At 60.6% G+C, this 51,720-nt stretch carries 44 protein-coding genes, 1 pseudogene and 1 riboswitch; of the genes and pseudogenes, 30 read left to right on the top strand and 15 right to left on the bottom strand.

Annotated features, from left to right (window positions below):
- Window positions 1-145 precede the first annotated feature (145 nt).
- Window positions 146-1,585, bottom strand: coding sequence for a TolC family outer membrane protein (locus ACCC96_RS24545; RefSeq protein WP_413697148.1), 1,440 nt, complete (start codon window positions 1,583-1,585; stop codon window positions 146-148).
- Between the two features lie 205 nt (window positions 1,586-1,790).
- Window positions 1,791-1,896: riboswitch (TPP riboswitch) on the top strand.
- Between the two features lie 166 nt (window positions 1,897-2,062).
- Between ACCC96_RS24545 and thiC the strand changes: the two genes are divergently transcribed.
- Entirely contained in the window at window positions 2,063-3,952 is a 1,890-nt protein-coding gene (thiC, locus tag ACCC96_RS24540; RefSeq protein ID WP_413697147.1) for a phosphomethylpyrimidine synthase ThiC, read from the top strand.
- A 199-nt stretch (window positions 3,953-4,151) separates the two neighbouring features.
- Window positions 4,152-5,444, top strand: coding sequence for a putative hydroxymethylpyrimidine transporter CytX (gene cytX, locus ACCC96_RS24535; protein ID WP_258672167.1), 1,293 nt, complete (start codon window positions 4,152-4,154; stop codon window positions 5,442-5,444).
- Here the strand turns inward: cytX and ACCC96_RS24530 are convergent.
- Window positions 5,413-6,159 carry an RsiV family protein gene (locus ACCC96_RS24530; RefSeq protein ID WP_018928529.1) on the bottom strand — a complete coding sequence of 249 codons (747 nt, stop codon included), beginning with the start codon at window positions 6,157-6,159 and terminating at the stop codon, window positions 5,413-5,415. The genes cytX and ACCC96_RS24530 overlap by 32 nt on opposite strands.
- A gap of 229 nt (window positions 6,160-6,388) precedes the next feature.
- Between ACCC96_RS24530 and ACCC96_RS24525 the strand changes: the two genes are divergently transcribed.
- The 9 genes from ACCC96_RS24525 to ACCC96_RS24485 all read left to right on the top strand — a co-directional run bounded on the left by ACCC96_RS24525 (window position 6,389) and on the right by ACCC96_RS24485 (window position 15,772).
- Complete coding sequence (locus ACCC96_RS24525) at window positions 6,389-7,006, top strand: NUDIX domain-containing protein (protein WP_258672170.1); 618 nt, start codon at window positions 6,389-6,391, stop codon at window positions 7,004-7,006.
- Window positions 6,997-7,449, top strand: coding sequence for a DUF1249 domain-containing protein (locus ACCC96_RS24520; RefSeq protein WP_007939629.1), 453 nt, complete (start codon window positions 6,997-6,999; stop codon window positions 7,447-7,449). The genes ACCC96_RS24525 and ACCC96_RS24520 overlap by 10 nt, the downstream gene beginning before the upstream one ends.
- 111 nt (window positions 7,450-7,560) lie before the next feature.
- The gene (gene cpdA / locus ACCC96_RS24515) at window positions 7,561-8,376 is read left to right on the top strand and encodes a 3',5'-cyclic-AMP phosphodiesterase (protein WP_258672171.1); all 816 of its coding nucleotides are present in this window, start codon (window positions 7,561-7,563) and stop codon (window positions 8,374-8,376) included.
- Window positions 8,377-8,541: 165 nt separating this feature from the next.
- Window positions 8,542-9,150 (top strand): YqiA/YcfP family alpha/beta fold hydrolase, encoded by a 609-nt coding sequence (locus ACCC96_RS24510; RefSeq protein WP_413697146.1) that lies wholly within the window; start codon window positions 8,542-8,544, stop codon window positions 9,148-9,150.
- A 42-nt stretch (window positions 9,151-9,192) separates the two neighbouring features.
- The gene (gene parE, locus ACCC96_RS24505) at window positions 9,193-11,100 is read left to right on the top strand and encodes a DNA topoisomerase IV subunit B (RefSeq protein WP_019582186.1); all 1,908 of its coding nucleotides are present in this window, start codon (window positions 9,193-9,195) and stop codon (window positions 11,098-11,100) included.
- Window positions 11,100-12,089 (top strand): esterase-like activity of phytase family protein, encoded by a 990-nt coding sequence (locus ACCC96_RS24500; protein ID WP_413697145.1) that lies wholly within the window; start codon window positions 11,100-11,102, stop codon window positions 12,087-12,089. Before parE ends, ACCC96_RS24500 begins: the two co-directional genes overlap by 1 nt.
- On the top strand, window positions 12,086-12,607 hold the full coding sequence (locus tag ACCC96_RS24495; RefSeq protein WP_018928522.1) for a TIGR02281 family clan AA aspartic protease: 522 nt from the start codon (window positions 12,086-12,088) through the stop codon (window positions 12,605-12,607). Before ACCC96_RS24500 ends, ACCC96_RS24495 begins: the two co-directional genes overlap by 4 nt.
- Window positions 12,608-12,617: 10 nt before the next feature.
- Complete coding sequence (parC, locus tag ACCC96_RS24490; RefSeq protein ID WP_413697144.1) at window positions 12,618-14,882, top strand: DNA topoisomerase IV subunit A; 2,265 nt, start codon at window positions 12,618-12,620, stop codon at window positions 14,880-14,882.
- Between the two features lie 176 nt (window positions 14,883-15,058).
- On the top strand, window positions 15,059-15,772 hold the full coding sequence (locus tag ACCC96_RS24485; protein ID WP_019650709.1) for a membrane integrity-associated transporter subunit PqiC: 714 nt from the start codon (window positions 15,059-15,061) through the stop codon (window positions 15,770-15,772).
- 286 nt (window positions 15,773-16,058) lie between these two features.
- On the opposite strand, the gene ACCC96_RS24480 is transcribed toward ACCC96_RS24485, so the two are convergent.
- Entirely contained in the window at window positions 16,059-17,588 is a 1,530-nt protein-coding gene (locus ACCC96_RS24480) for an AhpA/YtjB family protein (protein ID WP_413697143.1), read from the bottom strand.
- Window positions 17,589-17,722: 134 nt separating this feature from the next.
- On the opposite strand from ACCC96_RS24480, the gene serB reads away from it, so the two are divergent.
- A complete protein-coding gene (gene serB, locus ACCC96_RS24475) occupies window positions 17,723-18,937 on the top strand; it encodes a phosphoserine phosphatase SerB (RefSeq protein ID WP_413697142.1) in 1,215 nt (404 codons plus the stop codon).
- 69 nt (window positions 18,938-19,006) lie between these two features.
- On the opposite strand, the gene ACCC96_RS24470 is transcribed toward serB, so the two are convergent.
- The 4 genes from ACCC96_RS24470 to ACCC96_RS24455 all read right to left on the bottom strand — a co-directional run bounded on the left by ACCC96_RS24470 (window position 19,007) and on the right by ACCC96_RS24455 (window position 24,253).
- A complete protein-coding gene (locus ACCC96_RS24470) occupies window positions 19,007-20,794 on the bottom strand; it encodes a molecular chaperone (RefSeq protein ID WP_413697141.1) in 1,788 nt (595 codons plus the stop codon).
- Between the two features lie 135 nt (window positions 20,795-20,929).
- Entirely contained in the window at window positions 20,930-21,790 is an 861-nt protein-coding gene (asd, locus tag ACCC96_RS24465; protein WP_007939614.1) for an archaetidylserine decarboxylase, read from the bottom strand.
- Window positions 21,791-21,808: 18 nt separating this feature from the next.
- Window positions 21,809-22,624 carry a thiosulfate sulfurtransferase gene (gene rhdA, locus ACCC96_RS24460; protein ID WP_007939613.1) on the bottom strand — a complete coding sequence of 272 codons (816 nt, stop codon included), beginning with the start codon at window positions 22,622-22,624 and terminating at the stop codon, window positions 21,809-21,811.
- Window positions 22,625-22,720: 96 nt separating this feature from the next.
- Window positions 22,721-24,253 (bottom strand): HDOD domain-containing protein, encoded by a 1,533-nt coding sequence (locus tag ACCC96_RS24455; RefSeq protein WP_413697140.1) that lies wholly within the window; start codon window positions 24,251-24,253, stop codon window positions 22,721-22,723.
- A 166-nt stretch (window positions 24,254-24,419) separates the two neighbouring features.
- Here ACCC96_RS24455 and motA point away from each other — a divergent pair, with 166 nt between their 5' ends.
- The 4 genes from motA to ACCC96_RS24435 all read left to right on the top strand — a co-directional run bounded on the left by motA (window position 24,420) and on the right by ACCC96_RS24435 (window position 27,769).
- The gene (gene motA, locus ACCC96_RS24450; protein ID WP_018928515.1) at window positions 24,420-25,271 is read left to right on the top strand and encodes a flagellar motor stator protein MotA; all 852 of its coding nucleotides are present in this window, start codon (window positions 24,420-24,422) and stop codon (window positions 25,269-25,271) included.
- A gap of 3 nt (window positions 25,272-25,274) precedes the next feature.
- Window positions 25,275-26,300: a flagellar motor protein MotB gene (gene motB / locus ACCC96_RS24445; protein ID WP_258672180.1), complete on the top strand. Its 1,026-nt coding sequence runs from the start codon at window positions 25,275-25,277 to the stop codon at window positions 26,298-26,300.
- Window positions 26,301-26,813: 513 nt separating this feature from the next.
- Window positions 26,814-27,314, top strand: coding sequence for a type VI secretion system amidase effector protein Tae4 (locus ACCC96_RS24440; RefSeq protein ID WP_413697139.1), 501 nt, complete (start codon window positions 26,814-26,816; stop codon window positions 27,312-27,314).
- The gene (locus tag ACCC96_RS24435) at window positions 27,314-27,769 is read left to right on the top strand and encodes a type VI secretion system amidase immunity protein Tai4 (RefSeq protein WP_258672182.1); all 456 of its coding nucleotides are present in this window, start codon (window positions 27,314-27,316) and stop codon (window positions 27,767-27,769) included. The genes ACCC96_RS24440 and ACCC96_RS24435 overlap by 1 nt, the downstream gene beginning before the upstream one ends.
- Window positions 27,770-27,817: 48 nt before the next feature.
- Here the strand turns inward: ACCC96_RS24435 and ACCC96_RS24430 are convergent, their stop codons facing one another.
- The 4 genes from ACCC96_RS24430 to rsgA form a co-directional block, all read right to left on the bottom strand.
- Window positions 27,818-28,303, bottom strand: a complete 486-nt coding sequence (locus ACCC96_RS24430) for a toll/interleukin-1 receptor domain-containing protein (protein WP_258672184.1) — start codon at window positions 28,301-28,303, stop codon at window positions 27,818-27,820.
- Complete coding sequence (locus tag ACCC96_RS24425; protein ID WP_413697138.1) at window positions 28,303-29,262, bottom strand: caspase family protein; 960 nt, start codon at window positions 29,260-29,262, stop codon at window positions 28,303-28,305. The genes ACCC96_RS24430 and ACCC96_RS24425 overlap by 1 nt, the downstream gene beginning before the upstream one ends.
- A gap of 2 nt (window positions 29,263-29,264) precedes the next feature.
- Complete coding sequence (locus ACCC96_RS24420; RefSeq protein ID WP_413697137.1) at window positions 29,265-29,672, bottom strand: TIR domain-containing protein; 408 nt, start codon at window positions 29,670-29,672, stop codon at window positions 29,265-29,267.
- Between the two features lie 226 nt (window positions 29,673-29,898).
- Complete coding sequence (gene rsgA / locus ACCC96_RS24415; protein ID WP_018928510.1) at window positions 29,899-30,930, bottom strand: small ribosomal subunit biogenesis GTPase RsgA; 1,032 nt, start codon at window positions 30,928-30,930, stop codon at window positions 29,899-29,901.
- A gap of 107 nt (window positions 30,931-31,037) precedes the next feature.
- On the opposite strand from rsgA, the gene orn reads away from it, so the two are divergent.
- Window positions 31,038-31,580 (top strand): oligoribonuclease, encoded by a 543-nt coding sequence (orn, locus tag ACCC96_RS24410; protein ID WP_019582197.1) that lies wholly within the window; start codon window positions 31,038-31,040, stop codon window positions 31,578-31,580.
- 237 nt (window positions 31,581-31,817) lie between these two features.
- A complete protein-coding gene (locus ACCC96_RS24405; RefSeq protein WP_019650696.1) occupies window positions 31,818-32,429 on the top strand; it encodes a trimeric intracellular cation channel family protein in 612 nt (203 codons plus the stop codon).
- Window positions 32,430-32,514: 85 nt separating this feature from the next.
- Here ACCC96_RS24405 and queG read toward each other — a convergent pair whose 3' ends face one another.
- The gene (gene queG / locus ACCC96_RS24400; protein ID WP_258672191.1) at window positions 32,515-33,579 is read right to left on the bottom strand and encodes a tRNA epoxyqueuosine(34) reductase QueG; all 1,065 of its coding nucleotides are present in this window, start codon (window positions 33,577-33,579) and stop codon (window positions 32,515-32,517) included.
- A gap of 63 nt (window positions 33,580-33,642) precedes the next feature.
- On the opposite strand from queG, the gene ACCC96_RS24395 reads away from it, so the two are divergent.
- From ACCC96_RS24395 to ACCC96_RS24340, 12 genes are all read left to right on the top strand, one after another.
- On the top strand, window positions 33,643-35,142 hold the full coding sequence (locus ACCC96_RS24395; protein ID WP_413697136.1) for an NAD(P)H-hydrate dehydratase: 1,500 nt from the start codon (window positions 33,643-33,645) through the stop codon (window positions 35,140-35,142).
- Window positions 35,130-35,600: a tRNA (adenosine(37)-N6)-threonylcarbamoyltransferase complex ATPase subunit type 1 TsaE gene (gene tsaE / locus ACCC96_RS24390; protein ID WP_258672193.1), complete on the top strand. Its 471-nt coding sequence runs from the start codon at window positions 35,130-35,132 to the stop codon at window positions 35,598-35,600. Before ACCC96_RS24395 ends, tsaE begins: the two co-directional genes overlap by 13 nt.
- A complete protein-coding gene (locus ACCC96_RS24385) occupies window positions 35,601-37,031 on the top strand; it encodes an N-acetylmuramoyl-L-alanine amidase (RefSeq protein ID WP_019582199.1) in 1,431 nt (476 codons plus the stop codon).
- Window positions 37,028-38,938 carry a DNA mismatch repair endonuclease MutL gene (gene mutL / locus ACCC96_RS24380; protein ID WP_413697135.1) on the top strand — a complete coding sequence of 637 codons (1,911 nt, stop codon included), beginning with the start codon at window positions 37,028-37,030 and terminating at the stop codon, window positions 38,936-38,938. The genes ACCC96_RS24385 and mutL overlap by 4 nt, the downstream gene beginning before the upstream one ends.
- Window positions 38,938-39,909: a tRNA (adenosine(37)-N6)-dimethylallyltransferase MiaA gene (gene miaA / locus ACCC96_RS24375; protein ID WP_019582201.1), complete on the top strand. Its 972-nt coding sequence runs from the start codon at window positions 38,938-38,940 to the stop codon at window positions 39,907-39,909. The genes mutL and miaA overlap by 1 nt, the downstream gene beginning before the upstream one ends.
- A gap of 94 nt (window positions 39,910-40,003) precedes the next feature.
- On the top strand, window positions 40,004-40,264 hold the full coding sequence (hfq, locus tag ACCC96_RS24370) for an RNA chaperone Hfq (protein WP_007902656.1): 261 nt from the start codon (window positions 40,004-40,006) through the stop codon (window positions 40,262-40,264).
- A 12-nt stretch (window positions 40,265-40,276) separates the two neighbouring features.
- Window positions 40,277-41,578 (top strand): ribosome rescue GTPase HflX, encoded by a 1,302-nt coding sequence (hflX, locus tag ACCC96_RS24365; protein ID WP_007939591.1) that lies wholly within the window; start codon window positions 40,277-40,279, stop codon window positions 41,576-41,578.
- A gap of 96 nt (window positions 41,579-41,674) precedes the next feature.
- Window positions 41,675-42,847, top strand: coding sequence for an FtsH protease activity modulator HflK (gene hflK / locus ACCC96_RS24360; protein WP_019582202.1), 1,173 nt, complete (start codon window positions 41,675-41,677; stop codon window positions 42,845-42,847).
- A complete protein-coding gene (gene hflC, locus ACCC96_RS24355) occupies window positions 42,847-43,716 on the top strand; it encodes a protease modulator HflC (RefSeq protein WP_007939589.1) in 870 nt (289 codons plus the stop codon). Before hflK ends, hflC begins: the two co-directional genes overlap by 1 nt.
- A 317-nt stretch (window positions 43,717-44,033) precedes the next feature.
- Window positions 44,034-45,221 carry an ATP phosphoribosyltransferase regulatory subunit gene (locus tag ACCC96_RS24350; RefSeq protein ID WP_007939588.1) on the top strand — a complete coding sequence of 396 codons (1,188 nt, stop codon included), beginning with the start codon at window positions 44,034-44,036 and terminating at the stop codon, window positions 45,219-45,221.
- Between the two features lie 54 nt (window positions 45,222-45,275).
- Window positions 45,276-46,568 (top strand): adenylosuccinate synthase, encoded by a 1,293-nt coding sequence (locus ACCC96_RS24345; RefSeq protein ID WP_018928499.1) that lies wholly within the window; start codon window positions 45,276-45,278, stop codon window positions 46,566-46,568.
- A gap of 138 nt (window positions 46,569-46,706) precedes the next feature.
- Complete coding sequence (locus tag ACCC96_RS24340; RefSeq protein WP_413697134.1) at window positions 46,707-48,641, top strand: methyl-accepting chemotaxis protein; 1,935 nt, start codon at window positions 46,707-46,709, stop codon at window positions 48,639-48,641.
- Window positions 48,642-48,741: 100 nt separating this feature from the next.
- On the opposite strand, the gene ACCC96_RS24335 is transcribed toward ACCC96_RS24340, so the two are convergent.
- The 3 genes and pseudogenes from ACCC96_RS24335 to ACCC96_RS24325 form a co-directional block, all read right to left on the bottom strand.
- Window positions 48,742-50,307: an ABC transporter permease gene (locus ACCC96_RS24335; protein ID WP_413697133.1), complete on the bottom strand. Its 1,566-nt coding sequence runs from the start codon at window positions 50,305-50,307 to the stop codon at window positions 48,742-48,744.
- Window positions 50,307-51,317 carry an extracellular solute-binding protein gene (locus tag ACCC96_RS24330; protein ID WP_413697132.1) on the bottom strand — a complete coding sequence of 337 codons (1,011 nt, stop codon included), beginning with the start codon at window positions 51,315-51,317 and terminating at the stop codon, window positions 50,307-50,309. Before ACCC96_RS24330 ends, ACCC96_RS24335 begins: the two co-directional genes overlap by 1 nt.
- A pseudogene (locus ACCC96_RS24325) lies at window positions 51,314-51,720 on the bottom strand (hypothetical protein); the annotation flags it as partial. The pseudogene ACCC96_RS24325 and the gene ACCC96_RS24330, both read right to left, overlap by 4 nt.

The following is a 51,720-nucleotide window of genomic DNA, read 5'->3' as shown; positions in this document are numbered from 1 at the left end:
GGGGGGGGGGCTGCTGCCCCCCCCCACCCCCCGGGGGGGGCTCCCGGGGTGGGGGGTGGGGGGGGGCGTGTCCCCCCACCTTTCTTTCTTCCCCCCCCCAATATGGGGGCCCCGCCCCCCCCCCCCCCCGCCACAGGTTTACCTTTTAATGAGCGGGATTAGCTCGTAACTGCTCCGCCGCAGCCTTCGCCAGATCCGGTGGCAAGAAGTCCTTGTCCGGGTTGTAGTCGGCTTTGAGATAACGCGTCAGGTCCTGCAAATCCCCCGGGTTCAAGGTGCCGGCGGCCTGCTTCAGGCGCAGGTTGTCGAGGATGTAGTCGTAGCGGGTGTTGTTGTAGTTGCGCACCGAGGTGTACAGCTGACGCTGGGCATCGAGCACGTCGACGATGTTGCGCGTCCCCACCTGATAACCGATTTCGGTCGCTTCCACCGCGCTCTGGTTGGAAATGATCGACTGCCGACGCGCCTGCACCTGCTCGACGTCGGTGTTCACGGCGCGGTGCAGATTGCGGGTGTTTTCCACGACCTGGCGACGCAGGGCTTCGCGTTGTTGCTCGGTCTGATCCAGCCGTGAGTAAGACTCGCGCACCTGGGAGCTGGTCAGTCCGCCGCTGTAGATCGGGATGCTCAGTTGCAGGCCGACGGTGCGTTGTTCGACATCGCCACCGTAACGCACACCGGTCGCGCTCGGGTTGGTAAAGCCGAGGGCGTCGTTGTCACCTTTCTTGTATTGCGCGACCGCATCCAAGGTGGGGGCATGCCCGGCCTTGCGCTGCTTGAGGGTTTCTTCGGCGGCGCTCACCGCGTAGTTGCTGGCCAGCAGATTGAGGTTCTGTTTGGCGGCGGTGTCGACCCAGGCCTTGGCGTCGTTTGGCGCTGGCGGCAGGATCGGCAAGGTGTGGACGATGCCCTGGATCGAGTTGTACTGACGGTTGGTCAGGGTGATCAGCGCTTCGAACGCGTCATCCACCTGACGCTGGGCGAGAATCCGGTTGGCCCTCGCCGTGTCGTAACTGGCCTGGGATTGCAGCACATCGGTCTTGTCCGACAGGCCGACGTCAAAGCGCTCGTTGGACTGGTCGAGCTGGCGTTTGAAGGCTGCTTCTTCGGCTTTGGTCGAGGCCAGGTTGTCCTGGCTGCGCAGCACGTTGAAGTAGCTTTCGGCGCTTTGCAGGATCAGGTTCTGTTCGGTGGCCGAAAGTTGCAAGGCGGCCTGTTCGTTGACGTCCTTGGCGGCCTGGAACTGGAACCAGCGGTCGGCGCGGAAAATCGGTTGCGACAGGGTCGCCTGATACACCGTACCGCTGCGGTTCGAGGTCACCGATGGCTGATCGAGCGCGGTGCGGGTGTCGTTCATGTTGGCACCGGCCGACAGGTTGGGCAGCAGCCCGGCGCGGGCCTGGGGCACGACTTCCTTCTGGGCGCCGTATTGGGCGCGGGCGGCGGCGATATCGGCGTTGTTGTCCACCGCTTCCTGATAGACGCTGACCAGGTCGGTTTTGGTCGATAAGGGCGCTTCTGCTGCCCAGGCCATTCCATTGGACGCACAAGACACGGCAAGGGCCAGTGAGAGTTTGCGCAGCATGAGGCCATCCCTAAAAATTACGCTGATAATTTGAGCGCCAAGGCTACGGCGCGGCGCCCTGCAGCGTCAAGGCAGAGCGTCAAGGCGCGGCACGGCGTAGCGAGTGTAGTTGCACGCAGGCACGGCAACAATCCGCTGATTGCGCCATTCATCATGGTGTTTACCGTGGTGTTGGCGTTCTTTGCCGGTTATGTCTAGACTGGCCGGGTTCTTGTCGGGGTGCCTTGCTATGAGGCTGAGATCGAATAATTTCGGATCCCGTTGAACCTGATCAGGTTAGCGCCTGCGTAGGGAACAAGATTTCTCGTCACCCGGCGAGTCCTCTTGTGCTTCGTCCGGGATGTTGTTCGACAATCGAACACCCCTCGAGCATCGAGCACAGCACCTGCTGGATTTTTCAGCGCCCGTGCGTCCATTCGTTTACAGGTTCGCTCCGACAAAAATCCACTGCCTGGATGTGTGTCTGGAGAGCCCGTGATGACTACAAAATCAAAAATCGCAACCAACCTGAGTGATTCGGCCAAGGTCGATCAGCAATCGGTTCAGCCGTTTACCCGCTCGCAAAAAATCTATGTTCAGGGCACACGCCCCGACATCCTCGTGCCGATGCGCGAAATCAGCCTGGATGTGACCCCGACCGACTTCGGCGGCGAAATCAACGCGCCAGTGGTGGTATATGACACCTCGGGCCCGTACACCGACCCCAATGTCACCATCGATGTGCGCAAAGGCCTGGGCGATGTGCGGTCGCCGTGGATCGAATCCCGCGGCGACACCGAGCGCCTGTCCGGCCTGAGCTCCAACTTCGGCCAGGAACGCCTCGCCGATCCGGAACTGACCAAGCTGCGTTTCGCCCACGTCAACAACCCGCGCCGCGCCAAGCCGGGTGCCAACGTCAGCCAGATGCACTACGCCCGTAAAGGCATCATCACCGCCGAGATGGAATACGTCGCCATCCGCGAAAACATGAAGCTCGAAGTGGCCCGCGCCGCCGGCCTGCTGGACCAGCAACACGCCGGCCACAGCTTTGGCGCCAGCGTGCCGAAAATCATCACCCCGGAATTCGTCCGTGAAGAGATCGCCCGCGGTCGCGCGATCATTCCGGCCAACATCAACCACACCGAACTGGAACCGATGATCATCGGCCGTAACTTCCTGGTGAAGATCAACGGCAACATCGGCAACAGTGCCTTGGGTTCGTCCATCGAAGAAGAAGTGGCGAAACTGACCTGGGGCATTCGCTGGGGTTCGGACACGGTCATGGACTTGTCCACCGGCAAGCACATTCACGAAACCCGCGAATGGATCATCCGTAACTCGCCGGTGCCGATCGGTACCGTGCCGATCTATCAAGCACTGGAGAAGGTCAATGGCGTCGCCGAAGACCTGACCTGGGAGCTGTTCCGCGACACGCTGATCGAGCAGGCCGAGCAGGGCGTCGACTACTTCACCATCCACGCCGGTGTGTTGCTGCGCTACGTGCCGCTGACCGCCAAGCGCGTGACCGGTATCGTCTCCCGTGGCGGTTCGATCATGGCCAAGTGGTGCCTGGCGCACCACAAGGAAAACTTCCTCTACACCCATTTCGAAGACATCTGCGAAATCATGAAGGCCTACGACGTCAGCTTCTCGCTAGGCGATGGCCTGCGTCCGGGCTCGATTGCCGACGCCAACGACGAAGCGCAATTCGGTGAGCTGGAAACCCTCGGCGAGCTGACCAAAATCGCCTGGAAGCACGACGTGCAGTGCATGATCGAAGGCCCGGGCCACGTGCCGATGCAGTTGATCAAAGAGAACATGGACAAGCAGCTGGAGTGCTGCGACGAGGCGCCGTTCTACACCCTCGGCCCACTGACCACCGACATCGCCCCAGGCTACGACCACATCACTTCCGGTATCGGTGCGGCGATGATCGGCTGGTTCGGTTGCGCCATGCTCTGCTACGTGACGCCGAAGGAGCACTTGGGCCTGCCGAACAAGGATGACGTGAAGACCGGGATCATCACCTACAAGATCGCCGCTCACGCCGCCGACCTGGCCAAAGGGCATCCGGGGGCACAGATTCGCGACAACGCCTTGAGCAAGGCGCGTTTCGAATTCCGTTGGGAAGACCAGTTCAACCTGGGCCTCGATCCAGATACCGCACGTTCGTACCACGATGAAACACTGCCGAAGGATTCGGCCAAGGTCGCGCACTTCTGCTCCATGTGCGGGCCGAAATTCTGCTCGATGAAAATCACCCAGGAAGTCCGTGAATACGCGGCCAACCAGCGGATCGAAACCGTCGATGTCGAAGTCGCCAAGGGACTGGCGGAGCAGGCTGAGCGGTTCAAGCAGGAAGGCAGTCAGCTGTACAAGAAGGTTTGATCCCGCACTGATAACCCTGTGGCGAGGGGGCTTGCCCCCGTTCGGCCGCGAAGCGGTCGTAAATCCGGCGATGAGTTCTGACAGATGAAACTCGATTGTCTGTTTGGGGCCGCTGCGCAGCCCAACGGGGGCAAGCCCCCTCGCCACAAAGGATCGGGCAGATCAACACCACAACACATGTTCCTCTGAGATAACACCCTTGAGCATTCAACCCAGCACATATTCCCCGGATATCGCGGTGCCGACCGACAAACGCGTCTTCGGCGGTCGTGATCTGTTTTCCCTGTGGTTTTCCCTCGGCATCGGCTTGATGGTGTTGCAGACCGGCGCTTTGCTCGCACCGGGTCTGGGCCTGTCCGGCTCGTTGCTGGCGATTTTTCTCGGTACGCTGGTCGGCGTGCTGTTGCTGGCCGCTGTCGGCGTGATCGGCAGTGACACCGGCCTGTCATCGATGGCCGCGCTCAAACTCAGCCTCGGTGCAAAAGGCGCGAGCCTTCCGGCGGTGCTGAACCTGCTGCAACTGATCGGTTGGGGTTCGTTCGAAATCATTGTGATGCGCGACGCCGCCAGCCTGCTTGGCGCCCGTGCATTCAGCGAAGGCAGCTTGTGGTCGAATCCGCTGCTGTGGACGCTGTTCTTCGGTGCACTGGCCACCTTGCTGGCGGTCAGCGGTCCGCTGACCTTCGTGCGCAAGATCCTGCGCAAGTGGGGCATCTGGCTGTTGCTGGCCGCGTGCATCTGGCTGACCTGGAACCTGTTCGCCAAGGCCGACCTGGCGGCGTTGTGGGCGCAGGCCGGTGATGGTTCGATGCCGTTCGCCGTCGGTTTCGACATTGCGATCGCGATGCCGCTGTCCTGGCTGCCGCTGATTGCCGACTACTCACGCTTCGGCAAGCGTGCGAAGAATGTGTTCGGCGGTACGGCGTTGGGTTTCTTTATCGGTAACTTCTGGCTGATGAGCCTGGGCGTGGCGTACACCCTGGCGTTCGCGCCGAGTGGTGAAGTGAATGCCTTGCTGCTGGCGCTGGCCGGTGCGGGCCTGGGGATTCCGTTGCTGCTGATTCTGTTGGATGAATCAGAAAATGCCTTTGCCGATATTCATTCGGCGGCGGTGTCCAGCGGGATTCTGCTGCGCTTGAAAGTTGAGCATCTGGCCTTGGCCATCGGCGTGATCTGCACGCTGATCGCTTGCCTGGCGCCATTGGCCCAGTACCAGAATTTCCTGCTGTTGATCGGTTCGGTGTTTGCGCCGCTGTTCGGCGTGGTGCTGGTGGATCACTTCATCCTGCGCAAACGCAGTAGCCAAGTGGCCTCGGCCGCCTTGCGCTGGCCGGCGTTGCTCGCCTGGTTGGGCGGGGTGAGCACTTATCACTTGCTGGCCAATCTCTATCCGGACATCGGCGCAACCCTGCCGTCGCTGGTACTGGCAGGGCTGCTGCAACTGGTGCTTGGTCGAGCCTTCAGCTACGGCCGGGAAACAGCTCAGGCTTGAGAATGCCGTTCAGGCGTGGGTAGGGGATCTTCAGTTCGACGTGGCCCAATGCGTAAGGCGCAAGGGTGCTCACTTCGTACTTGAGGATTACCCCGCCATACGTCAACGCCACGTTCTGGGTTTTCACGAAGGGCCAGCTCTTGACGAACTCCGGCTCCTGATCGAGTTTGGTGCTGATCAGCCAGCTGTTGTGCGCCACCTGGGCCGCTTTCCAGAACGCTTCTTCCTGCCCCGGGATCACCATGTCCGACAGCGTCAGCACTTTATGCTGCTGACGCGAGTAGTTGATGAAACCGCGGCCCGGCGTGCCATGGGCACCGCCATTGTCCAGATAGCTGGACAGTTCAATGATCACCAAGCCGTCATGCTGCTCACGTACCTTGGCTTGCAAGTAGCTGCTGTAGCGCGGCTCGGCACTGCTCAAAAATTGCTCGCGATACGCCGCCAGCGTCGGCGCTACAGGGGCGTCGGGTGAGGTGCGGGTCATTTGCAGCAAACGTTTTTCGATGATGCCGTCAAGCGCAGGCTCAGCCGGGAAGTGCAGCGTATCGATGTTCACCAGCGGGCAGTCAGGGTTGGCGCAACCCGGTTTCAGCTGTTCGGAAGCGTCGCGGGTGGTTTCCAGCGGCGCCCGGTAATTGGGCTGGAAAAGACTCTGGCACGCACCCAGGGTCAGGGCGATGGCGGCCACGGAGGCGATCTTGAAAAGCGACATGGGCGTCCTTAATGAAACAGGGGAAGGCGAAAAGTTAACCGCTTCGACTCTCAACGAGGCAGTCAGTTCGCCACTAAGCTAATTAGAGTTGGTTTCGCCCTCACCGTCTATCCCGCTGACTGTAAAGGGGCTGCATCAAACATCGCGGGCGCGTTAGGATGGCGCGAAGTCGAGGTTGCAAGTAACAAAAAGGAGCCTCGTAACGGATTTGCAGTAAACGAGGATTGTCATGACTGATTTTGCCAACGCCATTCCGACCGCCGTTGATATCGTTCGGCGTGAAAAGTGCTACGAGGGTTTCTACAAGCTCGACCGCGTGCACCTGCGCCACGAATTGTTCGACGGCGGCATGAGTCGCGAGATCAATCGTGAAGTGTTCTTGCGCCACGATGCAGTGTGTGTGCTGCCTTATGATCCACAGCGCGACGAAGTGGTGCTGATCGAGCAGTTTCGCGTCGGCGCCATGGGCAAGACCGACAATCCGTGGCTGATCGAACTGGTCGCCGGTCTGATCGACAAGGATGAAGTACCGGAAGAAGTTGCTCACCGCGAAGCGCAGGAGGAAGCTGGACTTGTATTCGGGGCGCTCTGGCCGATGACCAAATATTTTCCATCGCCGGGTGGCAGTAACGAGTTTGTGCATTTGTATCTGGGGCGTTGTGACAGTGCCGGGGTTGGCGGCCTGCATGGGCTGGAGGAAGAGGCAGAAGATATTCGCGTCACGGTCTGGGCTTTCGAAGATGCCCTGCAAGCCGTGCGTGACGGACGTATTGCCAACGCGGCGAGCATCATTGCCTTGCAGTGGCTGGCTTTGAACCGCGTGGAAGTGAGGGGGTTATGGTCGTAAACAAGCTGCGCGATCGATATCGGGTCGACCTCGTGGGGCTGCAAGCCTCTTGCGAGGCCAACTACGCGCGCCTGATGCGACTGTTGCCGGACATGCGCAACGATCCGGCGGCCCGGCGCATTGCCGTGACCCAAGGTGACCAGATGCTTGGCGTGCTGGCCCTGGAAGTGCTGCAAGCCTGTCCGTACACCACCACCCTGCAGGTGCGTCAGGAGCACAGCCTGCCCTGGTTGCCAGTGCCGCAACTGGAAGTGCAGGTGTATCACGACGCGCGCATGGCTGAAGTTATCAGCGCCGAACATGCACGACGCTTTCGCGGCATCTATCCTTACCCGAACGCCGCGATGCATCAGCCGGACGAAAAGGCTCAACTCAATCTGTTCCTGGGGGAATGGCTGAGTCATTGCCTGGCTTGCGGACACGAGTACGCCGTTGTGCGCTAAGAGTGCTGTGTAGTTGTGAACTGCTTCCGGTTCACAGGTTTCCTCTTTTGATCGTCCCCCAGCATAATTGCGGCACTTTCCAATCCCGTGATCACGCCCTGGGAGAACGCCTTGCCGAGCGTATCCACTTTGACCACCGCCGATCCGGCGTTGCTGGTGCAACTCTCCGACAGTCATCTGTTTGCCGAGGCGGACGCGACGTTGCTGGGCATGAATACCCGCGACAGCCTGCAACAGGTGATTGAGCTGGTATTGAAGCAGCAACCGCAGATCGATCTGATGATTGCCACTGGCGATCTGTCCCAGGACGGGACGCTGGAGTCGTACCAGCTGTTTCGCGACCTGACCCGGCAGATCGATGCCCCGGCGCGCTGGATCCCCGGTAATCACGACGAGCCGCGGATCATGGCCGAGGCGGCGGTGCACAGTGCATTGCTGGAGCCGGTGGTGGACATCGGCAACTGGCGGGTGACGTTGCTCGATTCGGCGGTGCCGGGTTCAGTGCCGGGGTATTTGCAGGATGAGCAGTTGCAATTGCTCGTGCGCTCGTTGAGCGAGGCGCCGCAGCGGCATCATCTGGTGTGCTTCCATCATCATCCGGTGTCGATCGGGTGCGCGTGGATGGAGCCGATTGGATTGCGCAATCCAGAGGCGTTGTTCGCGGTGCTGGATCGGTTTCCGCAGGTACGTGCGGTGCTTTGGGGGCATGTTCATCAGGAGATTGATCAAGTGCGCAACGGTGTTCGCCTGATCGCATCACCCTCGACCTGCATCCAGTTCGAACCGGGCAGTGACGATTTCAAGGTGAGTGAGCAGGCGCCGGGGTATCGGTGGTTGCGGCTGTTGCCCGATGGTCAGCTTGAAACTGGCGTTGAGCGCGTGACCGGGTTCGATTTCCAGATTGATTACGGCTCCAACGGCTACTGACACTTACCGATTCCCCCTGTAGGAGCTTGTAGGAGCTGTCGAGTGCAACGAGGCTGCGATCTCTTGATCTTGCTTTTAAACAAAGTCAAAAGATCGCAGCCTCGTTGCACTCGACAGCTCCTGCAGTAAACTCCGCCTTCTTTACCCGACGCACAGGGAGCTCAAATGTCTGGTTCGATCCTTTATATCCACGGTTTCAACAGCGCGCCTGCCTCAAAAAAGGCCACTCAGTTGATCGAAGTGATGGAGCGGCTGGGCTTGAGCGATCAGTTGCGTGTGCCGGCCCTGCATCACCATCCCCGTGAGGCCATCGCTCAGCTGGAACAGGCGATTGCGGAGCTGGGGCGGCCACTGCTGGTCGGCAGCTCACTCGGCGGCTACTATGCGACTCACCTGGCCGAGCGCCATGGCTTGAAAGCCCTGTTGATCAACCCTGCCGTCAGCCCACACCGGATGTTCGACGGGTTTCTGGGGACGCAGAAAAACCTGTATACCGATGAGACCTGGGAAATGACCCACGACCACGTGACGGCCCTGGCCGAGCTGGAAGTACCGGCGCCCCAGGATCCGCAGCGGTTTCAGGTATGGTTGCAAACTGGCGACGAAACACTGGACTATCGCCTCGCCCAGCAATATTACCGGGCCTGTGCCTTGCGCATTCAGGCCGGCGGCGACCATGGTTTCCAGGGTTTTGCCGCGCAACTGCCGGCAATATTGAGTTTTGCCGGCATCGGCGCAGATTTGTATCAGGCGATCGATTTCACAGCACTGTGATCATTGCCCCCTATTTTCACTGAACACTGACGACGAGACCCCATGGCCACTCCCAGCGCTAGCTCTTATAACGCAGACGCCATCGAAGTCCTCTCGGGCCTCGACCCGGTGCGCAAACGCCCCGGCATGTACACCGACACCAGTCGGCCGAACCACCTCGCCCAGGAAGTCATCGACAACAGCGTCGACGAAGCCTTGGCCGGGCACGCGACGTCGGTGCAGGTCATCCTGCACGCCGATCACTCCCTGGAAGTCAGCGATGACGGCCGTGGCATGCCGGTGGACATTCACCCGGAAGAGGGTGTTTCGGGCGTCGAGCTGATCCTCACCAAACTCCATGCGGGCGGCAAGTTTTCCAACAAGAACTACCAGTTCTCCGGCGGTTTGCACGGGGTGGGTATTTCCGTGGTCAACGCCTTGTCGACCGAAGTCCGGGTGCGTGTAAAACGCGACGGCAACGAATACCAGATGACCTTCGCCGACGGTTACAAGAAAACCGAGCTGGAAGTCATCGGCACCGTCGGCAAGCGCAATACCGGCACCAGCGTGTTCTTCGCACCGGACCCGAAGTATTTCGATTCACCGAAATTCTCCATCAGCCGCCTCAAGCACGTGCTCAAGGCCAAGGCCGTTCTGTGCCCGGGGTTGCTGGTCAGTTTTGAAGACAAGGCCACCGGCGAGAAAGTCGAATGGCATTACGAAGACGGCCTGCGCTCCTACCTGGTAGACGCGGTCAGCGAATTTGAACGCCTGCCTGACGAGCCGTTCTGCGGCAGCCTGGCCGGTAACAAGGAAGCCGTCGATTGGGCGTTGCTGTGGTTGCCCGAGGGCGGCGACAGCGTTCAGGAAAGCTACGTCAACCTGATCCCGACAGCCCAGGGCGGTACTCACGTCAACGGTCTGCGTCAGGGCTTGCTCGACGCCATGCGCGAGTTCTGCGAGTTCCGCAGCCTGTTGCCGCGTGGTGTGAAGCTGGCGCCGGAAGACGTCTGGGAGCGTATCGCTTTCGTCCTGTCGATGAAGATGCAGGAACCGCAATTCTCCGGCCAGACCAAGGAGCGCCTGTCATCCCGTGAAGCGGCCGCCTTCGTTTCCGGCGTGGTCAAGGATGCTTTCAGCCTGTGGCTCAACGCCAACCCGGAAACCGGCATGTTGCTGGCCGAACTGGCGATCAACAACGCCGGCCGTCGTCTGAAGGCCAGCAAGAAGGTCGAGCGCAAACGCATTACCCAAGGGCCGGCATTGCCGGGCAAGCTCGCCGACTGCGCCGGGCAGGACCCGATGCGTTCCGAGCTGTTCCTGGTGGAAGGTGACTCCGCAGGCGGTTCGGCCAAGCAAGCGCGGGACAAAGAATTTCAGGCGATCCTGCCGTTGCGCGGCAAGATCCTGAACACCTGGGAAGTCGACGGCAGCGAAGTGCTGGCCAGCCAGGAAGTGCACAATATCGCCGTGGCGATCGGTGTCGACCCGGGCGCGGCGGACATGAGCCAGCTGCGTTACGGCAAGATCTGCATCCTCGCCGACGCCGACTCCGACGGTCTGCACATCGCAACCTTGCTCTGCGCCTTGTTCGTCCAGCATTTCCGCCCGCTGGTGGATGCCGGTCACGTCTATGTCGCCATGCCGCCGCTGTACCGTATCGACCTGGGCAAAGAGATCTACTACGCCCTCGACGAGGCCGAGCGCGACGGCATCCTCGATCGCCTGGTGGCCGAGAAGAAACGCGGCAAGCCGCAGGTCACCCGATTCAAGGGGCTGGGTGAAATGAACCCGCCACAGTTGCGCGAAACCACCATGGACCCGAACACGCGGCGCCTGGTGCAACTGACGCTGGGTGAAGATTTCGCCGAGACCTCGGAAATGATGGACATGCTGCTGGCGAAAAAACGCGCGGGCGATCGCAAGACCTGGCTGGAATCCAAAGGTAACCTGGCCGAGGTTCTGGGCTGATGCGGTTTGGCTGGGCCCTGGCGTGTGCGTTGCTGCTGACTTCGGTGACGGTTTCTGCCGAACCCGCGCCAGAGCTGCGCCTGTTGTCCGAACATGCCGTCGACGGCATGCGCGGCGGCAATCTTTCGGGGCTGGCCCAGTGTGGCAAGGAGCTGTGGACCGTTTCGGATCGCGACGATGATCAAATCTATCGCCTCGACACCCGCAACCCCACCTGGCAAGCCGAAACCGTGCACATTGACGTACCCCTGGTGCCCGACACCGGTTTGCCTTGGGGCTTGCGTGCGCGGACTTGGGCGGCATCGTTCGTGCGGGGCGGGGATCTGGATTTCGAAGGCATCACCTGTGACAGCGCGGGCAATCGTTACATCGTCAGCGAAGGCCACGCCGCGGTGTTGCAAGTACCGCCAACCGGGCCTGCGTCCTGGCTGAAAATCTCGCCGATGCTGGTTCGCGAAGCGCGGGCGAGCGGCATGTTGTTGCACTTCAATGCATTATTCGAAGGCTTGGCGATCAATCCGGCCGGTGACACGCTGTGGCTGGCCGCCGAACGTGAGCGCCGCGGTTTGCTGCTGATCAAGCGCCAGCAAACAGTGTGGGACTGCGACGGTAGCTGTGTGCTGCTGAGTGAAGGCGGGGTGGAAATGCAGCCAGCGCAATTTCCCCACGCCAGAGCTCGCCCTCGGGATTTTGCTGATCTGTCATTGTTCGACGGCAAGCTGTTTACCCTTGAGCGCAACGCCTTTCAGATCTGTCGCCGTGATGCGGTGACGAGCAAGGTCGAGCGCTGCTGGTCGTTTGCTGCCGAGGCCTTGCAGGAAAACCGTCGTTATTCACAACCCTTTGGGCTGGCGGAAGCGCTGATCATCGACGTCGAAGGTGCCTGGATCGGTATCGACAACAACAACGGTGCGCGCGCCGACGGTGAAGTACGGCCGATTGTGTGGCGCTTTGCCGCGCCTGAAGGTGGCTGGAGTGCCAAGCCATGAGTCAGCAACCGCCGGGCAAACGCGCCGGTCGGGTGTTGATGGTGCTGGCCTGGGGCGCCGCGCTGTTTCTGGCGACGCGGTTCTTCGGTCAATGGGAGGAGCGTCAACAGAATCCCAATACCGTCGTCAGCTCTGAGCAGGGCCAGGGTTTTATCGAAGTGAAGCTGATCGGCAACAGCCAGGGGCATTTTGTCGCCACCGGCCAGATCAACGGCCAGCCCGTGGAGTTCATGCTCGATACCGGTGCGACCGATGTGTCGATCCCGGCCGAAATGGCTGAACGATTGAAGCTGGAAAAAGGCTTCGGGGTGACCCTGAGCACGGCCAATGGCTTGAGCGAGGGCTATCGAACCCGCCTCGACCGGCTGCAACTGGGCGCCATCGTGCTGCGTGACGTTCGCGCGCTGGTGGCGCCCGGTTTGCACGGCAATCAAGTGCTGCTCGGCATGAGCGCACTGAACAAACTTGAATTTACCCAGCGCGGTGGCACCATGCTGCTGCGCCAGACCACGAAATAATGAGGCCCGCATGAGCGACTCCCTTGATCTCAGCCTGGACGGTGTAGAGCGCCGGTCACTGGCTGACTTCACCGAAAATGCCTACCTCAACTACTCCATGTACGTGATCATGGATCGTGCCTTGCCGCATATCGGCGACGGCCTGAAACCGGTTCAGCGACGCATCGTCTATGCGATGAGCGAGTTGGGGCTGGACGCCGATTCCAAGCACAAAAAGTCGGCGCGTACCGTCGGTGACGTGCTTGGTAAATTCCATCCTCACGGCGACTCGGCATGCTACGAAGCGATGGTGCTGATGGCCCAGCCGTTCAGCTACCGCTACACGCTGGTCGACGGCCAGGGTAACTGGGGTGCGCCGGATGATCCCAAGTCCTTCGCGGCCATGCGATACACCGAAGCGCGGCTGTCGCGTTATTCCGAAGTGCTGCTCAGCGAACTCGGCCAGGGCACGGCGGACTGGGGCCCGAACTTCGACGGCACCCTGGAAGAACCTCTGGTGTTGCCGGCCCGTTTGCCGAACATCCTGCTCAACGGCACCACCGGTATCGCCGTGGGCATGGCCACCGACGTCCCGCCGCATAACCTGCGCGAAGTCGCGACCGCTTGCGTGCGTTTGCTGGATGAACCGAAAGCCACGGTCGAGGAGCTCTGTGAACACATTCAGGGCCCGGATTATCCGACCGAAGCGGAAATCATCACGCCGCGCGCCGACCTGCTGAAAATCTACGAAACCGGTCGCGGTTCGGTGCGCATGCGCGCTGTTTACCACGTCGAAGACGGCGACATCGTCGTGACGGCACTGCCGCACCAGGTCTCTGGCGCCAAAGTGCTGGAGCAGATTGCCGCGATGATGCAGGCCAAACCGTCGAAAGCCCCGCAGATCGCGGACTTGCGCGACGAGTCGGACCACGAGAACCCTTGCCGCATCGTGATTATTCCGGTCAACAGCCGGGTCGATCACGAAGCGCTGATGCAACACCTGTTCGCGACCACCGAGCTGGAATCCAGCTACCGGGTCAACATCAACATCATTGGCCTCGACGGCAAGCCGCAGCTCAAGAACCTGCGCGCATTGTTGGTGGAATGGCTGGAATTCCGCGTGCGGACCGTGCGTCGACGCCTGCAATTCCGTCTGGACAAGGTCGAGCGTCGCCTGCACCTGTTGGACGGTTTGCTGATTGCCTACCTCAACCTGGACGAAGTGATCCACATCATCCGTACCGAGGAGCATCCGAAGGCCAGTCTGATCGAGCGTTTCGCCCTGAGCGAGATCCAGGCCGATTACATTCTCGACACCCGTTTGCGTCAGTTGGCGCGACTGGAAGAAATGAAGCTGCGTGCCGAGCAGGACGAGCTGCTCAAGGAGCAGGCCAAGCTGCAAGCCCTGCTGGGCAGCGAAGCCAAGCTGAAGAAACTGGTACGCAGCGAGCTGATCAAAGACGCCGAAACCTATGGCGACGACCGTCGTTCGCCAATCGTCGAGCGCGCCGAAGCCAAGGCGATGACCGAGCACGATCTGCTGCCGAACGAGAAAGTGACGGTCGTGTTGTCGGAAAAAGGCTGGGTTCGCTCTGCCAAAGGTCACGAAATCGACGCCACCGGTCTTTCCTACAAGGCAGGGGATGGCTTCAAGACCTCGGCAGCCGGGCGTTCCAACCAGTTTGCGGTGTTTATCGACTCCACCGGCCGCAGTTATTCGGTTGCATCCCACACACTGCCGTCGGCCCGTGGCCAGGGTGAACCGCTGACCGGCCGTCTGACGCCGCCACCAGGGGCGAGCTTCGAATGCGTGCTGATGCCTGAAGACGATGCGCTGTACGTGATCGCATCCGACGCCGGTTACGGTTTCGTGGTCAAGGGCGAAGACCTGCAAGCCAAGAACAAGGCGGGCAAGGCCCTGTTGAGCCTGCCGAACAACGCCAAGGTCATCCTGCCGCGTCCGGTGGCCGACCGTGAACACAACTGGCTGGCCTCGGTGACCACCGAGGGTCGCCTGCTGATCTTCAAAATCAGCGATCTGCCACAATTAGGTAAAGGTAAAGGGAATAAGATCATCGGGATTCCCGGTGAGCGTGTTGCCAGTCGCGAAGAATATGTCACGGACATCGCTGTTTTGCCGGAGGGCGCCACGTTGGTGCTGCAGGCCGGCAAACGTACCTTGTCACTGAAGGCGGACGACCTTGAACACTATAAAGGTGAGCGTGGGCGTCGCGGTAACAAACTGCCACGGGGCTTCCAGAGGGTGGATGCGCTGTTCGTCGAAAACCTCAATTAAGCGTCCTAGAGCGCTCGATCTACGATTTGACGCGTAGATCGACGCTTTGGCGCTGGAGTCGGAACGCATATTCACGGATGATATGGCCTTTCAAGCGCCGGCGTGGCCGAGCGTTCTTCATATTTTTTGAGTATTTTCACTGTGGTGAGCCTTGTGGCAGCCACCTGGATGGGACGATGACTGCTCTGCGCCTTCCTTTTATTTTGATGCTCGCTGGCGTTCTTGGCCTGGCGGGTTGCAGCGTGCACCAGCCGGTGTCGCTGTATCAGCTGGACAGCGGAAGTCCGGCTCAGCCTGCGCAAAGCGCGGGCATGGCGGTATTGTTGGGCCCGGTAACGGTTGCTGATTACCTGCAACGCGAAACCTTATTGCAGCGTCAGCCGGATGGCAGCCTTCAAGCATCGGCCGACGGTCGTTGGGCGGGCAGCCTGTCGTCGGACATCGATCAGCTGTTACTGCGTCAGGTCGCCGGTCATCTGGACAGCCAGCGCGTTGTCCTGGCTCCTGCGACAGTGGGCTTCACACCGGATGTTCAGGTTCTGCTGACCATCACCCGTCTGGACTCGGGTGTGTCGCAACCGGCGATCCTGGACGCGCAATGGCGCCTGATCGATCGTCGTGGTCAGGTGCGTGATAACCGCATCATTCATCTGCAAGAGCAGCACGCCGGCGGTACGGCGTCTCAGGTTCAGGCCCAGGGTGTGTTGCTGCAGCGTCTGGCCGAGCAACTGTCGACAGCGCTCAAGCCGCTGGCCAACCAGCCGCCGATCGCTGAGGCGCCGCGCAAGCCCGCCGCCAAGCCTGTGGCACCGGCAGCAGAGCCGGAGAAGCAGCCGAAAATCCCGATGGCTTCGCCGATTCGTACGGATATGGAAGTGTTCAGGTTCTGAGCCTGGATTGAGTCCAGAACAAAGCCCGCCTTGTGCGGGCTTTGTTGTTTCTGCAGGTTGGTCGTAGCAGCTGCCGAGCCTGCGAGGCTGCGTTCGAGGACGAAGTCCTCGCAGACCCTGTTGGTGCGTTTTGCCTGACCGTGCCCATCGCCTGATTTTACGACTGCTGTGCAGCCGAACGCAGCCTCGCAGGCTCGGCAGCTGCTACAAGAGTTAGGGGACAACAAAAAGCCCGCAGACGATCACTCATCTGCGGGCTTCTCTACAGCGGGCACAAGGTTACGGGTTACGCCCGGCGTTCGTGCATCCGCGCCAGTTGCCGCTCCAGCATCGATGGATAAGGCTCCATCAGGCGTTCTACGCAGCACGCACCCTCAGGGCTTGCAATCGGGCGGATCCGCGCACGCTGGCGAATCAGCGCGTCGTCGCTGATCTTGCGCTCCACCAGCAGCAGGTTGCGGCTGTGTTGCGACAGGGCCAGCGCATCCTGAGCGGTTTCGGTCAACAGCAGATCGATCTGGCTCAAGCCGAACAGTTCGTCGCCCAGTGTCAGGCCCAACTGCAATTGCAGGGTGATGCCGCTGTCGGCGACTTCGATCTGCAATTGATGGCCCAGGGCGCGCAGCAACTCACCGCAGCAGATGGCGTTGGTCAGGTAGTCATCGCCGCTGTCTTCGGTGTGGAACAGCATCAGCGTGCTGCCATCGTTCAGGGTGTGCAGTTCGCTCTGGTAGAGCGACGCCGCCTGATCGAGGCAATCGCGGTAGCGCTTGAGCAGCTCTTCCAGACGTGCGCGGGGCAGGCGACGCAGTTGATCCTGTGCACCCAGTTGCACCGCCAGTACCGCGCTGTGTTGAGGTACGTTCGATACCTGCGGCTTTGCGACGGATTTCGGCGCGCTGTCTGTCGAGTCGTCACGCAGATCGGCAAACGGATCTTCGTCGTCCTCGTCGTCTTCGACCGTGCTGACAATGCGCCGCGGCGCAGGCTTGAGACCTGCCACCGGTCGGGTTTCATCGAAGCTCGGATCACGCAGGTTGCGCACTTCGAAGGCCGGATCGGTCTCTTCGTCGTCATCGCTGTCGTCGAACTCGGGCTCCGGAACAGGCTCCGGTTCGGCCGGCTCCGGCGCGAAATTGGCGTGCAGCTGACGAGCCAGATCGCCGACTTCATCCTGACGCTCGGTGGCCGGGGTGTATTCGTCGATATTGCGCAGCCACACCCGCAATTGCAGCAGCGGCGTGGAGATATTGCGGCCCAGGCGCAGGCTCAAGGCCAGGGACAGCGCCAGCAGAATCGCGCTCAGAATGCCCATGCTTTGCAGGCTGATGGTCATCGGCTGCTGGAACTGATCCATGTCCAGGCTGATGCGCAGTTGCCCGGCGGTCACGTCCTGGAAGGTGATCTTGCTCTGGTACATGCCTTCGGCTTCGCCCAGCAGGCCGTGCTTGGGACGCTGACCGGCTTCGGCGAGGATGCGGTTATCCACGCTGTAGATGGCAGCGTGGGCCACCAGCTTGTTCTTGGTCAGGTTGTTGAGCAGCACATTCAGGCTGAGGATGTCGTTGGACACCAACAGCTCCGTGGCCGACGTAGCCGTCTGGGTGGTCAGGCTTTCGCCCAGGGCATCCGCCTGCTCGTGCATGGCCTGCTTGAATTGCAAACCCATCACACAGGCATAGATCACCAGGGCCAGAGCGACCAGGATCACGTTATGGCTGGCAATGCGTAATGCGATCGGCACACGGCGATGACGCAGTGCCCGGAAGATCAGCAGAAAGAAGTTATCGGTTTTTACTGGCGTGGGCCGGTTCACTTGAGCTCGGCTCTTTGTCCGTGAAGTTGACGCGCAGTATAGCGACAGGCCCTAGGCCGTCAAAGCGCTCACGGTGCCCGATGGTCACTGAAAATGGGTAGAATGCGGTTTTTTTCCACCTGCGGGGGTGCGCCTTGCGCGAAATCGTCCTGATAAACATCACGGGAGTCGACCGTCCGGGTCTGACTGCGGCCATAACCGGCGTTCTGGCCCAGGGTGGTGTGAACATTCTCGACATCGGTCAGGCGGTGATCCACGACACCCTGTCGTTCGGCATCCTGGTTGAAATTCCTGATACCGAGCGCGGCAACTCGGTGCTCAAAGACATCCTGTTCAAAGGCTATGAGCTTGAGCAACAAGTGCGTTTCACGCCGGTGTCCGAAGAGGATTACCAGCAGTGGGTCGGCAACCAGGGCAAGAAACGCCACATCGTCACCCTGTTGACCCGCAAAGTGACCGCCGAGCAATTGCAGCGTGTGAGTTCGATCACCGCCAAATACGGTCTGAACATCGACCATATCGACCGCCTTTCCGGGCGCATGCCGCTGGACACCCCGGCCGACAAGGGCAAGGGTTGCATCGAGTTTTCCGTGCGTGGCGAAGCGGCTGACCCGCAAGCGCTGCGGGCTGAATTCCTCAGCGTTGCGCAAGAGCTGAACGTCGACATCGCCTTCCAGGAAGATTCGCTGTTCCGCCGTAACCGTCGTCTGGCGGTGTTCGACATGGACTCGACGCTGATTGAAGCCGAGGTCATCGACGAACTGGCCAAGGCCGCCGGCGTTGGCGACCAGGTGTCCGCGATTACTGAGCGGGCGATGGCCGGCGAGTTGGACTTCCGCGCCAGCTTCAAGGAACGCCTGGCCTTGCTGCAAGGGCTGGACGTCAGCGTGCTGGACTCCATCGGTGCTTCCCTGCGCCTGACCGAAGGCGCCGAAACCCTGTTCGCCGAACTCAAGCGCCTGGGCTACAAGACCGCGATTCTGTCGGGCGGCTTCACCTACTTCGCCAAGCAACTGCAGGCCAAGCTGGGCATCGACTATGTGTTCGCCAACGAACTGGAAGTGGTCGACGGCAAGGTCACCGGCGTGGCGGTCGAGCCGATTGTCGATGCGCAACGCAAGGCGGATTTGCTGCGTGAACTGGCGCATAAAGAAGGTTTGCGTCTGGAGCAGACAATTGCCGTCGGTGACGGTGCCAACGACCTGCCGATGCTGGCGATTGCCGGGCTGGGCGTAGCGTTCCGCGCCAAACCATTGGTCAAGCAATCGGCGAAGCAGGCGATTTCCACCCTTGGGCTGGATGGCGTGCTGTATCTGCTGGGCTTCCGGGATCGCGACGGGCAGCTCTGAGTTTTCGACCGTCCGGGCGAGCCCCATCGCGAGCGTGCTCGCGATGGGGGCACCCTCTGGGACTCGCCGTTATAGCGACTTCCACAACGAATCAAACTCTTGCGCTACCCCGACCACGCCGCCTTCCGCGGCGTTTTCGTTTCTGGCTACCTCCAGCGAACGGTAGGCAAACTGATTGAAGCTGTTGGTGCTCGTCATCCGTCTCTCCAGCTCGGCCGGGCGTTCCTGGCCATTGGTGTTGATCAGCACCTTATTACCTTCCTGGAACGGCAGGCGCGGCGTGAGCAGGGTGGCCGGCAGGTCGATGGCACTGATAGCGGGCAGTAACAGCCCGCGCAAGTACTGGCTGTGTTCGTCGCCGGAGCGAATCAGTTGCAGGCCGCAGGGTTCGGCGTAAGGCGCAACGTGTTCGATACCCATCTGCGTGCCGCCGCCCCGTACCTGGCGGATCCAGCGCACCACGGCAACGCTCCAGCCTTGACCGGCCGTATCCTCGATACCGACCATTTCGCCAGCCTGCAGTTCGGCAGGCACTGCGCCGGGCCAGGCCAGGCAATAACCGCCAGGGCTGTGATTGATCACCGGTAGCGCGTAGGTCGGGAAATGCTGTTGGCCGGACGCCTCGTGGTTGTCATGTTTCTGAAGGTGTGGATATTCGATCTCTTCGTAGGGCAGCAGCGTGTCTGCCGTGCCATGGGGGGCGGCGTCGAAGGCCTGTTTCCATTGGTCCTTGGCGCGTCCTGCCGGCTCGGCTGCCGAGAACTGCGCGGGACGGGCGCCGGGTTTTTTCAGGATGTCGTTGAACGGGCGTTTGCCACCGAGATAAAAGTGCAGGGCGCTCATGCCCACGCACAGGGTCAATGTGCCGTGGCCGACGGTGCGCTGGAAACCGCGCTCGGAGGCCTGGCCCCAGGCGGCATACAGGTGTTGCAGCGTATCCAGATTCAGCCCTGTCGGAACCGGCAGCGGCGATGCCTTGTCGGCCGATTGTTGCAGATGGATTTCGATGGCGGCGACCAGGGGCTGCGGGTCGATCCCCAACAAACGCTCTTGTTGTTCGGCAGGGAATTTGACGCGATAACGCGGGCCGCTGTCGAGGTCCGGGGCGACGGCAAACAGCCCGTTGTCCGGTTTGAAGGGTTGCAGCTTGATCCATTGGCTCCAGGGTTCCAGCACCTCGGCGAGCCGGGCGATCTGGTTCTGGCGCAGTTGATTGCAGCGTGAAGCACCCAGCAGGAGGGCGACGACGTAGGTCTGCTCGATGCTCAGGCTTTGCGTCTGGCTGGCCAGTTCATCGCGCACGCTCTGATGTTGCAGCTGATGTTCGCAGCCGATCCGGTACAGCTGATGCAGTTCCAGCCACAGCCCTTCGGGCGCCGGGCAGTAGAGCTCAGTGGCGCGGATCAACGTACCGTTCAAGCAATGGACGGCACGTTGCAATGCCTGGGTCAGCAGCGGCGCACGGTCTTTACTGAAGCGCGGTGCGATGCGGACGACGATCTGCTTGTAGCCGATCGCCAAGTGGCTCTGCAGCGCCTGGCAAAGGTTGGCGATTTTGCGCGAACGCTCGTCGAGCACAATGGCCTGGTGCAGAAAATGCCGCTCCAGGTGCTTGCAGACGTAATACACCTCGGGCCGCAGCAATTCGAGCAATTGCAGGCGATTGTCGCTGGGTGTGAGCAGTTGGTTGAGTTCATTCAAGCCTTGGTACAACTGGCGAGCGGTTTCACCGATGTTGGCTTTGGGCAGGTTGGCGATCCAGCGCTTGAGGTCGCGTGGCGTGGCTTCGCAGAAAGACAGGCGCGACTGCATCGGGATCGGTGCGCGTAGCAGTAGGGCAGGATTGGTCTCATTCATGCCGTGGACAAACTCCGACCGGGAAATGGGCAACGAATGACTTTGACTGTAGCAGCTATGAACGCTGGAGGAGGGGGCGCAGCGGGAGGAAATGTCCGATCCCACGAAAGGCGTTCGTGGGATCGGATCGAGGGATCAGGCGGTTGGCAGGCCGATGCCCTGGCCCATCTGCACTGGCGAAAGGGCGCCCAGCCCTTCAGCCCATTTCACTTGATCCGGCCCGAACAGCACGACCGCCGTAGAACCGAGCTTGAAACGACCCAGTTCCGCACCTTTTTCCAAGTGAATCGGCGCACGGGCCGCTTCATCGTAGCGGAAGGTTTTCAGCTCGCGTTTTGGCGGTGTGACCAAGCCAGCCCAAACGGTTTCGATCGACGCCACAATCATCGCACCCACCAACACCACGGCCATCGGGCCGCGCTCGGTGTCGAAAATGCACGCTACACGCTCGTTGCGGGCGAACAGTTCCGGAACGTTTTCAGCGGTGGTCTGGTTGACCGAGAAGATGCGGCCGGGGATGTAGACCATCTCGCGCAGGGTACCGGCCAGCGGCATGTGCACACGGTGGTAGTCTTTCGGCGACAGATAAATGGTGGCGAAATCGCCGCCCATGAAGGGCGCTGCGTTGGCCGCGTCGCCACCCAGCAATTCCAGCACGCTGAAGCTGTGGCCCTTGGCCTGGAAAACGCGGCCGTGTTCGATCGGACCGAGCTGGCTGACGGCGCCGTCGGCCGGGCTGAGGATCGCGCCCGGGGTTTGATCCAGCGGGCGAGCACCGTCCTTCAAGGCGCGGGTGAAGAACGCATTGAAGTGCTCGTAAGCGGTCAGGTCTTCGACCAGCGCCTGGGACATGTCCACTTGATAACGCTTGGCGAACCAGGCGGTAAAGGCATTCTTGAACCAGCGCACGCGGCATTCGGCAATGCAGCCGGCCAGTCGCGAGAGCAAGTGATGGGGCAGCAGGTATTGGCTGAGGATAAACAAACGCTTATTCATTAACTGTCCTTGAAAAACTTAAATCTCTACGGGCGTGTCAGGGTGGTTGCCCCATTCGCCCCAGGAGCCGGCGTAGCCTTTGACCCGCGGATAACCGAGCGCCTTGGCCACCAGATAGGTGAAGCCAGAACGATGGTGTGTCTGGCAGTGGGTAATGACTTCTTTGTCTTTGGTAATGCCGAGTTGTTCCAGGATTTTCGGCATGTCGGTGCGGATACGCAGGTTGCGCGCCTGATCCATGCCGGCGGTCCACTCGAAGTTGACTGCGCCGGGGATGTGCCCGCCCTTGGCCGCCAGCACTTTCTCGCCGGAGTATTCCAGCGGGCCACGTGCGTCCCAGATCGCCAGGTCAGCGGCGCCGAGGCGGCTTTGCAGGTATTCGCGGGTGGCGACAGGTTCGTCGTGCAGGGTCAGGGCGACCGGGCCGCCGACTGCCGGCGGGATCTGGATCGACATGGGCAAGCCTTCCGCCAGCCAGGCCGGCAGGCCGCCGTCGACATAGTGATATTTGCTGTGGCCGATGACATCCAGCAGCCAGATAAAGCGCCCGGCCCAACCGCCGCCTTCGTCGTCATAGACGACATAGACCGCATCAGGGTTGTGCCCCAGTTCGCCGAACAATGCTTCAAGCGCGGCGTGGGTCGGCAACAGGCCCGGCGCAGGCGCCTGGCCCAGCTGAGTGCGTTTTGGATCGACAAAGCGTGCACCGGGGATATGCCCTTCGGCATAGCGGGCGCTGCTGGTCAGGTCCACCAGAATCAGTTCGCGGGAGTCGAGACGCGGGAGCAGGTCGCTCGGCTCGATCACCAGCGCCAAGCCAGAGAAGTCAGACATGTGAGGTCTCCAGAGCACAAAGGGGAGGATTGTAGCGCAGCGTCATGAGGGCCTGTTATCAGTTATTTTGGGGCAGGAAATAACGGTAAACAGGCCCTAGCGGTGGCTAAAGCTGTGCAGGGCCTTTTCGATGCATTGTGCGGTTTTGCCGAAGGCTTGCACGGTGATTTCCGAGAACGGTCCGCCGCCCTGATCCGCCACCACGATCATGATCACCCGGCCGTTGTTGACCAGTGAGCGCAGCAGCAGGTGTTCGCCGCTGAACTGTGAGCGCAGGCTGGCTGGCAGCAGGGCCGAGAATTGTGCGTTGTTGGCCGGCGTCAGGCGCACCTGGGCCTGTTGCGCGAGCAGGCGTTGCAGCACGGTGCTCTGGCTGACCACCAGGTTCAAACCGGCCACTTCCTTGGGTAGCCCGGCGGTCTGGTGCACGCGCAAATTGGCGTGCGTGCGGTCGGCCATCAGAATCATCACCCGGCGCATGCCACACGCCACCAGGGCATCCAGGGCCGATGTGGTCAAGTGCATGGCATTGGTAAAACGGCTCGGCTCCACCAGCAATTCGGCACATTGCTTGCGCCACTTCGCCAGGTCTTCGGCGGTCGGCGCCGGTGCGGGCAACAAACCGGCGTGAACGCGGTGCGCACCCGGTGGCCAGATCAGCGATTCGGCCGGGTGCCAGAGGTCTGGCATGGCGTGTTGGCGAGCGCTGTTGGCGGCCTGCTGGTGCAATTGTTGTTGCACCTCATCCATCGGCATTTGCAGGTAAAGACTGGTCAGGTACTGCCAGCGTTCGCAGTGTGGACTGTCCCAGGCCTGTTGTGCCGCCAGCGCCAGACCGTTGGCCAGCAGCACGGTATTGGCGGGCTGATTGAGCCAGCGGCGCAACGTCGGGTCGTCATCCAGGCGGTTCTGTTGGCGCAACGGGTGATCGCTGTCACGTGCGATGCGCAGGACTTTCACCAGCTCACGCTGCTCGCTGCGCAGCAGCCGATAACCTTGCTGTACCCAGATCGGCAGGCGCCAGACGTCCACCAGCGCCAGACAGATTTCCAGCAGGCGCACGCCGAACAATTGCTTTTCGACTTTGCGTGCCGACTCGCCTTTATGGATGACCCGCAACTCCCACTCTTCAAGCAACTGCGGATGGGTCAGCGCCATGGGCCAGAGTGGCGAGAGAAACAGCAGGCTGCCCCAGTGGATGTCCTGCCACAGTCGCGCCAGGCGACTGGCAAAAAAACCGTTGGCCTGTTGAGTGGCGTGCTGGCTGATCAGTTGAAGCTGGCGCAGGGCGACGGGGATTTGCAATTGGGGTTCGGCGGGCAGGCGGTCGAGCAGTTCTTCGGTGCGTTTCAAACCGAGGCGATTGATCGCCACCTCAAGGTTTTCAGCAGGCTCGGTCATGCTGCCATGGGTGTGACGGTTGGCTTCGCGAATCACGCTCAAGGCCAGGGCCGGGCTTTCCTGCATCAGTTCGGCAATGTCGCGCAGTGAGCTGCGGTTATCGCGGATCGCTTTGCAGACCAGGTCGTGGCTGGCTTGCGGAACCGGCAGGCGCACGCCATCGAGAAGCTTGACCCATCCTTCAAGCGTGGTTGGTTTTGGCGTTGGGACGTTCGTTTCGTTAGCCATGTCTGGACGCGATCATCGTCTGCTTTACCTATGCCCTGAACGGGTCAAATTAGCTTTTCGCCTTAACTGGCTATAGTCTGGCGCAGTTTTGCCGATAAGTAGAAGAAGAGATTTTTTAACTTCCGAATATGACCTTGAACCCGACTCAGTAAGTGCTCTCCTACCTATGGCTAAAATTATCGGCATCATCGTCGTATTCGCGAGCGTGCTCGGCGGATACGTGCTTTCCCACGGCAAGATTGCCGCTCTCATCCAGCCTTTCGAGGTGATGATTATCGGCGGCGCGGCCCTTGGCGCATTCCTGCAGGCCAACCCCGGCCACATGACAATGCACGTGCTCAAGAAGTCCTTGGGCATGTTCAGTTCGCGTTTCAACCACACCTTCTACCTGGAAGTGCTGGGGCTGATTTACGAGATCCTCAACAAGAGCCGTCGCGAAGGCATGATGGCGATCGAAGGCGACATCGAAGATGCCGCCGCGAGCCCGATCTTCGCCAAGTACCCGGCGGTGCTCAAAGACGAACGCATGACCGCGTTCATCTGCGATTACCTGCGCATCATGTCCTCCGGCAACATGGCTCCCCATGAGCTGGAAGGCCTGTTCGACATGGAACTCTACAGCCTCAAGGAAGACCTCGAGCACCCGTCCCACGCGGTGAACGGCATCGCCGACGCCATGCCCGGTTTCGGTATCGTCGCGGCGGTATTGGGGATCGTGGTGACCATGGCATCCCTGGGCGAAGGCGACCAGAAGTCCATCGGTCTGCACGTAGGGGCGGCACTGGTCGGTACCTTCTTCGGTATTCTCGCGGCCTACGGTTTCTTTGGGCCGCTGGCCCACTCCCTGGCTCACGATGCCAAGGAAGAACTGAACACCTACGAAGCCATCAAGGCTTCGCTGGTGGCTTCGGCTTCCGGGATGCCGCCGTCGCTGGCGGTGGAGTTCGGTCGCAAGGTTCTGTACCCGGCGCACCGTCCTAGCTTCGCTGAGCTGGAACAAGCGGTTCGCGGTCGTTAAGTCATGGAAAATAACCAGCCGATAATCATCAAGCGCGTCAAGCGCATCGCCGGAGGGCATCACGGGGGCGCCTGGAAAATCGCCTTCGCGGACTTCGCGACGGCGATGATGGCGTTCTTCCTGGTGTTGTGGCTGCTGTCCACCGCGACGCCTGAACAGAAGATCGCCATCGCCGGTTACTTCAAGGACCCGGTCGGGTTTTCCGAAAGCGGTACGCCGTACATCATCGACCTGGGCGGCACGCCGACCCTGGCGCCGGAGAACACCCTCAACCCGGAGGTGAAATCTCAGCCGCAGCCAGACAAGGTGACCATCGACGCCGAGCAGGTTGAAGGCATGGCCGAGCAGGTCGAGAAGGAGCGCCTGGAGTTGTTGCTGCAAGAGTTGCAGAACAAGGTCAATGAAAACCCGCAATTGCAGAAATTCAAGGATCAGATCCTCTTCGAGATCACCCAGGACGGTTTGCGCATCCAGATCATGGACGCCGAAAACCGCCCGATGTTCGACTCCGGCAGTGCGCGCCTGAAGCCGTACTTCGAAGATATTCTGCTGGCCATGGCCGACACCATCAAAGCGGTGCCGAACAAAATCAGCATCAGCGGCCACACCGATGCCAAGCCGTACTCGGGCACCGGCGATTTCGGCAACTGGGAACTCTCGGCCAACCGCGCCAACGCGGCTCGTCGTGCATTGGTCGCCGGCAGCTACCCGGATTCACAGGTGGCACGCGTCGTGGGTTATGCCTCATCGGCACTGTTCGATCGGGAGAACCCGTTCAACCCGGTCAACCGCCGGATCGACATCGTGGTGCTGACCAAGAAAGCCCAGCGCGCCATCGAAGGCGAACAAGGTGCCGAACCGGCGCCAGCGCCGACGCAAGGGCAGGGTGGTCCGGGCGAAGTGCCTGCGCCGCCAGCCGATCCGAACGCATTGCCGGCGGACAAAGAACCGCTGCCGGCACACGAACTTCGTGAGCGTTTGAATCTGTTTGATAATCCTGCGCCGAAGCCGGCAGCACCAGCCAAGTAGTGACCCACAAAAAAGCCGCGAATGATCGCGGCTTTTTTGTCTCTGCTGCTTCGTCCTGAATAAGGTTTACACCTTCTGGCTTCTTATCAGGAAGTCGTTATGGATAATCAATCCTTGCCACAGCTGCAACAGCGAAACCGCTGGAGTGGATGCCGCTAATCATTTTCGTGACGTCACGAAAATGATCGTGATCGGCAAAGGCGGGCAGCGTTTTTCGCACGGTATCACTAGCGCTGATAGCGTGCGTAGATCCTGTTATTTGGCCGTTAATAGGGGCACCGCATCATCTGCCTGTGCGTCGTAACTTCAGGGCAACACACCTTCATGACACCGTCGTTCAGGGCTATGGCAGCCGTCTGCTCAGATGTACACCGTTCGGTCCCAGCACGCTGGTCGCAACGCCAAGGGCCGGAAGCATGAGGTGCTGTTGAGCGGCGCGTGTCACCATCGTCACCTCAAGTATGAAGGATTAAACTGCTGCGATTTTCTGCTTCCCAACATCAAGGATGAAACATGATTCGACCCTCATTTTCTAGCGCGTGGGCGGCTTCTCAACGGATTTACGACACCCTCAATCCATCTGAAAAAGTTGCGACAGTCATCGGCGGCAATGTTGCAATGAACATCAACAGCCGTGATCCGGCCCTAAGGTGGGTCAACACGTGCGCAGTACGCATGAGTTATATCCTCAATTACTCCGGCTCACTCATACCACGAATAGTTGGCGAAACCGTGTCTGGCGCTGACAAGCGCTGGTACTTTTATCGCGTCAAAAGCCTGATTGCCTATCTGGAACAGCAATGGGGAAGTGCCGAGACGGTCAGATACCCGGCCGCAAACGGCGGCACCCTGGCGGGCCGGAAGGGACTTATTTTGTTTGAAGTTTCTGGCTGGTCGGATGCTCAGGGGCATGCCACATTGTTTGACGGCAGAATGTGTTACGACCACTGCTATTTCAATGAGCCGGGTGTGAATTATCAAACCGACCGCGCGAACTTCTGGAGTTTGTCGTGATGAAATATTTGACTGCGGTTTTGGCACTGGCTTGGGCGGCCGCACCTTCCAACAGTTGGGCCAAGGATGATCCGACCAACTCCCCACAGGCAGGCGGGCGCACCTACGCGCAAAATTACAAGGATATGGTGCTGGCGGACTGCATCGCTACAGCCTACAAGAGCGAACCTGAAGCCGCCCAGGATGCCGGAAGCAGTGCCAGTGCGCTTATGGATTGGACCTATTTCGATCTGGAGCAAGCACCTCAAGCTGGTAGATCTCTGGTTGACCAGTTTCTGGCTCGTGATTATCACAATCCACTGGTCGAATCAGAGCGAAAAGGTGTTCGTTTTGAGCTGCTCAAATGCCTGGACCTGTATCACAGCAAAGAGTTGGACAGCCAGGTCAGGCAACTGGTCATCAATCCCCAGCACACCTATCGTCAGGACAACCCGCCACGGCCCAAAAAGGATTGAACTGCGAAATACAAGAAAGCCGCGATCATCGCGGCTTTTTCACACCTGTCAGTAACCCCTTCGGATGCGGTTTTTGAGCTGGTCGTGGAACACCTCGGCATTGCGTCTGTAGGTGCCGTAAAGGGATTCGCTGATCGAATCCAGCGTCATGGAGCGCTTGGTCGCCACTTCTTCACGGTAGGCATCAATGAAAAAATCCAGATCCTTGTCAGTGCTGAGCTTTGGCCATTTATCGAGGTACAGCGGCAGTTCCGCCGGTTCGGTCTTGAATGAGCAGATCCGTCGGTTGCTGATGGTCGCTTCGCCGATTTCGAACGGTACCCACCACGAGAGCGCAGTCTTGTCAGAGACCACCGCCATCAGATGCGTGCATGCGGTGATGTTGCGGGTGATGACCCCGGTAATGTCGTCGGTGGTCTGTGATTCCGGATCCAGCACGTCGAAGTAGGTCTTGATGTTGGCCTGTATCAGACGGCTGTTGATGGCGATCGCGTGGGGGCGATCCACGTGACGGTAGCTGATGAATACGGGCATCAGAAATGTCCTTTGAGGGCGAGTTCGCGGTAATAGGCGCCGAGTGCCGTGAGGCAGCAACCGGTGGAGTTGATGGCCGCGTAGTACATGTGTTCGGCGTCCACCGGTTCGATCAGGCTGTGGCGGTTGCACTTTTGCAGTTGCTTGAAGACGTCGCCGTGCTCCGGATCGAACGTCGTTTCCGTGGGCTCGTAGCTGGGATCGAGGGGGAACACGGCCTCTGCTTCGGCGAACCAGTCGGGCAGTTTGCGCAGGATCTCCTTGGGGATCAGTGGCGACACTTCGCGCAGGGAAATGAACTGCGACACGTTGGTCTTGAACACCGGACGCTGCTCCCAGGCGTCGAGGGCGTTGTCGACAAACGAATAGAGGCTGCCGGGGGTGATCTTGCCGAGGATGTTCGCCGCGCCGCCGTGCAGGGCCTGGAGCAATAACCCGGTGAACACGCCGTGCTGCGCGCCCTCCATGGCCGGCTCTTCCTTTTTGCAGGCGGTAAGAATCGTCATGCCTTCGCCGACCATGCTGCTTTCGCTGCGCAACGCGCGCACCTGGCCAGCCGAGCCGCTCTGGCAACAGTCGAGAATGATCACTTTGTTTTTGATCTTGGTGGCTTTGGTCGCCCAGTTGAGGATGTCGCTGATGCGAATTCCGTCCTTGGCGTTTTTGTAGTCCTGCGGGATCAGCATGCCTTCGTCGGTATCGGCGTCAAAGCCGCCATGCCCGGCGAAGTACAACAGCGCGACATTGCAGTCACCGGAAAACAGCTCGCGGATCTGGTCTTCGAGTTTTTCCCGGCTCAGGTAATCCTCGGCGGAGGTCAGCACGATGTTCTTGAAGTTCGGATCGCCGTTGGCGTCGGTTTTAAGCACGGAAGCCATGGCGATGGCGTCATTGCTGCAGCCGCTCAAGCGCGAAACATGGGTGTAGTCGTTGATACCGATAAACAGTCCCTTGCGCATGATCACACCGCCGTATGCAGGCGAATCGCACTGACGATGCTCTTGGTGTTCCATGCGCATTCGGCGTGTGCGGCCTCGCGCACTACGTTGGAAATCCGCTCGGCTCCGAACGGTTTGATCGCGATGATCACTTTGCCCATGCGTTTGGCGATCTCGATTTCCTTGTTGATCCACTTGCTGTAGGTCGAATACATCCCGGCCATGATCAGCACTGCCGAGCAGGGGCGAATCTTGTTTTCGATGGCTTCTTCGAGCTGCTTGTCGGTGCGGGCGCCCATGATCGGGTTGTGCGGTGGCACCGAGAAGTTCTTGAAACTGAAGTCCGGCTGTGCGCCCAGCAGGCGGACCAGATTGTCGTGGGCGTCTGAATAGTTCCACGAATGGCTGATGAACAAATGATAGGTTTGCATGGGTGTCCCTCGGTATCGCCAATGTGCGAAGAGGGTTTTGAATGTATGCAGTTGAATGGCCGAAACAAGGGCTTCGCGGTGAAAGAGAAGTGCCCTTCAAACAGGCGTGCGGACGCCCTACAGAAATATCTGATGTTTAAGTCGACGGGTTGTTTTGTAGGTTGTTTTGTAGGTGGTTACGAGCGGCCAGCCGTCCCGTTAATGTCGGGGCGGCTGGTGCGTCTGTTTAATAGCTGTTTTCAGGCAAGCTGGCGATGATCGAGCGGTAGCTGTTCATCCGTTGCTGCTGCACACGGCCATCTTCCAGGGCCTTGAGCAAGGCGCAGCCCGGCTCGCGGTCGTGTTTGCAGTCGCGGAAGCGGCAGGTGCCGAGCAGGTCGTTGAACTCGATGAAGCCGGCTTCGACGTCGGCACGGCTGACGTGACCCAGGCCGAACTCGCGGATACCCGGGGAGTCAATCAACTCACCGCCACCGGGGAAGTGGAACAACCGCGCGGTGGTGGTGGTGTGGGTGCCCTGGCCCGACAGCTCGGACAGCGGGCCGACGCGGGTTTCGACTTCCGGCAACAGGCTGTTGACCAAAGATGATTTGCCGACACCGGACTGGCCGACGAACACACTGATGTGCCCGTCCAACAGTTTTTGAAGTTGTTCCATGCCGTTGCCGTGGTGCGCCGACACTTCCAGCACCGGGTAACCCAGCGTGCGGTAAACCGCCAGCAAGGCATTCAGCGCCGGGGCGTTCTGCTCGTCGATCAGGTCGAATTTGTTCAGCAGCAACAACGGGCGGATACCCGCGTGTTCCGCGGCAACCAGGTAGCGGTCGATCAGGTTGGCATGAGGCTCGGGCAGCGGTGCGAAGACGATGACGATCATGTCGACGTTGGCCGCCACCGGCTTGAGCTGTCCACGACTGTCCGGGCGGCAGAGCTCGGTTTTGCGCGGCAGTTGCGCCACGATCACACCGATGCCCTGGTTGCCGGCACGCCACACGACCTGATCGCCGGTCACCAGTGCCGGCAGGTTGGCGCGCAAGTGGCAGCGGAATACCTGGCCGGCCAGCTCGCCATCGAGGGCTTCGACTTCAACCTGTACACCGAAGTGCGCGATCACCAGGCCCGTCTGTTCCGGACCCAGGTCGCCACCCTCAAGTGCCTCGACAGCCGAGGACTCGCGTTTGGCGGCGCGGGCAGCGCGCTCGCCCTGAATCTTTTCGATGCGCCAGTTTTGACGACGATTGAGTTGGCGTTTGGCCATGGGTGTTCCGTATCGAGAATGCAGCGATTAGGTAAAACGGCCGCGAGTTTAGCACGCCCGGCCGCCTCCCTAGGCTAAACTGCGAACCTACGCCGAGGAGCCGACATATGCAGAACCCGCAGAACCTGATCTGGATCGACCTGGAAATGACCGGGCTGAACCCTGATACCGACGTCATCATCGAGATGGCCACCATCGTCACCGACAGTAATTTGAACACCTTGGCTGAAGGTCCGGTGATCGCCATCCATCACAGCGACGAGATCCTCGCCGGCATGGACGAGTGGAATACCCGTCAGCACGGCGGCTCCGGGCTGACCCAACGGGTTCGCGACAGCCGCATCAGCATGGCCGAAGCGGAAGCCGAGACCATCGCCTTCCTGGAGAAATGGGTGCCGAAGGGCAAGTCGCCGATCTGTGGCAACAGCATCTGCCAGGACCGTCGCTTCCTTTATACCCACATGAAGTCGTTGGAAAGCTATTTCCACTACCGCAACCTCGACGTGTCGACCCTCAAGGAGTTGGCTGCGCGCTGGGCACCGGACGTGCGCGACAGCTTCAAAAAAGGCAGCACTCACCTGGCCCTGGACGACATACGCGAATCGATCGCCGAGCTGCAGCACTACCGCAAGAATTTCATCAAGTTCTGATTGGGCATAGGGAGGTTTTTGTGGCGAGGGAGCTTGTCGGACGCCGCACCGTCCCGCTCGGCTGCGCAGCAGTCGTAAAGTCAGCTGGCGCGGTCTATTTGAAGAGTTGCTCTGTCAGCAAATGGGGCCGCTCTGCGGCCCAGCGGGAGCAAGCTCCCTCGCCACAGGTTCCCTTGCCCCCTTTTGGTGCCCCGACGATCTGAGTAGACTGCGCGCCTTCTCGTAAGGACCGCCACCATGTTGCTGATGCTCTACCTGATCGCCATTACTGCCGAAGCCATGACTGGCGCCCTGTCTGCGGGCCGTCGCGGCATGGACTGGTTTGGCGTGGTATTGATTGCATGCGTCACGGCGTTGGGCGGCGGTTCGGTGCGCGACGTGTTGCTTGGCCATTACCCGCTGACTTGGGTCAAACACCCGGAATACCTGGTGCTGACGTCGATCGCAGCGATGTTCACGGTCTTCGCGGCGCGCTGGATGCGTCATCTGCGCTCGCTGTTTCTGGTGCTCGACGCCGTGGGCCTGGTGGCGTTCACCCTGATCGGCTGCATGACCGCCCTGGAAATGGGCCACGGCATGCTGGTGGCCTCGGTCAGCGGCGTGATCACCGGGGTATTCGGTGGCATTCTGCGGGACATCTTCTGCAACGACATCCCGCTGATCTTCCGCCGCGAACTCTACGCCAGCGTCTCGTTTGCCGCGGCGTGGTGCTATTTATTCTGTATCTATCTGCAATTGCCGGGTGAACAGGCGATCCTGATCACGCTATTCGGCGGCTTCCTGCTGCGCTTGCTGGCGATCCGTTTCCATTGGGAAATGCCCAAGTTCGTTTATAACGACGAAGCCTGACCCCGCGATCCCTGTGAGCTGCCGCAGGCTGCGATCTTTTGACTTTGATTTTTTAAGATCAAAAGATCGCAGCCTGCGGCAGCTCCTACGCGAGGCCGTGTTGTTTCAGCGCCCATTCGACATGTTCGCGCACCAGTTCCGACGGGTAGTCCCGCCGTGCTTTCAACGCTTCCAGCACCGGAATGCTCGACGGCGCATTGCCCAGGCCGACCGCCAGATTGCGCAACCAACGCTCGTAACCGGCCCGGCGCAGCGGTGAACCTTCGGTGCTGCTGAGGAATTTTTCTTCGTCCCACATGAACAGTTCGGCCAGTTCGGCGTTGTCCAGGTTGTGCCGGGGTTTGAAGTCGCTTTCCCCGGAAGGCCGGGCGAAGCGGTTCCACGGGCAGACGATCTGGCAGTCATCGCAACCGAACACCCGATTGCCGATCAGCGGTCGTAAATCTTCAGGAATCGCGCTTTTCAGTTCGATGGTCAGGTACGAAATGCAGCGCCGGGCGTCCAGCACATAGGGGCCGACGAAGGCATTGGTCGGGCAAATGTCCAGGCAGGCCGTGCAGCGACCGCAGTGCTCGGTGGCGTGGGGTGGGTCCACCGGCAGCGGCAGGTCGACGAACAGTTCGCTGAGGAAGAAGTAACTGCCGGCCTTGCGATTCAAGACCAGCGTGTTTTTGCCGATCCAGCCCAGGCCAGCCTGTTCGGCGATGGCCTTTTCCAGCACTGGGGCGCTGTCGACGAAGGCGCGGTAGCCGAACGGGCCGATCACTGCCTGGATTTTTTCCGCCAGTTGTTGCACGCGTTTACGAATTAATTTGTGGTAATCGCGGCCCAAGGCATAACGCGAGACGTAGGCTTTTTCCGGTTGGGCCAGCCGTTGCGCCATGTGCGTGTCGCCCGGCAGGTAGTCCATGCGCAGGGAAACCACGCGCAGGGTGCCCGGCACCAGTTCTTCCGGGTGCGAGCGTTTGCTGCCATGGGCGCCCATGTAATCCATTTCGCCGTGGTAGCCAGCGGCGAGCCAGCGCTCCAGGTGCTGCTCATGCTCGGCCAGGTCGAGGCCGCTGATGCCGACTTGCTGAAAGCCCAGCTCGCGGCCCCAGTCCTTGATGGATTGGGCGAGGGCGGGCAGGTCTGTGGTAATAGCGGGCATGAGGCGAGAGAAACCGGAGCTGAGATGCGTATAATTCTGCCAGACATCGGAGCCTGAAGACGCATGCCGCACACTAAAGATGAATTACCCGACGCGCTGTATAGTGCCGCGCAAGTCCGAGGGCTCGATGCGAGCGTGATCGCGGCCGGTACACCGGGCTTCGAATTGATGCAGCGTGCGGCACGGGCGACCTGGCGTGCGCTGGTCCGCCATTGGCCGAGCGGGCACGAATTGAGTGTGGTGGCCGGCCACGGCAATAACGCGGGCGACGGTTATCTGGTGGCCGTGCTGGCCCGACGTGCCGGCTGGCATGTGCGGGTGCTGGCCGCCGGCGACCCCGGGCGTTTGCAGGGCGATGCCGCGTCGGCGCATGCCGAGGCGGTGGCCGAAGGCGTGGCCATTCAAGGCTGGAACCCGCACTCCGAGTTGCGCGGCACTGTGCTGGATGCCTTGCTCGGCACCGGCCTGACCGGTGAAGTACGCGAGCCGTTCGCCAGCGTCATCGCCGCGATCAATGCCAGTGGGCTCCCGGTTGCGGCGGTGGATATCCCCTCGGGGCTGTGCGCCGATACGGGGCGCCAGCTCGGCATTGCGGTTCGAGCAGACCTGACGGTGACGTTCATCGGTTTGAAGGTGGGGCTGTTTACCGGTGACGCGGCGGATGTGGTGGGCGATTTGGTATTCAACGATCTGCACGTCGCCCCCGAGACATTTATTGGGGCCGAGATCAGTGCGCGTCGCCTGACGGCCGGTAATGTGCCGCGTCTGACCGGCCGCGCTCCAACTGCCCACAAAGGCAAATTTGGTCACGTATTGCTCGTTGGTGGTGATCGCGGTTTTGGCGGCGCCATCCTGCTTAGCGCACAAAGTGCCCTGCGCAGCGGTGCCGGCATGGTGTCCGTGGCCACGCGCAGTGAGCACGTTCCGGCCGCCCTGGCGCGTTTGCCGGAAGCCATGGTGCTCGGTACGTCGTCGGCCAATCAATTGATGGGCCTGCTGGAAAAGGCCACGGTGCTGGTCGTCGGCCCGGGGCTGGGGCAGGCCGCCTGGGGGCGCAGCCTGTTGTCGGCCGCGGCCAACGCGTCGCAGCCACAAGTCTGGGATGCCGATGCATTGAACCTGTTGGCCGAAGGTGGCGTGAGCTTGCCTGCAGGTAGTGTCATCACGCCGCATCCGGGCGAAGCGGCACGATTGCTGGGGATATCGACAGCCGCCGTACAGGCTGACCGCCCGGCCGCGGCCCATGCGTTGAGCAAAAAATATACAGCGGTGGTAGTGCTCAAGGGCGCTGGCAGTCTGATTGCCAGCCCCGATGGGTGTCTGGCGTTGTGTCATCAGGGCCATCCAGCCATGGCGTCGGCCGGGTTGGGTGATGTGCTGGCCGGTCTGGTGGGCGCCTTGCTCGCTCAGGGCCTGGACGCGTATGACGCGGCCTGCCTGGCGGTCTGGCTGCACGCCAATGCCGGTGAGCAACAAGGTAAATTCGGCCGCGGGCTGGCGGCCAGTGATCTGATTCCAGCCATTCGTCAGTTGTTGGAGGAGCAAGCACCGTGTCTGAAGTAACCCTGTACCTGGCCGATGAACAGGCCATGAGCGATTTTGGCGCACGTATCGCCAAAACCACCGAAGGGCACGGTCTGATCTTTCTTGAAGGGGATCTGGGCGCGGGGAAAACCACGCTGTCCCGGGGCATCATCCGTGGCCTGGGGCATACCGGCGCGGTAAAAAGTCCAACCTTTACCCTGGTCGAGCCTTACGAGATCGGCGCCGTCCGCGCCTTCCATTTCGACTTATATCGATTGGTCGACCCCGAGGAGCTGGAGTACCTCGGCATCCGCGACTATTTCGATGACGACGCATTATGTCTTATTGAATGGCCCCAGAAGGGTGCAGGCTTTTTGCCAAAGCCCGACCTGACCATTACCATTAGCCCGCAAGACAGCGGGCGTTCGCTGAGAATTTTGCCCCAAGGCTCGCGTGGCGAGTCGTGGTGTGCCGTTTTGGCATTGGAATCCAAATAAATGATGGGGTTAGGTATGCGCTTTCGCGCGTTGGTTGCTGCCGTAGGGGTGTTGTTTTTGGCGGTGACCGTCGACGCTGTGGCCGAGACGAAGGTCAACAGTGTTCGCCTTTGGCGGGCGCCGGATAACACTCGACTGGTGTTCGACCTGACGGGGCCTGTCCAGCACAGCGTCTTTACCCTGACCGCACCGGATCGGCTGGTAATCGACATCAATGGCGCGACGCTCGGCTCGCCGCTGAACGTCTCCACGGCCAATACGCCGATCACGGCAATGCGTTCGGCTCAGCGTACGCCGACCGATTTGCGGGTGGTCATCGACCTGAAAAAAGCCGTCACGCCGAAAAGCTTCACCTTGGCGCCGAACGCCCAGTACGGCAATCGCCTGGTAGTCGACCTGTTCGACAACGCGGCCGACGCCGCGCCACCGCCTGCGCCAACACCGTCTGTGGCTACGGTACCCGCCGTACCCGTCACGCCGTCCGAGCCTTCGATCAAGCTGCCACCTGCACCGGCTGGCAAACGCGACATTATCGTGGTGATCGATGCCGGTCACGGCGGTGAAGACCCGGGCGCCTCGGGCTCTCGCGGTCAGCGTGAAAAAGACGTGGTGCTGGCCATCGCCCGTGAGCTGCAGCGTCAGGTCAATGGCATGAAAGGTTTCCGCGCCGAACTGACCCGTACCGGCGACTACTTCATTCCGTTGCGCGGCCGTACCGAAATCGCCCGCAAGAAGGGCGCCGACCTGTTCGTTTCGATCCACGCCGACGCCGCGCCTTCAGCCGCTGCGTTCGGTGCGTCGGTGTTTGCCCTGTCTGACCGCGGCGCTACGTCGGAGACCGCCCGTTGGCTGGCCGACAGCGAAAACCGTTCCGACTTGATCGGCGGTGCCGGCAACGTCAGCCTCGACGACAAGGACCGGATGCTCGCCGGCGTGCTGCTCGACTTGTCGATGACCGCTTCCCTGACTTCCAGCCTGAACGTTGGCCAGAAAGTCTTGAGCAACATCGGTCGCGTCACGCCGCTGCACAAACAGCGCGTGGAGCAAGCCGGGTTCATGGTGTTGAAGTCGCCGGACATCCCGTCGATCCTGGTGGAAACCGGATTCATCTCCAACGCCAACGAAGCCTCGAAACTCGCGGCATCGAGCCACCAGCAGGCGCTGGCGCGCTCCATCAGCAGCGGCGTGCGGCAGTTCTTCCAGCAGAACCCGCCGCCGGGCACCTACATTGCCTGGCTGCGCGATTCCGGCAAGATCGCCCAAGGCCCGCGTGACCATCGCGTCAGCCCCGGTGAAACCCTGGCGATGATCGCCGTGCGTTATCAGGTGTCTGCGGCCACCTTGCGCAGTGCCAACAACTTGCAAAGTGACGAGCTGAAGATTGGTCAGACGTTGACCATTCCAGGCACTGAACTGGCGGCCAAAGAATGAACCAGGTGCTGACCAACACGGCGCGTATCGAGCTACTCAGCCCACGGCTGGCGAACCAGATTGCCGCCGGTGAAGTGGTTGAGCGCCCGGCCTCGGTGATCAAGGAGTTGCTGGAAAACAGCCTCGACTCCGGCGCCAAACGCATCGATGTCGATGTGGAGCAGGGCGGTGTCAAGCTGCTGCGGGTGCGCGACGATGGCAGTGGCATTTCCGCCGATGACCTGCCTTTGGCCCTGGCCCGTCACGCCACCAGCAAGATCCGCAACCTGGAAGACCTCGAACAGGTCATGAGCCTGGGGTTTCGTGGTGAGGCGCTGGCCTCCATCAGTTCCGTGGCGCGTCTGACCCTGACTTCCCGCACTCGCGACGCCGATCAAGCCTGGCAGGTGGAAACCGAAGGTCGGGACATGGCGCCTCGCGTGCAACCGGCGGCGCATCCGGTGGGCACTTCGGTGGAAGTGCGCGATTTGTTCTTCAATACCCCGGCGCGCCGCAAGTTTCTGAAGACCGAAAAAACCGAATTCGATCACCTGCAAGAAGTGATCAAGCGTCTGGCGCTGGCGCGGTTCGATGTGGCGTTCCATCTGCGTCACAACGGCAAAACCATCCTCAGCCTGCACGAAGCCCATGATGACGCAGCCCGTGCCCGGCGTGTGGCGGCGATCTGCGGGGCGGGCTTTCTGGAGCAGGCGCTGCCGATCGAAATCGAACGCAATGGCCTGCATTTGTGGGGTTGGGTCGGGTTGCCGACCTTCAACCGCAGCCAGGCGGATCTGCAGTATTTCTTTGTGAATGGCCGTGCCGTGCGCGACAAACTGGTAGCCCACGCAGTGCGCCAGGCTTATCGCGACGTACTGTTCAACGGTCGGCACCCGACATTCGTGCTGTTTTTCGAAGTCGATCCGGCAGGCGTCGACGTCAACGTGCACCCGACCAAGCACGAAGTGCGTTTCCGTGACGGGCGCATGGTTCACGACTTCCTTTACGGTACTTTGCATCGCGCCTTGGGTGATGTGCGGCCGGATGACCAGTTGGCCGCGCCTGTCGCGACAGCCATGGTCCGGCCAACCGGTATCGAAGCCGGCGAGTTCGGCCCGCAGGGCGAGATGCGTCTGGCGGCCAATGCGCTGCTGGAGCAGCCTCAGGCCCAGCCGTCCTTCAATACTTCGGCGGGCTCTGGCGCCGGTGCCGGTTATCAGTATCAATACACGCCGCGGCCTCAGTCCGGCGTGCCCGTCGCTGAAGCCCAGGCGGCCTATCGCGAGTTCTTCGCGCCGTTGCCCGAGGCCAACGCAGTCGCGCTGCCGGCCGGGCAGGACGACATCCCGCCGCTGGGCTACGCACTGGCGCAGCTCAAGGGCATCTACATTCTTTCGGAAAACGCCCAAGGCCTGGTGCTGGTAGACATGCATGCCGCCCATGAGCGGATCATGTACGAACGCCTGAAAGTCGCCATGGCCAGTGAGGGGTTGAGCGGTCAGCCGTTGCTGGTGCCGGAATCCCTGGCGGTCAGCCAGCGCGAAGCCGACTGCGCCGAAGAAAACGTCGCCTGGTTCCAGCGTCTGGGTTTTGAATTGCAGCGTCTTGGCCCGGAAACCCTGGCCATCCGGCAAATCCCCGCCTTGCTGAAACAGGCCGAGGCTAACCGACTGGTCAGCGACGTTCTGGCGGATTTGATGGAGTACGGCACCAGCGACCGGATTCAGGCGCATCTGAACGAACTGCTCGGCACCATGGCCTGCCACGGCGCGATTCGCGCGAATCGGCGCCTGGCCTTGGCGGAAATGAACGGCCTGCTGCGGGACATGGAAAACACCGAGCGCAGCGGTCAATGCAACCATGGCCGACCGACCTGGACCCAGCTGGGCCTGGACGATCTGGACAAACTGTTCTTGCGCGGTCGTTGATGAGCCAGTTCCCTCCCGCAATTTTCCTGATGGGGCCGACGGCCGCCGGCAAGACCGACCTGGCCATCGAACTCACCAAGGTCCTGCCCTGCGAGCTGATCAGTGTCGATTCGGCGCTGGTTTATCGCGGCATGGACATCGGCACCGCCAAACCCTCCAAAGAGATCCTGGCCGAATTCCCCCATCGTCTGATCGACATTCTCGACCCGGCCGAGAGTTATTCCGCCGCGGATTTCCGTCGCGATGCGTTGCAAGCCATGAGCGAGATCACCGCGCGGGGCAATATTCCGCTGCTGGTGGGCGGCACAATGCTCTATTACAAGGCTTTGCTCGAAGGTCTGGCTGACATGCCGGCGGCCGATGCGGACGTTCGTGCGCAAATCGAAGAAGAGGCTGCACGCCTTGGCTGGCAAGCCCTGCACGATCAATTGGCGGTGATTGATCCGCAATCCGCGGCGCGAATTCACCCGAACGATCCGCAGCGCCTTAGTCGTGCACTGGAAGTTTATCGCGTCAGCGGTCAGAGCATGACTGAGCTACGCTTGCGACAATCTGCGCAAAGTACTGAAGCAGCCGCTTCGGGACTGCAACAATTGCCCTATACTGTCGCGAACTTGGCCATCGCTCCGGCAAATCGCCAGGTACTGCACGAGCGCATTAAACAAAGATTCACAAATATGTTGGAACAGGGATTCGTCGACGAGGTCGTAGCCCTGCGAGATAGAGGTGACTTGCATTCCGGGTTGCCGTCTATACGTGCTGTAGGTTATCGACAAGTCTGGGATTACCTGGATGGCAAGCTGACGCAAGCCGAGATGCAGGAGCGTGGAATCATTGCCACGCGCCAATTGGCGAAGCGCCAGTTCACCTGGCTGCGCAGTTGGGCTGATTTACACTGGTTGGACAGTCTCGATTGCGACAATCTGCCGCGCGCCTTGAAATACCTCGGGACCATCTCCATATTGAGCTGAGTCCTTGCAATTGCCGTCTATCCTTGGGGGTGTGACGGCCCCAAGCCATCTGTTTACCTATTTTTTATATTGAATCCTTAAAGGAGTGCGGCACATGTCAAAAGGGCATTCGCTACAAGACCCTTACTTGAATACTTTACGTAAAGAGAAAGTGGGGGTTTCCATCTACCTGGTCAACGGGATCAAACTGCAAGGCACGATCGAGTCTTTCGACCAGTTCGTTATCCTGCTGAAAAACACCGTCAGCCAGATGGTTTACAAACACGCTATCTCTACAGTGGTGCCAGTTCGTCCAATTCGTCTGCCTAGCGCAACCGAATCCGAAGCAGGTGACGCTGAGCCAGGTAACGCCTGATAGGAGTCTCCTTTGTTCTTTGAGCGCCACGGTGGTGGTGAGCGGGCAATTCTCGTTCACTTGGATGGTCAGGACCCTGAGGCGCGCGAAGATCCGCAGGAGTTTCAGGAGTTGGCAATTTCGGCAGGTGCCGAGACCGTCGCGTTTTTTAACGTGCCGCGTCATCGGCCAACCGCCAAAACCCTGATCAGCAGCGGCAAGGTCGAAGAGTTACGCGACCTGGTCAAAGCCGAGCAGGTCGATCTGGTGATTTTCAATCACATCCTCACGCCCAGTCAGGAACGTAACCTCGAACGTATTTTCGAGTGTCGCGTGATCGATCGCACGGGTCTGATTCTCGATATCTTCGCTCAACGCGCCCGCACCCATGAAGGCAAGCTCCAGGTCGAACTGGCCCAGCTTGAGTACATGAGTACGCGACTGGTTCGCGGCTGGACTCACCTTGAGCGGCAGAAGGGCGGTATCGGTCTGCGCGGCCCGGGTGAAACCCAGCTGGAAACCGACCGGCGCCTGTTGCGGATTCGTCTGCGGCAGATCAAGGGGCGCCTGGAAAAGGTCCGCAGCCAGCGCGAGCAGTCTCGTCGCGGGCGCAAACGTGCTGACATTCCGACGGTTTCACTGGTGGGTTATACCAACGCCGGCAAATCGACGCTGTTCAACTCGGTCACCGATTCCGACGTCTTCGCCGCCAACCAGCTATTCGCGACCCTCGACCCGACCTTGCGCCGACTCGAGCTCGAGGACCTCGGGCCGATCGTGCTGGCCGACACTGTGGGCTTCATTCGTCACCTGCCGCACAAACTGGTCGAGGCATTTCGAGCTACGCTCGAAGAGTCGAGCAACTCCGACCTGTTGCTGCACGTGATCGATGCGCACGAGCCTGATCGTATGGCCCAGATCGAACAGGTCATGGTGGTGCTTGGGGAGATCGGGGCACAAGACTTGCCGATCCTTGAGGTATACAACAAACTCGATTTGCTCGAGGGGGTTGAGCCGCAGATCCAGCGCGATGCCGATGGCAAGCCGCAGCGGGTCTGGTTGTCGGCCAAGGACGGTACCGGCCTGGACTTGCTCAAGCAGGCAGTGGCGGAACTGTTGGGCAGCGATTTGTTTGTTGGCACCTTGCGCTTGCCGCAACGTTTTGCTCGACTGCGTGCGCAGTTTTTCGAACTCGGTGCGGTGCAAAAAGAAGAACACGACGAAGAAGGCATCAGCCTGCTGGCCGTTCGCTTGCCACGGATCGAATTGAATCGACTCGTGAGCCGCGAAGGTCTGCAACCGATGGAATTCATCGAGCAACACACTTTGCAATAAAAGCCTGAGAAAGCGGTTGTGCCGCGGTGACAGGCATTCTGTAGCATTGGTCGGCGCGCCGTGGGTGCGTCTTTGCTTTATCAGATGGAGAGCGCTATGGCTTGGAATGAGCCGGGTGGCAACTCGAATAATCAGGATCCTTGGGGTGGCAAGCGCCGCAATAACGGCGACCGCAAGGGACCACCGGATCTCGACGAGGCCTTCCGAAAGCTGCAGGAAAGCCTGAACGGGTTGTTCGGTGGTGGCAAGAAACGCGGTGACGAGGGCGGTGGTCCGGGCAAGAGTGGCGGCTTTGGTGGCCTGCTCGGCATCGGTCTGACCGTGCTCGCGGCCGTGTGGCTGTACAGCGCTGTCTACGTGGTCGACGAGCAGGAGCAGGCCGTGGTGCTGCGCTTCGGCAAATACTATGAAACCGTCGGCCCGGGCCTGAACATCTATTTCCCGCCGATCGATCGCAAGTACCTGGAAAACGTCACGCGTGAGCGTGCCTATACCAAGCAGGGTCAAATGCTGACTGAAGACGAAAACATCGTCGAAGTGCCGCTGACCGTGCAGTACAAGATCAGCAACCTGCAGGACTTCGTGCTGAACGTCGATCAGCCGGAAATCAGCCTGCAGCACGCGACCGACAGTGCCTTGCGCCACGTGGTGGGTTCTACCGCCATGGACCAGGTGCTGACCGAAGGTCGTGAATTGATGGCCAGCGAAATCAAGGAACGTCTGCAACGTTTCCTCGATACCTATCGCACCGGTATCACCGTCACTCAGGTCAACGTACAGAGCGCTGCTGCACCGCGTGAAGTCCAGGAAGCCTTCGATGACGTGATCCGCGCCCGTGAAGATGAGCAGCGTTCGCGCAACCAGGCCGAAACCTATGCCAACGGCGTCGTGCCGGAAGCCCGTGGTCAGGCCCAGCGCATCCTCGAGGATGCCAACGGTTACCGCGACGAGACCGTTTCCCGCGCCAAGGGTGAGGCCGACCGCTTCACCAAGCTGGTGGCCGAGTACCGCAAGGCGCCTGAAGTTACCCGTCAGCGTCTGTACCTGGACACCATGCAGGAAATCTTCAGCAACACCAGCAAGGTTCTCGTGACCGGCAACAAGAATGGCCAGAGCAATCTGCTGTATCTGCCGCTGGACAAGATGGTCGAGGATGGTCGCCGCACCAGCACTCCGGTGACCGGCGCAGCAGCCAGCAGCAATGAAGTGAATGTGCGTGCGGCAGCTGATCTGCAGCAACAGCAGGCACGTACCAGGGAGAGTCGCTGATGAGCAATAAATCGCTGATCGCCCTTATTGTCGGCGTCGTCGTGGCGATCGTTGCCTGGAACTGCTTCTACATCGTGGCTCAGACCGAGCGTGCGGTGTTGCTGCAGTTCGGTCGCGTGGTCCAGGCCGATGTTCAGCCAGGCCTGCATGTGAAAGTGCCTTACGTTAACAAGGTGCGCATATTCGACGCGCGCCTGATGACGCTGGATGCACCGACACAGCGTTTCCTGACGCTGGAAAAGAAAGCCGTGATGGTCGATGCCTACGCCAAGTGGCGCGTGAAAGATGCCGAGCGCTTCTACACCGCGACTTCCGGCCTCAAGCAGATTGCCGACGAGCGCCTGTCCCGTCGTCTGGAGTCGGGCCTGCGTGACCAGTTCGGTAAACGCACCCTGCACGAAGTGGTGTCCGGTGAGCGTGATGCGCTGATGGCAGACATCACCGCTTCGCTGAACAAGATGGCGGAAAAAGAGCTGGGCATTGAAGTTGTCGATGTCCGGGTCAAAGCCATCGACCTGCCGAAGGAAGTGAACCGCAGCGTGTTCGAGCGTATGAGCACCGAGCGTGAGCGTGAAGCTCGCGAGCACCGCGCCAAGGGTAACGAGCTGGCCGAAGGCATCCGTGCCGACGCCGACCGTCAACGCCGCGTGCTGCTGGCTGAAGCCTATCGTGAATCCGAAGAGGTTCGCGGTGACGGTGATGCCCAGGCTGCTGCGATCTACTCCAAGGCATACGGCCAGGATCAGGAGTTCTACGCGTTCTACCGTAGCCTGCGTGCCTACCGTGAAAGCTTCGCGAACAAATCCGACGTCATGGTCCTGGACCCGAGCAGTGACTTCTTCCGTTACCTGGAAAAAGCCAAGCCTTGATACGACGTTGACCTGAATCATCCCCCGCCTGGCGGCTAAAGCCTCGGGCGGGGTGATCCTTTGGGAAAACGTGTGTATGATGCGGCAGCCGGGAAATTCCCGGCTTTTTTGCGTCTGCACGTTTGATTGCTGTTTTTATGCAGGCGCCCGAGTTGAATGACTCGACAGGTTTTTCGAGGAAAGTGGTTGGCGAAGCCGGTTCCAGGCTTTTCGCCACGTTGTTCATGCGCGGGGTTTATGCACATGAGTCGATCATTTTCTGCTTCACTCAAGGCTCGCCCAAAGGCTTGCTGCCCGGATCATAGGGGAATGGCGTAATGGCAACGGTAGACCGCTGGCTGCTGCCAGATGGCATCGAAGAAGTACTGCCACCGGAGGCTGCGCGCATTGAAGTTGCGCGTCGCCAGGTGTTGGATCTGTTCCAGAGCTGGGGTTACGAGTTTGTCGTGACTCCCCATATCGAGTACCTGGAATCCCTGCTGACCGGCGCAGGCCAGGACCTCGATCTGCGCACCTTCAAGGTCATCGACCCGCAGTCGGGCCGGCAGATGGGTTTCCGTGCCGACATCACGCCGCAAGTGGCGCGCATCGATGCGCACACCCTGCGTCGCGAAGGCCCGAGCCGTCTGTGCTATGCCGGTAGCGTGCTGCATGCTCAGCCACGTGCGTTGTCGTCCTCGCGCAGCCCGATTCAACTGGGCGCCGAGTTGTACGGCGATGCCAGCCCGAGCAGCGACGTGGAAGTCATCAGCCTGATGCTGGCCATGCTGCAACTGGCCGATGTGCCGGATGTGCACATGGACCTCGGGCATGTCGGCATCTACCGCGGCCTGGCCCGCGCCGCCGGTTTGTCCGGCGAAGTCGAGCAACAGTTGTTCGATGCATTGCAACGTAAAGCCATCGACGAGGTCATTACCTTGACCGAAGGCCTGCCTGCCGATCTGTCGGGCATGCTGCGAGCGTTGGTCGACCTGTGTGGCGGTCGTGAAGTGTTGAGCGCTGCCCGCGAGCGTCTGGCCAATGCGCCGGCGCCTGTTCTGGCGGCCCTGGACGATTTGCTGGCGATTGCCGAGCGTCTGTCCACGCGTTTCCCGGAGTTACCGCTGTACTTCGACCTGGGCGAATTGCGCGGCTACCACTACCACACTGGTGTGGTGTTCGCCGTGTTCGTGCCAGGTGTTGGCCAGTCCATCGCTCAAGGCGGTCGTTACGACGACATCGGTGCCGACTTCGGTCGCGCCCGTCCGGCGACAGGCTTCTCCACCGATTTGAAAACCCTGGTGACCCTGGGGCGTGCTGAGATCGAGCTACCGTCTGGCGGTATCTGGATGCCTGACAGTACGGATGCAGCACTCTGGCAGCAGGTTTGCCAGTTGCGCAGTGAGGGTCAGCGTGTCGTTCAGGCATTGCCTGGGCAACCTTTGGCCGCCGCCCGTGAAGCGGACTGCGACCGGCAATTGATTCAGCAGAACGGGCTTTGGCAAGTATCGCCACTGGCTTCTTGAGTTTTCCTGCCGGCCGCCGCCGGCACCAAGTTTGCGCGAATGAGGACAAGTGTTATGGGTAAGAATGTCGTAGTCCTGGGCACCCAATGGGGTGATGAGGGCAAAGGCAAGATCGTTGATCTGCTGACCGAACATGCTGCCGCCGTAGTGCGCTACCAAGGTGGCCACAACGCTGGTCACACCCTGGTGATCGACGGCGAAAAAACCGTCTTGCACCTGATCCCGTCTGGCGTGCTGCGCGAAGGCGTGCAGTGCCTGATCGGTAACGGCGTGGTGGTTGCACCTGACGCCCTGCTGCGGGAAATCAACAAGCTGGAAGAGAAAGGCGTACCGGTGCGCGAGCGCCTGCGTATCAGCCCGTCCTGCCCGCTGATCCTGTCCTACCACGTAGCGCTGGACCAGGCCCGTGAAAAGGCCCGTGGCGAGCTGAAGATCGGCACCACCGGTCGCGGCATCGGCCCGGCTTACGAAGACAAGGTGGCCCGTCGCGGTCTGCGCATTGGTGATCTGTTCCACCGTGAGCGTTTCGCCGCCAAGCTGGGCGAGTTGCTGGACTACCACAACTTCGTACTGGTCAATTACTACAAAGAGCCAGCGATCGACTTCCAGAAGACACTCGACGAGTGCATGGAATACGCCGAGCTGCTCAAGCCGATGATGCTCGACGTCACCGCAGAGCTGCACAACCTGCGTCGTGCCGGCAAGGACATCATGTTCGAAGGAGCCCAGGGCTCCCTGCTGGACATCGACCACGGCACCTACCCGTACGTCACCAGCTCCAACACCACCGCTGGCGGCATCGCCACCGGTTCGGGTGTTGGTCCGATGTTCCTGGACTACATCCTCGGCATCACCAAGGCTTACACCACGCGCGTCGGTTCCGGTCCGTTCCCGACTGAGCTGTTCGACGACGTTGGTGCGTTCCTGGCCAAGCGTGGCCACGAGTTCGGCGCCACCACCGGCCGTGCCCGTCGTTGCGGCTGGTTCGATGCCGTGATCCTGCGTCGCGCTATCGATGTGAACAGCATCTCGGGCCTGTGCCTGACCAAGCTGGACGTGCTGGACGGCCTGGAAACCATCAACATCTGCGTAGGCTACAAGAACGAAGATGGTGCAGTGATCGACGCACCGACCGACGCCGACAGCTACATCGGCCTGGAGCCGGTGTACGAGCAGATGCCGGGCTGGAGCGAATCGACTCTGGGTGCCAAGACCCTGGAAGAGCTGCCTCAGGCTGCGCGCAACTACATCAAGCGCATCGAAGAGTTGGTCGGCGCGCCGATCGACATTATTTCGACGGGCCCGGACCGCAACGAAACTATCGTTCTGCGTCACCCGTTCGCTTAATAAGTCGTTGATGTAAAACACAAAGGCCCCTTAATCGGGGCCTTTGTCGTTTATGCCTGTTGGACGGCATGACCTTTGCTGTGAATATTGCCTTCAGAATGCCATCAATTTAATGGCGTTAGAGTAGAGGGATTTCCTGTGTCGGCCGTTCTCTCACTGTTACAAAGCCGTTTGTTGCGGCCCGTGTTCGTTACCCTTGGTATCGCCCTTTTGGTGCAGGTGCTGGTGGCTGTCGCTCTGACCCGGAGCACGGTGACTGCGCTGGAAACCGATCTGGGTGTGCGCCTGGGCGCCGATAGCCAAAAGCTCTCCGGTGAGCTGGAGCAGGCGGGGCGTGAAGTCACGTCGAGCCTGGATAACCTGTCCAGCAGTACCCGTCAGCGCCTGACCGCTGGGCTGTCTTCACGTTTGAAAGACGAGCAGGCTCAACTGCGTACGACGCTGGAGAAGGACCTGAAGGAATCGGCCAATGACATGGCGCAACTTCTGGCCTCGGTCGCACCCCGCGCCATGTGGGACAGCGACATTCCTACCCTGTCTGAATTCGCTCGCCGCGCCCAGCGCAATCCCAACGTGCTGTTCGTGGTCTATGACGACGCCACGGGCCAGCACCTGACCCGCTACCTCAACCGAGAGAACCCGATCAACAAGGGGCTGCTGGAGAAAGGCCAGGGTGAGCGGGCGCTGGACAAGGTGCTGGATGCAGCGAAGAGCGATCCGTCGGTCTACTACCTCGAAGCCTCGATCAGTCCCAATGGAGTGGAAATCGGCAAGGTCTTGATGGGGGTCTCAACTGCCTCCGTGGAAACCGATCTGGCGGCGCTGGACAAGCGCTTCTCGGCGCTGATCGCCAGCAGCGATCAATTGGTGGGTGACAGCCTCAAAGGTGCGGCGGCCGACAGCGCAACGGCGATGCGCGGGCGTCTGCAGTCGGCGCAGTCCACCGCTTCTGAAATGAAAGCCAACACCACGGGCGCCGTGCAGGAAGCTGCGGGGGCTTTGCGCTGGCGCATCGGCATGGGCCTGGCGGTGGTGGGTTTCGGTGTGCTGCTGTTACTGGCGGTGGTGCTGGGGCGTCGAGTGGTCAATCGCCTGAAAATGCTCATTGTCGCGATGGATGACCTGGCAGCGGGTGAGGGCGACCTGACCAAGCGCGTGCAGATCAATAGCCAGGACGAGATCGGCGACATGGCCTCGGCGGTCAATCGCTTTGTGGATAAGTTGCAGCCGATCGTGCGTGAGGCGGGCGATGTGGCTCAGCGTACCGGCGTGGAAATCGGCGCCATGACCTTACGCAATGCCGGTGCCGATGCGGCGGCTGGCATGCAGCGCGATGAAGTGGCCGAAAGCCTGCGCGCGTTGTCGCAAATGGCTGATGAGGCTCAGTCTGAAAGTCACGCCATGCAGGCCGCTTTGCGGCAGGTGGTGGACATTCGTCAGGCCACGGATGAGAACACTCGGACTTCGGCGAAAGTCGGCAGTCTCATCGAGGCATTGGCCGGACAAGTCGACACCGGTGCGAAAGTCATCGAGCGTCTGGCGCAGCAGAGTGAGCAGATTGAAGTGGTGCTGACGGTGATTCACGGGATTGCTGAACAAACCAACTTGTTGGCGCTGAACGCGGCTATTGAGGCGGCGCGTGCCGGCGAGACCGGTCGCGGGTTTGCCGTGGTGGCGGACGAGGTGCGGGCGCTGGCGAGCAAGACGCAGAGCTCCACCGGTGACATTCAGGCGCACATTGTTGCGCTGCAGCAGGGCGCGCGTGAGGCTGTTGCGGCAATCGGGCAGGCTGGGCGTCAGGCCAGTGAAGGTTTGCTGGTGTTGCGCGACAGTGCGCGGTTGCAGCAGTCGGTGCAGGCGTCGGTCGAGCAGGTGCATGCGGCGATCGGCCTGGCGACCCAGGCCGCGGCGCATCAGGCGCAAGGTGCGCAGGCTGTGCGTGGGCGGGTTGAGACCATCCATGCTCAAGCTGAGAAAGCAGCTCAGGCGGTGGTGGAGACCACGGCTAGCGGCAAGGTGCTGGATGGGTTGGCGGCGCAGTTGAAGGCGAGCCTGGGGCAGTTCAGGGCGTAGTAAACCCCGCAGATCAAAAGATCGCAGCCTTCGGCAGCTCCTGCAGTGGAAACGCATATCCCTGTGTAGGAGTTGCCGAAGGCTGCGATCTTTTGCTTTATCAGCGGCTCAAATACATCCGCGTCGTCAGCAGATACACCGGCAGCCCCGACACCACAATCAACAACGCCGCATAAGGCGCCGCCGCCGCAAACTCCACATTCGCGGTATGCGCCCAGACTTCCGTCGCCAGCGTATTGAGCCCGGTCGGGCTCAGCAGCAGCGTCGCTGTCAGTTCCTTCATCGCATCCAGGAACACCAGCGCAAACGCAGCGCCTAGGGCGGGAAAGATGATGGGCAGAGTCACCCGACAAAACGCGCTGAAAGACGACGCCCCCAGCGTGCGTGCGGCTTCTTCCAATTGCGGCGCGGCCTTGTTCAGAGCAGTGCGAATCGGTGCCTGCGCCAGTGGCAGAAACAACAGCGCATAGGCAATCAGCAGCAACGCCGAGGTCTGGTACAGCACTGGCACATAATGCAGGGCGAAATACACCAGGGTCAGCGCAATCACCAATCCCGGCAGTGCATGCAGCAGATACGGCAAGCGCTCGGCCCAGATTGCCAGTCGGCCTTTATGGCGCACCACCAGCAACCCCACCGGCACCGCCAGCACCAGGCACAGCGCAGCGCCACCGAGCGACAGCGCCAGCGACGAGAGCAATGCCTCGCTGATCGCGGCCACCGGGAACGCCGCCGACGAACCCACCATCAGCCAGTACGCCAGCATTCCCAGCGGAATGCCGCTGCCGATGATCGCCAGCAGCAAGCAGTAAAGCTGTCCGACTGTCGCCCATGGCCCCAGACGAACCTGCTCCGCATGCCGCGCCGCGCCCTGGCCGGTGCGTACATGTCGGCCTTTGCCGCGCACGCGTAACTCAAGCCATAGCAGCACCAGGCACAGCGCCAGCAACACCGCAGAAAGCATCGCTGCATTGGCGTTGCTGAATTCCAGTTCGAACTGCTGATAGATCGCCGTGGTAAAGGTTTGCAGGCCGATGATCGACAGCGCGCCGAACTCCACCAGCATGTGCAGCGCAATCAACAGTGAACCGGCCAGCAGTGACGGCCAGAGCAGGGGCAGGGTGATTTTGAAGAATACGGCCCAACGATTCTGCCCCAGGGTGCGGGCGGACTCTTCAAGAGAGGGGTCGAGATTGCGCAACGTTGCCGCCACCGGCAGAAAGATCAGCGGGTACTTGGACAGCGTCATCACCAGAATCGCCCCGCCCAGCCCTTCGAAGTGAGCGCTCAGGGACACCCAGGTGAAGCTGCTGACAAATGCCGGCACCGCGAACGGCAGGCACAGAATCACGCCCCATAACCGCCGTCCCGGCAGATTGCTGCGCTCCAGCAGCCAGGCGAGTGACAAGCCAATCACACCGCAGGCCAGTGTCACGCCCAGCATCAGCGCCAGGGTATTGCGCAGCAGGCCAAACACGTAGGGCCGCCACAGCAGATGCAGTGCCTCGGCCCAGCCGGCTTGCCAGGTTTTGAGGCCGACATAGGCCAGCGGCAACAGGCTGAGTACCACCAGCAGCAGAACCGGTAGCAGCAGCCAGATCGATGGCCGCTTGCGCCTTGGCATGTAACCCCCGCGCGAAGCGGGGGCGGATAACGAGGCGCTCATCAGTTCAAGCCAACGTCACGTTCCAGGTCCAGGGCTTCTTCGGCGTTGCCGAGGTCGGCTGGCGTGACGTTCGGCGCTTGCAGTTCGCTGAACGGCTTGAGCCCGCGATCCGATGCCATACCCTTGTGCAGTGGGTATTCGGCGGTGGTCTGGGTGATCACGCGCTGACCTTCTTCGCTGGCCATGTAGGCGAGCAATTGCTGGGCTTCTTTTGGATGTTTGCTGGATTTCAGTACGCCAGCGCTGGAAACGGTGATCAGTCCGCCGACGTCGCCATCGGTGAAATAATGCAGTTTCGAGTCGAGCTGGCCTTTTTCACGCTGCAAGGCGAACCAGTAATAGTTGTTCACCAGCACGGTGGCGACTTCGCCATTTTCCACGGCTTTCAGTGCAACCATGTTGTTGCTGTAGGTTTTACCGAACGCGCGCAGGCCGGTCAGCCATTCTTCGGCGGCGTCCATCCCGTGGACCTTGATAATCGCCACGGCCTGTTCCTGGAAGGCACCGCTGGAAGGCACGAAGCCGACCTTGCCTTGCCATTTTGGATTGGAGAACTCCATCACTGACTTGGGCAGGTCTTTTTCGTCGATCAGTTTAGGGTTGAAGGCGACGACCCGGACCCGCGCGGTGATGCCGATCCAGGTGCCGTTGCCGGCAACGTAATCCTTGGGCAGGACTTCAAGCGTGGCGGCATCGGCTTTTGCCAGCAGGCCTTGTTCGCCGAGCTTGTTCAGCGGTGGCGATTCTTCGGTGTAGATCACGTCGGCGGGGGAGCGATCGCCTTCTTCGACGATCTGGCTGGCGAGCTGGTTGCTGCTGCCCTTGCGTACATTGACGTGAATCCCGGTCTTGGCTTCGAAGGCTTTGGCGACCGCGTCGCCGACTTCCTTGTGTTGACCGTTATAGAGTGTCAGGGAAACCGGATCGGCGGCTTGGGTGAGGGGCGTGGTGAGTGTCAGGCCGAGGAGGGTGATGGTCAGGCCGCGGCGCAGGGTATTTCGAAACATCATTCGCAGGGTTCCTCACTGTCGCATTGCAAAAACTTGAAACAATGATAAACGATATTGTTTCTCAAGTGCGTCTTGCAGGGCGGGTGAGGGTTTGCTAGAGGGCCTGGTGCAGACTTCTGTGGCGAGGGAGCTTGCTCCCGCTCGGCTGCGGAGCAGTCGCAAAACCGGGCAATAAGGTTTGACTGAAAGAATGAGGGGGGCCGCTTCGCAGCCCAGCGGGAGCAAGCTCCCTCGCCACAAAGGGCGGCGATGGCTTCAAAGGCCAGAAACGCAAAAAACCGCTTTCGCGGGTTTTTGTGAAATTCAAGATCGTGACCTTGAATTTGAATTGGTGCCCAGAAGAAGACTCGAACTTCCACGACCTTGCGGTCACCAGCACCTGAAGCTGGCGTGTCTACCAATT

Origin of the sequence: Pseudomonas sp. Pseusp11, assembly GCF_047304405.1 — a bacterium.
In the GTDB taxonomy this organism is placed as follows: domain Bacteria; phylum Pseudomonadota; class Gammaproteobacteria; order Pseudomonadales; family Pseudomonadaceae; genus Aquipseudomonas.
The sequence above is the reverse complement of the archived record's forward strand: the minus strand, read 5'-3'. Positions and strand labels throughout refer to the sequence as shown.

Excerpts from the sequence above, each read along its gene's own strand:
- orn (WP_019582197.1), top strand. The coding sequence starts at position 31,038 with ATGCAGAACCCGCAGAACCTGATCTGGATCGACCTGGAAATGACCGGG.
- ACCC96_RS24425 (WP_413697138.1), bottom strand. The coding sequence starts at position 29,262 with ATGCGCAAGGGACTGTTTATCGGTATCAACGACTACACCCATGTTTCG.
- ACCC96_RS24440 (WP_413697139.1), top strand. The coding sequence starts at position 26,814 with ATGATTCGACCCTCATTTTCTAGCGCGTGGGCGGCTTCTCAACGGATT.
- hfq (WP_007902656.1), top strand. The coding sequence starts at position 40,004 with ATGTCAAAAGGGCATTCGCTACAAGACCCTTACTTGAATACTTTACGT.
- motA (WP_018928515.1), top strand. The coding sequence starts at position 24,420 with ATGGCTAAAATTATCGGCATCATCGTCGTATTCGCGAGCGTGCTCGGC.
- ACCC96_RS24405 (WP_019650696.1), top strand. The coding sequence starts at position 31,818 with ATGTTGCTGATGCTCTACCTGATCGCCATTACTGCCGAAGCCATGACT.
- ACCC96_RS24395 (WP_413697136.1), top strand. The coding sequence starts at position 33,643 with ATGCCGCACACTAAAGATGAATTACCCGACGCGCTGTATAGTGCCGCG.
- ACCC96_RS24495 (WP_018928522.1), top strand. The coding sequence starts at position 12,086 with ATGAGTCAGCAACCGCCGGGCAAACGCGCCGGTCGGGTGTTGATGGTG.
- ACCC96_RS24335 (WP_413697133.1), bottom strand. The coding sequence starts at position 50,307 with ATGAGCGCCTCGTTATCCGCCCCCGCTTCGCGCGGGGGTTACATGCCA.
- ACCC96_RS24500 (WP_413697145.1), top strand. The coding sequence starts at position 11,100 with ATGCGGTTTGGCTGGGCCCTGGCGTGTGCGTTGCTGCTGACTTCGGTG.
- ACCC96_RS24420 (WP_413697137.1), bottom strand. The coding sequence starts at position 29,672 with ATGCAAACCTATCATTTGTTCATCAGCCATTCGTGGAACTATTCAGAC.
- ACCC96_RS24510 (WP_413697146.1), top strand. The coding sequence starts at position 8,542 with ATGTCTGGTTCGATCCTTTATATCCACGGTTTCAACAGCGCGCCTGCC.
- hflC (WP_007939589.1), top strand. The coding sequence starts at position 42,847 with ATGAGCAATAAATCGCTGATCGCCCTTATTGTCGGCGTCGTCGTGGCG.
- motB (WP_258672180.1), top strand. The coding sequence starts at position 25,275 with ATGGAAAATAACCAGCCGATAATCATCAAGCGCGTCAAGCGCATCGCC.
- rsgA (WP_018928510.1), bottom strand. The coding sequence starts at position 30,930 with ATGGCCAAACGCCAACTCAATCGTCGTCAAAACTGGCGCATCGAAAAG.
- thiC (WP_413697147.1), top strand. The coding sequence starts at position 2,063 with ATGACTACAAAATCAAAAATCGCAACCAACCTGAGTGATTCGGCCAAG.
- parE (WP_019582186.1), top strand. The coding sequence starts at position 9,193 with ATGGCCACTCCCAGCGCTAGCTCTTATAACGCAGACGCCATCGAAGTC.
- ACCC96_RS24530 (WP_018928529.1), bottom strand. The coding sequence starts at position 6,159 with ATGTCGCTTTTCAAGATCGCCTCCGTGGCCGCCATCGCCCTGACCCTG.
- hflK (WP_019582202.1), top strand. The coding sequence starts at position 41,675 with ATGGCTTGGAATGAGCCGGGTGGCAACTCGAATAATCAGGATCCTTGG.
- ACCC96_RS24385 (WP_019582199.1), top strand. The coding sequence starts at position 35,601 with ATGATGGGGTTAGGTATGCGCTTTCGCGCGTTGGTTGCTGCCGTAGGG.
- ACCC96_RS24430 (WP_258672184.1), bottom strand. The coding sequence starts at position 28,303 with ATGCCCGTATTCATCAGCTACCGTCACGTGGATCGCCCCCACGCGATC.
- mutL (WP_413697135.1), top strand. The coding sequence starts at position 37,028 with ATGAACCAGGTGCTGACCAACACGGCGCGTATCGAGCTACTCAGCCCA.
- ACCC96_RS24455 (WP_413697140.1), bottom strand. The coding sequence starts at position 24,253 with ATGGCTAACGAAACGAACGTCCCAACGCCAAAACCAACCACGCTTGAA.
- queG (WP_258672191.1), bottom strand. The coding sequence starts at position 33,579 with ATGCCCGCTATTACCACAGACCTGCCCGCCCTCGCCCAATCCATCAAG.
- ACCC96_RS24350 (WP_007939588.1), top strand. The coding sequence starts at position 44,034 with ATGGCAACGGTAGACCGCTGGCTGCTGCCAGATGGCATCGAAGAAGTA.
- ACCC96_RS24485 (WP_019650709.1), top strand. The coding sequence starts at position 15,059 with ATGACTGCTCTGCGCCTTCCTTTTATTTTGATGCTCGCTGGCGTTCTT.
- asd (WP_007939614.1), bottom strand. The coding sequence starts at position 21,790 with ATGAATAAGCGTTTGTTTATCCTCAGCCAATACCTGCTGCCCCATCAC.
- ACCC96_RS24330 (WP_413697132.1), bottom strand. The coding sequence starts at position 51,317 with ATGATGTTTCGAAATACCCTGCGCCGCGGCCTGACCATCACCCTCCTC.
- parC (WP_413697144.1), top strand. The coding sequence starts at position 12,618 with ATGAGCGACTCCCTTGATCTCAGCCTGGACGGTGTAGAGCGCCGGTCA.
- ACCC96_RS24435 (WP_258672182.1), top strand. The coding sequence starts at position 27,314 with ATGAAATATTTGACTGCGGTTTTGGCACTGGCTTGGGCGGCCGCACCT.
- ACCC96_RS24525 (WP_258672170.1), top strand. The coding sequence starts at position 6,389 with ATGACTGATTTTGCCAACGCCATTCCGACCGCCGTTGATATCGTTCGG.
- ACCC96_RS24520 (WP_007939629.1), top strand. The coding sequence starts at position 6,997 with ATGGTCGTAAACAAGCTGCGCGATCGATATCGGGTCGACCTCGTGGGG.
- ACCC96_RS24470 (WP_413697141.1), bottom strand. The coding sequence starts at position 20,794 with ATGAATGAGACCAATCCTGCCCTACTGCTACGCGCACCGATCCCGATG.
- rhdA (WP_007939613.1), bottom strand. The coding sequence starts at position 22,624 with ATGTCTGACTTCTCTGGCTTGGCGCTGGTGATCGAGCCGAGCGACCTG.
- miaA (WP_019582201.1), top strand. The coding sequence starts at position 38,938 with ATGAGCCAGTTCCCTCCCGCAATTTTCCTGATGGGGCCGACGGCCGCC.
- ACCC96_RS24345 (WP_018928499.1), top strand. The coding sequence starts at position 45,276 with ATGGGTAAGAATGTCGTAGTCCTGGGCACCCAATGGGGTGATGAGGGC.
- ACCC96_RS24545 (WP_413697148.1), bottom strand. The coding sequence starts at position 1,585 with ATGCTGCGCAAACTCTCACTGGCCCTTGCCGTGTCTTGTGCGTCCAAT.